The sequence below is a fragment of the Anaerococcus tetradius ATCC 35098 genome, from assembly GCF_000159095.1.
Lineage (GTDB): Bacteria > Bacillota > Clostridia > Tissierellales > Peptoniphilaceae > Anaerococcus > Anaerococcus tetradius.
The window spans coordinates 60,210-117,880 of sequence record NZ_GG666295.1 but is presented as its reverse complement, the minus strand read 5'-3'; the positions used below and the strand labels follow the sequence as shown (position 1 = coordinate 117,880).

At 33.4% G+C, this 57,671-nt stretch carries 49 protein-coding genes and 2 other annotated features (1 of these 51 only partly in view); of the genes, 9 read left to right on the top strand and 40 right to left on the bottom strand.

Annotated features, from left to right (window positions below; all coding sequences use genetic code 11):
- From HMPREF0077_RS00485 to HMPREF0077_RS00455, 7 genes are all read right to left on the bottom strand, one after another.
- Nucleotides 1-1,851, bottom strand: partial view of an ATP-dependent DNA helicase RecG gene (locus HMPREF0077_RS00485; protein ID WP_004835874.1) — the 5' portion only. Its footprint begins 141 nt before the window's first position; only the first 1,851 of its 1,992 coding nucleotides appear in the window; the start codon lies at nt 1,849-1,851; the stop codon falls past the left edge of the window.
- Nucleotides 1,851-3,419, bottom strand: coding sequence for a DAK2 domain-containing protein (locus tag HMPREF0077_RS00480; protein ID WP_004835873.1), 1,569 nt, complete (start codon nt 3,417-3,419; stop codon nt 1,851-1,853). The genes HMPREF0077_RS00485 and HMPREF0077_RS00480 overlap by 1 nt, the downstream gene beginning before the upstream one ends.
- 8 nt (nt 3,420-3,427) lie before the next feature.
- Nucleotides 3,428-3,781 carry an Asp23/Gls24 family envelope stress response protein gene (locus HMPREF0077_RS00475; protein ID WP_004835872.1) on the bottom strand — a complete coding sequence of 118 codons (354 nt, stop codon included), beginning with the start codon at nt 3,779-3,781 and terminating at the stop codon, nt 3,428-3,430.
- Nucleotides 3,782-3,924: 143 nt separating this feature from the next.
- On the bottom strand, nt 3,925-7,452 hold the full coding sequence (gene nifJ, locus HMPREF0077_RS00470) for a pyruvate:ferredoxin (flavodoxin) oxidoreductase (protein WP_004835871.1): 3,528 nt from the start codon (nt 7,450-7,452) through the stop codon (nt 3,925-3,927).
- Between the two features lie 279 nt (nt 7,453-7,731).
- The gene (hprK, locus tag HMPREF0077_RS00465) at nt 7,732-8,769 is read right to left on the bottom strand and encodes an HPr(Ser) kinase/phosphatase (protein WP_004835870.1); all 1,038 of its coding nucleotides are present in this window, start codon (nt 8,767-8,769) and stop codon (nt 7,732-7,734) included.
- 3 nt (nt 8,770-8,772) lie between these two features.
- Nucleotides 8,773-10,623, bottom strand: a complete 1,851-nt coding sequence (gene uvrC, locus HMPREF0077_RS00460) for an excinuclease ABC subunit UvrC (RefSeq protein ID WP_004835869.1) — start codon at nt 10,621-10,623, stop codon at nt 8,773-8,775.
- The gene (locus HMPREF0077_RS00455; RefSeq protein ID WP_004835868.1) at nt 10,620-12,389 is read right to left on the bottom strand and encodes an aminopeptidase P family protein; all 1,770 of its coding nucleotides are present in this window, start codon (nt 12,387-12,389) and stop codon (nt 10,620-10,622) included. Before HMPREF0077_RS00455 ends, uvrC begins: the two co-directional genes overlap by 4 nt.
- A gap of 205 nt (nt 12,390-12,594) precedes the next feature.
- Between HMPREF0077_RS00455 and ychF the strand changes: the two genes are divergently transcribed.
- On the top strand, nt 12,595-13,692 hold the full coding sequence (gene ychF, locus HMPREF0077_RS00450; RefSeq protein ID WP_004835867.1) for a redox-regulated ATPase YchF: 1,098 nt from the start codon (nt 12,595-12,597) through the stop codon (nt 13,690-13,692).
- Between the two features lie 7 nt (nt 13,693-13,699).
- Nucleotides 13,700-14,308, top strand: coding sequence for a thymidine kinase (locus HMPREF0077_RS00445; RefSeq protein ID WP_040349295.1), 609 nt, complete (start codon nt 13,700-13,702; stop codon nt 14,306-14,308).
- Between the two features lie 189 nt (nt 14,309-14,497).
- Here HMPREF0077_RS00445 and map read toward each other — a convergent pair whose 3' ends face one another.
- Both map and HMPREF0077_RS00435 read right to left on the bottom strand, forming a co-directional pair.
- Nucleotides 14,498-15,316, bottom strand: a complete 819-nt coding sequence (gene map, locus HMPREF0077_RS00440; RefSeq protein ID WP_004835865.1) for a type I methionyl aminopeptidase — start codon at nt 15,314-15,316, stop codon at nt 14,498-14,500.
- Nucleotides 15,317-15,361: 45 nt separating this feature from the next.
- Entirely contained in the window at nt 15,362-16,159 is a 798-nt protein-coding gene (locus HMPREF0077_RS00435) for a nitroreductase family protein (protein ID WP_040349183.1), read from the bottom strand.
- 75 nt (nt 16,160-16,234) lie between these two features.
- On the opposite strand from HMPREF0077_RS00435, the gene HMPREF0077_RS00430 reads away from it, so the two are divergent.
- Nucleotides 16,235-18,028 carry an ATP-dependent helicase gene (locus HMPREF0077_RS00430; protein ID WP_004835863.1) on the top strand — a complete coding sequence of 598 codons (1,794 nt, stop codon included), beginning with the start codon at nt 16,235-16,237 and terminating at the stop codon, nt 18,026-18,028.
- Nucleotides 18,029-18,058: 30 nt separating this feature from the next.
- Here the strand turns inward: HMPREF0077_RS00430 and HMPREF0077_RS00425 are convergent, their stop codons facing one another.
- On the bottom strand, nt 18,059-19,333 hold the full coding sequence (locus tag HMPREF0077_RS00425; RefSeq protein WP_040349182.1) for a bifunctional folylpolyglutamate synthase/dihydrofolate synthase: 1,275 nt from the start codon (nt 19,331-19,333) through the stop codon (nt 18,059-18,061).
- 101 nt (nt 19,334-19,434) lie between these two features.
- Between HMPREF0077_RS00425 and HMPREF0077_RS00420 the strand changes: the two genes are divergently transcribed.
- Nucleotides 19,435-20,145, top strand: a complete 711-nt coding sequence (locus HMPREF0077_RS00420; protein ID WP_004835861.1) for a heparan-alpha-glucosaminide N-acetyltransferase domain-containing protein — start codon at nt 19,435-19,437, stop codon at nt 20,143-20,145.
- Between the two features lie 67 nt (nt 20,146-20,212).
- Here HMPREF0077_RS00420 and HMPREF0077_RS00415 read toward each other — a convergent pair whose 3' ends face one another.
- The 30 genes from HMPREF0077_RS00415 to HMPREF0077_RS00270 form a co-directional block, all read right to left on the bottom strand.
- Nucleotides 20,213-20,812 carry a DUF4230 domain-containing protein gene (locus HMPREF0077_RS00415; RefSeq protein ID WP_004835860.1) on the bottom strand — a complete coding sequence of 200 codons (600 nt, stop codon included), beginning with the start codon at nt 20,810-20,812 and terminating at the stop codon, nt 20,213-20,215.
- Between the two features lie 9 nt (nt 20,813-20,821).
- On the bottom strand, nt 20,822-21,451 hold the full coding sequence (gene trmB / locus HMPREF0077_RS00410) for a tRNA (guanosine(46)-N7)-methyltransferase TrmB (protein ID WP_004835859.1): 630 nt from the start codon (nt 21,449-21,451) through the stop codon (nt 20,822-20,824).
- A 262-nt stretch (nt 21,452-21,713) separates the two neighbouring features.
- Nucleotides 21,714-22,205 (bottom strand): GAF domain-containing protein, encoded by a 492-nt coding sequence (locus HMPREF0077_RS00405; RefSeq protein ID WP_004835858.1) that lies wholly within the window; start codon nt 22,203-22,205, stop codon nt 21,714-21,716.
- Between the two features lies 1 nt (nt 22,206).
- Entirely contained in the window at nt 22,207-22,557 is a 351-nt protein-coding gene (locus HMPREF0077_RS00400; protein WP_004835857.1) for an arsenate reductase family protein, read from the bottom strand.
- A complete protein-coding gene (locus tag HMPREF0077_RS00395) occupies nt 22,554-23,729 on the bottom strand; it encodes a M20 metallopeptidase family protein (RefSeq protein ID WP_040349181.1) in 1,176 nt (391 codons plus the stop codon). The genes HMPREF0077_RS00400 and HMPREF0077_RS00395 overlap by 4 nt, the downstream gene beginning before the upstream one ends.
- Before the next feature lie 62 nt (nt 23,730-23,791).
- Nucleotides 23,792-24,946, bottom strand: a complete 1,155-nt coding sequence (locus HMPREF0077_RS00390; RefSeq protein ID WP_004835855.1) for an iron-containing alcohol dehydrogenase — start codon at nt 24,944-24,946, stop codon at nt 23,792-23,794.
- An 87-nt stretch (nt 24,947-25,033) separates the two neighbouring features.
- A complete protein-coding gene (locus tag HMPREF0077_RS00385; RefSeq protein ID WP_004835854.1) occupies nt 25,034-25,918 on the bottom strand; it encodes a DegV family protein in 885 nt (294 codons plus the stop codon).
- Nucleotides 25,919-26,093: 175 nt separating this feature from the next.
- Nucleotides 26,094-27,302 (bottom strand): threonine ammonia-lyase, encoded by a 1,209-nt coding sequence (gene ilvA, locus HMPREF0077_RS00380; protein ID WP_004835853.1) that lies wholly within the window; start codon nt 27,300-27,302, stop codon nt 26,094-26,096.
- An 11-nt stretch (nt 27,303-27,313) separates the two neighbouring features.
- Nucleotides 27,314-30,850, bottom strand: a complete 3,537-nt coding sequence (gene nifJ / locus HMPREF0077_RS00375; protein WP_004835852.1) for a pyruvate:ferredoxin (flavodoxin) oxidoreductase — start codon at nt 30,848-30,850, stop codon at nt 27,314-27,316.
- Nucleotides 30,851-30,951: 101 nt separating this feature from the next.
- Nucleotides 30,952-32,154 carry a dicarboxylate/amino acid:cation symporter gene (locus HMPREF0077_RS00370; RefSeq protein WP_004835851.1) on the bottom strand — a complete coding sequence of 401 codons (1,203 nt, stop codon included), beginning with the start codon at nt 32,152-32,154 and terminating at the stop codon, nt 30,952-30,954.
- Between the two features lie 307 nt (nt 32,155-32,461).
- Nucleotides 32,462-33,400, bottom strand: coding sequence for an L-lactate dehydrogenase (locus tag HMPREF0077_RS00365; protein WP_004835850.1), 939 nt, complete (start codon nt 33,398-33,400; stop codon nt 32,462-32,464).
- 75 nt (nt 33,401-33,475) lie between these two features.
- Nucleotides 33,476-35,251 carry a phosphatidylglycerol lysyltransferase domain-containing protein gene (locus HMPREF0077_RS00360; RefSeq protein ID WP_004835849.1) on the bottom strand — a complete coding sequence of 592 codons (1,776 nt, stop codon included), beginning with the start codon at nt 35,249-35,251 and terminating at the stop codon, nt 33,476-33,478.
- On the bottom strand, nt 35,248-35,955 hold the full coding sequence (locus HMPREF0077_RS00355) for an alpha/beta fold hydrolase (protein ID WP_004835847.1): 708 nt from the start codon (nt 35,953-35,955) through the stop codon (nt 35,248-35,250). Before HMPREF0077_RS00355 ends, HMPREF0077_RS00360 begins: the two co-directional genes overlap by 4 nt.
- An 80-nt stretch (nt 35,956-36,035) precedes the next feature.
- Nucleotides 36,036-36,749: an ABC transporter ATP-binding protein gene (locus HMPREF0077_RS00350; RefSeq protein WP_004835846.1), complete on the bottom strand. Its 714-nt coding sequence runs from the start codon at nt 36,747-36,749 to the stop codon at nt 36,036-36,038.
- Entirely contained in the window at nt 36,746-37,531 is a 786-nt protein-coding gene (locus HMPREF0077_RS00345) for an ABC transporter ATP-binding protein (protein WP_004835845.1), read from the bottom strand. Before HMPREF0077_RS00345 ends, HMPREF0077_RS00350 begins: the two co-directional genes overlap by 4 nt.
- Complete coding sequence (locus HMPREF0077_RS00340) at nt 37,521-38,498, bottom strand: branched-chain amino acid ABC transporter permease (protein ID WP_004835844.1); 978 nt, start codon at nt 38,496-38,498, stop codon at nt 37,521-37,523. The genes HMPREF0077_RS00345 and HMPREF0077_RS00340 overlap by 11 nt, the downstream gene beginning before the upstream one ends.
- A 1-nt stretch (nt 38,499) precedes the next feature.
- Nucleotides 38,500-39,387 (bottom strand): branched-chain amino acid ABC transporter permease, encoded by an 888-nt coding sequence (locus HMPREF0077_RS00335; RefSeq protein WP_004835842.1) that lies wholly within the window; start codon nt 39,385-39,387, stop codon nt 38,500-38,502.
- Nucleotides 39,388-39,400: 13 nt separating this feature from the next.
- Nucleotides 39,401-40,555: an ABC transporter substrate-binding protein gene (locus tag HMPREF0077_RS00330; RefSeq protein ID WP_004835840.1), complete on the bottom strand. Its 1,155-nt coding sequence runs from the start codon at nt 40,553-40,555 to the stop codon at nt 39,401-39,403.
- Between the two features lie 54 nt (nt 40,556-40,609).
- Nucleotides 40,610-40,854, bottom strand: a binding site (T-box leader).
- Between the two features lie 139 nt (nt 40,855-40,993).
- Nucleotides 40,994-42,163 (bottom strand): ABC transporter substrate-binding protein, encoded by a 1,170-nt coding sequence (locus HMPREF0077_RS00325; RefSeq protein WP_004835839.1) that lies wholly within the window; start codon nt 42,161-42,163, stop codon nt 40,994-40,996.
- Nucleotides 42,164-42,217: 54 nt separating this feature from the next.
- Nucleotides 42,218-42,439: a binding site (T-box leader), on the bottom strand.
- A gap of 170 nt (nt 42,440-42,609) precedes the next feature.
- Entirely contained in the window at nt 42,610-43,935 is a 1,326-nt protein-coding gene (gene mgtE / locus HMPREF0077_RS00320) for a magnesium transporter (protein ID WP_004835838.1), read from the bottom strand.
- 168 nt (nt 43,936-44,103) lie between these two features.
- The gene (pepT, locus tag HMPREF0077_RS00315; RefSeq protein ID WP_004835837.1) at nt 44,104-45,354 is read right to left on the bottom strand and encodes a peptidase T; all 1,251 of its coding nucleotides are present in this window, start codon (nt 45,352-45,354) and stop codon (nt 44,104-44,106) included.
- On the bottom strand, nt 45,351-46,037 hold the full coding sequence (locus HMPREF0077_RS00310) for a YjjG family noncanonical pyrimidine nucleotidase (protein WP_004835835.1): 687 nt from the start codon (nt 46,035-46,037) through the stop codon (nt 45,351-45,353). The genes pepT and HMPREF0077_RS00310 overlap by 4 nt, the downstream gene beginning before the upstream one ends.
- Entirely contained in the window at nt 46,034-46,672 is a 639-nt protein-coding gene (locus HMPREF0077_RS00305) for a Maf family protein (RefSeq protein WP_004835834.1), read from the bottom strand. Before HMPREF0077_RS00305 ends, HMPREF0077_RS00310 begins: the two co-directional genes overlap by 4 nt.
- A 2-nt stretch (nt 46,673-46,674) precedes the next feature.
- A complete protein-coding gene (locus tag HMPREF0077_RS00300) occupies nt 46,675-47,454 on the bottom strand; it encodes a gamma-glutamyl-gamma-aminobutyrate hydrolase family protein (RefSeq protein WP_004835833.1) in 780 nt (259 codons plus the stop codon).
- 171 nt (nt 47,455-47,625) lie between these two features.
- Complete coding sequence (locus HMPREF0077_RS00295) at nt 47,626-48,042, bottom strand: DUF2871 domain-containing protein (protein WP_040349179.1); 417 nt, start codon at nt 48,040-48,042, stop codon at nt 47,626-47,628.
- Entirely contained in the window at nt 48,023-48,703 is a 681-nt protein-coding gene (locus HMPREF0077_RS00290) for a hypothetical protein (protein WP_004835831.1), read from the bottom strand. The genes HMPREF0077_RS00295 and HMPREF0077_RS00290 overlap by 20 nt, the downstream gene beginning before the upstream one ends.
- Before the next feature lie 59 nt (nt 48,704-48,762).
- Nucleotides 48,763-49,317, bottom strand: a complete 555-nt coding sequence (locus HMPREF0077_RS00285; RefSeq protein ID WP_004835830.1) for a TetR/AcrR family transcriptional regulator — start codon at nt 49,315-49,317, stop codon at nt 48,763-48,765.
- Between the two features lie 70 nt (nt 49,318-49,387).
- Nucleotides 49,388-50,056 carry a YwaF family protein gene (locus HMPREF0077_RS00280; protein WP_040349178.1) on the bottom strand — a complete coding sequence of 223 codons (669 nt, stop codon included), beginning with the start codon at nt 50,054-50,056 and terminating at the stop codon, nt 49,388-49,390.
- A gap of 177 nt (nt 50,057-50,233) precedes the next feature.
- Complete coding sequence (locus tag HMPREF0077_RS00275) at nt 50,234-51,577, bottom strand: GTPase family protein (RefSeq protein ID WP_004835828.1); 1,344 nt, start codon at nt 51,575-51,577, stop codon at nt 50,234-50,236.
- A 275-nt stretch (nt 51,578-51,852) separates the two neighbouring features.
- On the bottom strand, nt 51,853-52,266 hold the full coding sequence (locus HMPREF0077_RS00270; RefSeq protein ID WP_004835827.1) for a hypothetical protein: 414 nt from the start codon (nt 52,264-52,266) through the stop codon (nt 51,853-51,855).
- A 102-nt stretch (nt 52,267-52,368) separates the two neighbouring features.
- Between HMPREF0077_RS00270 and HMPREF0077_RS00265 the strand changes: the two genes are divergently transcribed.
- The 5 genes from HMPREF0077_RS00265 to HMPREF0077_RS00245 all read left to right on the top strand — a co-directional run.
- Nucleotides 52,369-53,907: an NAD(P)/FAD-dependent oxidoreductase gene (locus tag HMPREF0077_RS00265; protein ID WP_004835826.1), complete on the top strand. Its 1,539-nt coding sequence runs from the start codon at nt 52,369-52,371 to the stop codon at nt 53,905-53,907.
- 100 nt (nt 53,908-54,007) lie between these two features.
- A complete protein-coding gene (dhaK, locus tag HMPREF0077_RS00260) occupies nt 54,008-54,985 on the top strand; it encodes a dihydroxyacetone kinase subunit DhaK (protein WP_004835825.1) in 978 nt (325 codons plus the stop codon).
- Nucleotides 54,985-55,584 carry a dihydroxyacetone kinase subunit DhaL gene (gene dhaL / locus HMPREF0077_RS00255; RefSeq protein WP_004835824.1) on the top strand — a complete coding sequence of 200 codons (600 nt, stop codon included), beginning with the start codon at nt 54,985-54,987 and terminating at the stop codon, nt 55,582-55,584. The genes dhaK and dhaL overlap by 1 nt, the downstream gene beginning before the upstream one ends.
- Nucleotides 55,577-55,963: a dihydroxyacetone kinase phosphoryl donor subunit DhaM gene (gene dhaM, locus HMPREF0077_RS00250; RefSeq protein ID WP_004835823.1), complete on the top strand. Its 387-nt coding sequence runs from the start codon at nt 55,577-55,579 to the stop codon at nt 55,961-55,963. The genes dhaL and dhaM overlap by 8 nt, the downstream gene beginning before the upstream one ends.
- 90 nt (nt 55,964-56,053) lie before the next feature.
- Nucleotides 56,054-57,671 (top strand): DEAD/DEAH box helicase (locus HMPREF0077_RS00245; RefSeq protein WP_081445706.1); only part of this gene is annotated, 1,618 nt, incomplete at its 3' end.

The window sequence follows — 57,671 nt, the reverse complement described above, 5'->3', positions numbered from 1 at the left end:
TATCTTAGAAAGATTCTTACCGTGCTGGATTAAAGATAAAATCTTTCCTCCACCCCTAAGTTCAAAATCTTTCTTGGCAATCTCAAAACCATCATTACTTTTTACTAAGATATTTAACTTACTAGTTGGACTAGGCTTATCACTTACTAAAAAACAATAAGACTTATATTCACCCCTTCCAACTCTTCCCCTAAGCTGATGGAGGGTTGATAAGCCGAAATTATCGGCATTATAAATTATCATTGTATTAGCATTGGCAACATCTATACCAACCTCGATTACAGTTGTCGCAAGTAAAATATCTATACTTCCCTCGCTAAATTCCTTTAAAATATCTTCCTTATCATTAGCCGTAAGCTTTCCATGCAGAATAGCTATCCTGTAGGAAGGAAATTTTTTCTTATAAAGTTTATAAAGGTTTTCTAGGGAGTTTTTATCATCTGCATCTATATTATTAGTAACAACATAGACTTGCCTAGAAGCTCTAATATTCTCCTCAATAAAATTATATAACAAACTTATTTTTTCACTTCCTATAATTTTTGTTGTAATTGGAATTCGTCCCTTAGGAAGCTCATTAATTATAGATAAGTCAATTATCTGGGAAATCTTTAGGGACATAGTTCTTGGTATAGGAGTCGCTGTCATTGTTAAATAATTTACTTCGTGTCCCTTGAGGGCCAGCATTTGTCTTTGGCTTACACCAAACCTATGTTGTTCATCATTTACAACGAATCTAAGATTTTTAAAAACAACATCCTCCTGGATAAGGGCGTGAGTTCCTATGAGTAAATCAATCTTGCCATCTCTTATATCTTCTTTAAGCTTTTGCTTATTCTTTGTACTAGAAGTTAGAAGAGCAGCCTTTATCTTAAACTTGTCAAATAAATATTTGTTCTTTTCAAATTGTTGAATAGCTAAAAGCTCAGTAGGTACCATCATTGCTGACTGATAAGAGTTAAGGGCAAAAACTATCATAGTGATTATCGCTACTATAGTTTTCCCACTACCAACATCCCCTACCAAGAGTCTGTTAGCTGAATTTGGAGAAGCTACATCTTCCAGAATTTCTATCAGTGATTTTTCTTGACTTCGTGTTAGGGTGAATGGAATCTCTTTTAAGATTTCACTCAGATTGTAATATAGATTTATACTTTGTTTATGCCTAGTTTTTTCTTTTAAATAATCTAAAAAATATAAATCCTTTAGTAAATCTATAATCTTAATCTGACTCTTAGCCTTTCTGAGATTTTCTATAGAACTTGGTCTATGAATTTCCCTTAAATTATCAATTCTTTTATTTAGCTTAAATTTATCAAGTAAGCTATAGTCAATGATATCTTCCTTACTATCATAATATTTCAATGCTTCTTCAACATAGGTGCTAATTTGCTTATGACTAAGGCCTTTAGTCAAAGAATACAAAGGAATTATAGATCCGATTTCATCTTCATCTAAGTCACAAAAAATAGGATTGACAGCTTCATAAATCCCCTTTTTTTCAGTTATTTGGCAGAAAAATTTATATTCTTTTCCCTCAAAAAGTTTCCTAGGACTAAATCTGTCATTAAACCATATCAGACGTATTTTATAGGAAGGGTTTGTAAGTTCCCTTGCATATAGGTATGAAATAGTCATCTTTGAAAGATTCTTAAAATAGAGCTTACTGACAATCTGCCAGCAAAAGTAGTGCTTATTAGAATCTTTTATATCAATTATACTCCTAAGCCTTGTCCTATCTTCATATTCTTTGGGATAATAGGAATATAAATCCGATACACCTAGAATACCGAGTCTTTTTAGGTCACTAGCTTTTTTAGGACCAATCCCCTTTAGACTTGTTAGATCCATTATTCTAATGTTACAGTGTAATAATAAACTGGTTGACCACCATATACTAATTCACAATCTACATCTTTGTATTTCTTAGAAAGCTTCTTGACAAATTCTTTGGCTTTTCTCTTATCTACATCCTCACCATAATATACAGTAACAAGAGAAACCTCGCCTTCTTCTATGATTTTATCAATAGTTAGCTCTAAAGTCTTATCCATTGAAGAGTCTGTTGCAACTATCTTACCATCAAGTATTCCTATATAGTCATCTTTTCTAATCTTTATATCATTAACACTAGTATCTCTTATTGAAATTGAAACTTCGGCTATATGAATATCTTCGATAATCTCATTCATATTTTCAACATTTTCTTCTGCTGATAAACTTTCATCAAATTCTAATAAAGCAGTGAATGTTTCTGGTATTGATCTAGTATCAACAACATAGGCATTTTTTTCTGTTACTTCTGCCGCTTGTTTAGCTGACATTATTATGTTTTTATTATTTGGGAAAATAATAATATTTTCTGCATTTATTTCTTCAATAGCCTTAAAGATATCCTCAGTAGATGGGTTCATAGTTTGTCCGCCTGCAATAATCTTATCTATATTTAGGCTTTCCATTATAGCATTGTAGCCTTCACCCCTAGATACAGCAATAAATCCATATTTTTTCTTTGGCTTTGTATCAACTTCCTCCTTAATCTCAATATTTGCTTTCAAATTTTCAAGATTAATCTTTAAGATTACACCTTCCAAAAGAATCATTTGAATAATATTTTGTGGACTATCTGTTTTTAATGAAGCTTTCAAACTTTCACTTGTTAATGTCGAATCATAATCTTTTGTAATTCTTCTAAGATTTTCATCTAGTTGGCTTAATTTTTCTTCATTTGAGGCTAGTTCGAAAACTAACTTATAAGTAAAGTCATCATCATCCTCTTCTGCTGACAGATTAATATCCCTATCTATATTTCCATTTAAGGCATTTAGGGCACCCCTTAATAGGAAAATTAATCCTTGACCACCTGAGTCAACTACTCCAGCCTCCTTTAAAACAGGCAATAGCTTTGGCGTACTATCCAAGGCTTTTTGACCTGCTGCAATTATTTCCATTAGATAGTCATCTAGTTCTATATCTTCTTTATAGGCTTCTGCCGCCTTCTCAGCCATCATTCTTGCAACTGTAAGTATTGTTCCCTCAGTAGGTTGCATAACAGCCTTGTAGGCGGTTTTTTTAGCATTTTCAAATATATCCCTGATGTCTTCTGCATTTATGACATCCTTGCCCTTTAAAGTTTTGGACATACCACGAACCAATTGAGAAAGAATAACACCTGAGTTGCCCCTTGCTCCCATAAGGGTACCTTGACTCAAGGCCTTGGAAACTTCTTCAACAGAAGATAAATTAGATTTATTTACCTTATCAAGTCCAGATTTAATTGTCATGTTCATGTTAGTTCCAGTATCACCATCAGGAACAGGAAAAACATTTAGTTCATTAACATGATCCTTGTTCTCATCTAAATATTCATAAGCTCCAATAATCATTTGTTGAAGTTTATTAGCATCTATAATTTTCATTTACACTCCTACTTAATTATCCCTTGTACAAAAATGTTGACTTCAGCAACTCTAACATTAAGAGATTTTTCTACATTATATTTCACATTTTCAATTATATTTTGACAAACAACCGGAATCCTTACACCATACTTTAGGAATAAAGAAATATTAATTTCTATGTTTCCATTATCAAGCCTTTTTATATGAACTCCCCTTTGCATGTTATTAACTCCTAGTAGTTTGTATATACCATCCTTGGCAGAAGCACTGGCAAGTCCTACTACTCCATAAGATTGCATAACACTGGCTACACTTATATTTGTAATAATCGAATCATCAATAGTTACTTTTCCTAAATGATTAACATACTTAATAGTCATAATACCTCCAGTATGAATTAGTAAATCTATTACCTTTTTATTATGATTATACCATAACTATCAATTAATTATAATGGAATTTGCAAAGATAAAAGTGCACATAAAAAAACCGCCAAATAAATGACGGTTTTTATGAATTAAATTTATTTACCTGCTAATCTCTTATATGTTGCATATCTATCTTTTGCAGCTTTTTCTGCTTCAGCATATAATTCATCAGCTGTTTCTGGGAAGGATCTCTTTAGTGAAGAGTATCTTACTTCGCCTTGGATAAATTCTTGGAATGATTCTTTTGGTTCTTTAGAATCTAATTGGAATGGATTTTTGCCCTCTTCAGCAAGTCTTGGGTCAAATCTCCATAAGTGCCAGTAACCAGCTTCTACAGCTTGTTTTTCTCTGTATTGTGATTTACCCATACCGATTCTAATACCGTGGTTGATACATGGAGCATAAGCTATTACTAATGATGGACCATTGTAGCTTTCTGCTTCTTTTAGAGCTCTAAGTGTTTGATTTTGGTTTGCACCCATAGCTACTTGTGCACAGTATACATAACCATAAGATGTCATCATTAGACCAAGGTCTTTCTTTCTAACCTTTTTACCTGATGCAGCAAATTGTGCTACTGCAGATAATGGTGTAGATTTAGATGATTGTCCACCTGTGTTAGAGTAAACTTCTGTATCGAATACAAGGATATTGATGTCTTCACCACTAGCTAGGACATGATCAACACCACCGAATCCGATATCGTAGCTCCAACCGTCACCACCAAAGATCCAGATTGATTTCTTAATCATGTAATCTTTTAGTTGGAAAATCTTATCAAGTAGGGCTTTTCCTTCTTCGCTCTCAACTGTTTCTTCTTTAAGATTCATAATCTTAGCTGTTGCTTCTTTTGAAGTATTAACAGTTTCTTTACCTTCTAACCATGCCATGAATGCTTCATTAAATGGTGTATCAAGACCTAGTTCTAAGAATTGGTTCATGTATGTTTCAAGTAATGATTTGTTAGCATCAGCAGCAAGTTTCATACCATAACCATATTCAGCAGCATCTTCAAATAGTGAGTTACCCCAAGCTGGTCCCTTGCCACAAGAATTCTTTGTGTAAGACATAGCTGGTGCACTAGCTCCCCAAATTGAAGAACAACCTGTAGCGTTAGCTATATACATTCTATCACCAAATAATTGAGTAACAAGTTTTGCATATGGAGTTTCACCACATCCAGCGCATGCGCCTGAGAACTCAAGTAATGGTTGTTTGAATTGGCTTCCCTTTAATGTCATTGGATCCATAACGTCTTCTTTGTATCCAATTTCATCATGAGCAAAGTACCAATTGTCTTTTTCTTTTTCTACTTCTTCTTCGAATGGTTTCATTAGAAGTGCTTTCTTTGGAGCTGGACATACATCTGCACAGTTTCCACATCCAGTACAATCTAGTGGAGATACTTGGATTCTAAATTCGTATCCATCCATGCCCTTACCAATTGCTTTTTTAGTTGTAAAGCCTTCAGGTGCGTTTGCCTTTTCTTCTTCTGTTACTAAGAAAGGTCTAATTACTGCGTGAGGACAAACGTATGAACATTGGTTACATTGAATACAATTATCTATTTGCCATTCAGGAACTGTAAGAGCAATTCCTCTCTTTTCATATTGTGTTGTGCCTGATTCGAAAGCTCCATCTTCTCTACCAACAAATGCTGATACAGGGATGTCGTCTTCTTTTTGTTCAAGCATTGGTTTAACAATTTCTCTGATGAATTCTGGAAGTTCTCTTTCTTCTTTCTTTTCATCAACTGCATCTTTCCAATCTTCTGGAACTTCAACTTTGTGGATTGCATCGATTCCGCTATCTACAGCCTTGTAGTTCATGTTAACAATATCATCACCCTTGTGGCCGTATGACTTAACTATAGATGCCTTTAAGTAACCAACAGCATCTTCCAAAGGAATTACGTTAGCAAGTTTAAAGAATGCAGATTGCATAATCATGTTTGTTCTTGAACCTAATCCAATTTGTTGAGCTAAGTGAGAAGCGTCAATTGTGTAGAATTCAACATTGTGATTAGCAATGTAACGTTTCATGTTTGCTGGTAGATGTTCATCTAATTCTTCATCAGTCCAAGCACAGTTTAGTAAGAATGATCCGCCGTCTTTTAATCCCTTAAGTAGGTCATATTGATGAACGTAAGCAACTTTTGAACAAGACATAAAGTCAGCTTCGTCAAGTAGGTATGTTGATCTGATTGGGTTTTTACCAAATCTTAAGTGGGATACTGTTAGACCACCAGATTTCTTTGAGTCATAGTCAAAGTAACCTTGAGCGTACATGTCTGTGTTATCACCGATAATCTTGATAGCTTGTTTGTTAGCTCCAACTGTACCGTCTGATCCGAATCCCCAGAATTTACATCTTGTTGTTCCTTCTTGCCTAATCTTTAGGTCAGTTCTTTCAAGTGATTTGTGAGTAACATCATCATTGATTGAAATTGTAAAGTCGTCTTTTGGTTCGTCTTTAGCAAGATTTACAAATACAGCTTCGATATCAGCTGGTACTGTATCTTTTGATGATAAACCATATCTACCGCCAATGATAAGTGGTTTGTCTTCTTTATCATAGAAAGCAGATTTAACATCAAGTAGTAAAGGTTCACCAACAGATCCTTTTTCTTTTGTTCTATCAAGAACAGCAATTTTCTTAACTGTTTTTGGAATAGCTTTTAGTAAGTGATCTACTGAGAATGGTCTGTAAAGATGAACTTCAATCATACCAACTTTTTTGCCTTGAGCAAGTAAAGCGTCGATTGTTTCTTCAGCAGCTTCACAAACAGATCCCATTGCAACGATAATTTCTTCTGCATCATCTGCACCATAGTAGTTGAATAATTCGTAGTGTGTACCAATTAATTCATTGATTTTGTGCATGTAATCTTCAGCTATACCAACGATGTCATCATATGCATTGTTTACAGATTCCATTCTTTGGAAGAAGATGTTCTTTTCAGCAGTACCAATTGTTTTTGGTCTTTCTGGGTTTAGTGAATTATTTTTAAATCTATTTACGGCATCCATATCTACTAGTGGAGCAAGATCTTTATAATCCCAAACTTGAATCTTTTGGATTTCGTGGCTTGTTCTAAATCCATCGAAGAAGTTAACAAATGGTATGCTTCCTTTGATTGCTGATAAGTGAGCAACTGGAGCTAAGTCCATAACTTCTTGAACTGAAGAGTTGCAAAGCATAGCAAAACCTGTTTGTCTTGCTGACATTACATCTGAATGATCTCCGTAGATAGAAAGTGCGTGAGTAGCAAGTGTTCTTGCTGCAACGTGGAATACACCTGGTAATCTTTCACCTGCAATCTTATACATGTTAGGAATCATTAATAATAATCCTTGACTTGCAGTATATGTAGTAGTTAGTGCTCCTGCTGCTAATGCTCCGTGTACTGCTCCTGCAGCTCCTGCTTCGGATTGCATTTCCTTTACTTGTACTGGTCTACCAAAAATATTCTTTCTTCCATTAGCAGCCCAAACATCTACTGCTTCTGGCATTGGTGATGAAGGTGTAATCGGATAGATTGTAGCAACATCTGTAAACGCATAAGATACGTGAGCAGCGGCTGTGTTACCATCCATAGTCTTCATAGCTCTTTTAACTGTCATTTAAGACCTCCTATAATATTAGTAACAAATATCGTTAACACTATTTTAAGTATAAGTTTTTTTAACCTATATGTCAAGTTAGAATTTCAACTTTTCTTGCCATTTTTAATAAAAATTTTATTCTTTTTTATACCATACGTTTAATTATTTATTTTTTTAAATTTTTATAACTTCTTTTAATTAATTCAAAACTAAAAAAGACTGTCAGCACATTGAAATACTAACAATCATTTTGTTTACTTGAAATTTAACAGCTTAACTTTATTAAGAGCTTATTATCTATATAATTCCTTGACCATCTTTTAATATATCCCTTATTGATGTGTAATTTTCTCCACTAGTTTCTTTGAAGATATTGTCAGTCATGACTTTTGCTGCATTGTATCCCAAATTCTTTTCTCTTTGATTCATTGCAGCTACTTCAACTATCAAGGCTAAGTTTCTTCCTGCCCTTACAGGGACTACAATATGGGGAACTTTTACATCCAAAATTTGAATAAAATGATCATCCAGACCTAGTCTATCGTATTCGTAATCCTCTTTCCATTGTTCAAGTTCTATTACCAAATCAATATTAGTTGCAGACTTTACAGCTCCTGATCCATATAATCTTCTAACATTGATTATTCCAAGACCTCTAATTTCCATATAATGCCTAATATTTGCAGGAGAAGCTCCTGTTAATTTATTATTAGCAGCAATTATATCTACCATATCATCAGCTATAAGTCTGTGACCCCTATTTACCAAATCTAGGGCTGTTTCACTCTTACCCACAGATGATTTTCCCATAATCAAAACTCCTACACCAAAAACTTCAAGTAGTTCGCCATGTACATTGCTGGTTGGCGCTAGTTGATATTCTAGCTCATCGGAAAGTTTTGATATCAATCTTGTAGACTTTAGTGGCGACCTCAAAAGAGTTATGTCATAGTAACTACATAAGTCCCTAATATCTTTGTTGATTTCTTTGTTATAGGTAAATATTACTGCTGGCAATTTATAAGATAAAATTCCTCTGAATCTCTCATATTGCATTTTGGAATCTAGGCTTGTTAAATATGTATATTCAACTGAGCCGATTAATTGCAATCTTTTGTGAGGAAATTTTTCTAGATAACCTGTTAGCTGTAGGCCAGGCCTATTAACTTCTACACTTTCCAATTCTATTTCATCAAAATCGCTTGATTTATAGATTATTTCTAGATTCATTATTTCAACTATTTTACTAAGACTTACTTTTTTTTGATCAATTCCTCTAGTTATTTCTTTGTCTATATGCTCACTAAAATCGCTTATATCATTGCTGTTAGCCATATCTTATCCTTTCAATTTAAAATACTTATAAATTTCAAGAGCCTGAACTTTTCCAACTAGGGGCACTTCCATAAGCTCTTCAACGCTCGCCTTTTTGATGTTAGCTATTGTTTTAAAGTGTTTGTACAAATTTTTTCTTGTTTTTTCTCCGACACCCTTTATTTCATCAAGCTCTGATTTTTTCATTGTGTTTTGCATAAGTTTTCTATGATAATTTATAGCAAAGTTATGGGCTTGTTCTTGGATTTCATAGATTAATTTATAAACAGGATCTCTCCTATTAATGGGAATCTCCTCGTTATCATAAATTATAGCCCTTGTTGTATGCTTATCATCTTTTACTAGACCTGCTATTTCTATGTCCAAAGCTAATTCACTAATTACTTCTTTAGCTATACTAACTTGACCTTTTCCACCATCCATCAATATTAAATCCGGCATAGATCCAAATCCTGTTTTGGTATATCCCTTAGCCTTCTCTTCTATCCCACGTTTTAGTCTTCTAGTCAAAATCTCCCTATGGGATGCGTAATCATCAGGCCCAACAACAGTCTTTATCTTAAATTTCCTATACTCCTTAGGAGTAGGGATACCATCTTCATACACTACCATTGAGCCAACTGACAATACTCCTGAAGTGTTCGATATATCGAAACATTCCATCCTAAAGATATCCTTTATGTTTAGAATTTCTTTAAGTTGATTAAAACCTGATGAGCGTTTTCTTTCTTTTCTTTCAATTCTTTTATCAAGCTTCATTCTCATATCGTAAGCATTTCTGCTAGCCAAATCTAGCAATTCTTTCTTTTTCCCAAGTTTTGGCTTCATTATGCTAACCTTGGCATTTTTCTTATCTGAAAGAAAGTCACTCAAGGATTGTAAATCGCTCGGTAAACTTTGAACTATGATTTCTTTTGGTATATAGGTCATGTCAAGATAGAACTGCTTCATAAAAGACGAAATTATATCCTCATCTTTTTCCATAAAGTCATTTTTAATTACAAAGTGCTCTCTATCAACAATTTTACCCATTCTCATAAAAAACACTTGGATGATAATGTTATTTATTCCCTTGCTTGTAGCAATGATATCCATATCATCAGCTCGTGTTTCTGTGACATTTTGCCTTTCAGAAATTACAGATAAGGCCCTATAATAGTCCCTATATATGGCCGCCATCTCAAAATTCAATTCTTTGCTGTAGGCTTGCATTTTTTCTAAAACCCATGCTGGGATTTTATCAGATTTCTTATCCAAAAATGAGCTAACTTGCTCCATATTTCTAAGATAAGTTGATTCATCTTCCTTATCTACGCAAGGGCCCTTACATTTTTTGATAAAATAATTTAGGCAGGGTCTATCAAGTCTTGCACCCTTATCAAAATTCAAATTGCAAGTTCTGAATGGATAATAAAGGTGGAATAAAGCTATAGCATCATTAACTGCGTAGGCATCAGGATAGGGACCAAAATATTTGGCCCCATCTTTTTTTACTTGTCTAACCTTTTTTATTCTAGGAAATTTTTCCTTCAATATTTTTATATAGGGATACTGTTTATCATCCCTTAATACAATATTGTATCTTGGTCTATTCTTTTTGATTAAATTACTTTCAAGAACTAGGGCCTCGACTTCATTTTGAACTATGATATACTCAAAATGATCTATGTTTTTAACCATGGCAAGGACTTTAGCGCCCTTATTTTTGCTATTATCAAAATATTGACGTACTCGTCTTTTTAGAGAAATGGCCTTACCTACATAGATTATTTCATCATCAGCATTTCTCATTATATATACGCCTGGTAATTCAGGAAGTTCTTTCAGTTTTTCTTTAATCTTTTTATTTGTCAAATTTCTCTACAACTCTCTTTCAAATATTCTAAGTCATGGCCTTCTAGGTATGGGCTTAGCTTTTCGAAGCATGCCTTGTTGTAATTATTTAACCATTCAAGCTCATCTCTATTGAGCATTTCGGTTTTTACTGGTCTTGTGTCAATAGGAACATAAGTAAGAGTTTCAAATTGATTGAACTTACCAAATTCATTTTCAAAAGCTTTCTTTACATATGCTTCATTTTCAATTCTAATACCATGTGAGTTTGCAATATATAGACCTGGTTCTATTGATGAGGTCATGTTTGCTACAAATTGGTGATTATCTCTATCAGCAATTCTTTGTGGTCCTTCATGGACTGTTAGAACAAAGCCTACCCCATGGCCTGTTCCATGGAAGAAGTCTTTACCTGCTTGCCAGAGTGGGAATTTTGCAAAAGCATCTAATCTTTGTCCATTTGTCTTATCTTTGAATTTAGCTAAGAAAAGACTTAAAAATGATTTTAATACGAGTGTATAATCTGTTTTTTCTTCATCTGTAAGTTTACCTAGGGCAACAGTTCTTGTTATATCAGTAGTTCCCTCATTATAATGGGCTCCAGAGTCAACTAGAATCATTCCTTCATCTCTTATTGTTTTAGAGCCTGTGGCTTGTGGTGCATAGTGAACTATAGCTGCATTTTCTTTATAGCCTGCAATTGTTTCAAAAGAATCTTCAATATAAGATTCATCTTCACTTCTTAGGTCATGTAGTTTTTTGCTAGCTAATAATTCATTAAGAGATCCAGTTTTTGCCCCTACTTCTAGCCAAGAAAAGAATTTAACCAAGGCGATACCATCTTTGATGTAGGCTTTCTTAACATTTTCAATCTCTGTATCAGTTTTTATCGTTTTCATTAAAATACTAATATTTGTACCAAGGCTTACTTTTACATTTGCATTTATGCTATCATAAATTGCCACATTAGTCCTTTCTGGATCAAGGTATATCCTATTTTTCCCAGAAATATTTTTTAATAACCTATAAATAGAGTCATAGCTATAAATCTTTACATCGTTTGATTCAAGATATTCTCTTACTTCTGCTGTTAATTTATCTTCATCTATACATAGACTAGCGCTGTCATTTGAAATTAACATATAAGATAGGAGGACAGGATTGTAGGCTACATCATTTCCCCTGATATTTAGCAAATAACAAATATCTTCAGGTGCTCCAATAAAGGTATAATCACAAGATTTCATCTTCATAGTAGTTCTTAGTCTAGCTAATTTTTCCTTTAGGCTTTCACCTACATATTCTTCTTTCATAATCCAAGCCTTATCTTTGCCAAGTTCTGGTCTATTATCCCAAATTTGAGATATATAGTCTACGTCAGAGACAAGAATTCTAGCTCCCATATTTTCGCTTAGGTTTTTGTATCCTTTTACTGAATATGTTTTGCCATCAAAGGCAATTTTACCAAACTCAGATACATTTTTGTCAAGGTAGTCTTCTAGGGTATCTACACCTTCAACACCAATTTTCATTAGACTAAACTCTGTATTCTTTAATTCTTTTTCAGCTTGTAAGAAATATCTACTATCAGTCCATAGTAAGGCATCGTTCATTGTTACTAGTGCTGTACCTGCTGAGCCAGTAAAACCAGTTATAAACTCTCTAGTTTTATAATAATCTGCTAGATATTCAGATTGATGAGGATCTGATGTTGGGATAATATATGCGTCAATATTTCTTTCATTCATCAATTCTCTTAATTTATCTATTCTTTGATTTATATTCATTTTTGACTCCTTAATATCATAAAGTAATTTTTCTACTTATATTATACTAATAATAATCACTTTCCATAATTGAAAATATAAATAATCAAAGTAAAAAATGTAAAAGCCCTAAAAGCTCTTATATGGATAAGTAAAAGATTGATATTTCTTATAAAACAATTATAATATTATCATTGCAAAAAATAAAAGTAGATGGAGTGATCAAATGAAATTAGGAATTGTAGGCTTGCCTAATGTTGGTAAATCAACATTATTCAATGCCATTACTAAAGCAGGTGCACTTATAGCGAATTATCCATTTGCTACAATTGATCCAAATGTCGGACTTGTTAATGTACCTGACAAAAGATTAAATAAATTATCTGAATTAAGTTCTAGCAAAAAAATTGTTCCAGCCGTTATTGAGTTTTATGATATAGCCGGTCTTGTAAAGGGAGCTTCAAAGGGTGAAGGTCTTGGAAATAAGTTTCTATCTAATATTAGAGAAACCGAAGCAATAGTAGAAGTCCTTAGGTGCTTTGATGATCCAAATGTTACCCATGTTGACGGTTCTGTTGATCCTTTAAGAGATATTGAAACAATTAATCTTGAGCTTATTTTTTCTGACCTAGAGTTAGTAGATAAGGTTCTTGAAAAAAGAAAAAAGATTGCAAGAAGCGATAAGAGCGTTAGGGCCGAAGTCGAATTACTTGAAAGAATCAAAAAAGTTTTAGAGGAAGGCAAATCAGCTAGAGTCTTAGACCTCAATGAGGAAGAAGTAAAAATGCTTAGAGCCTACCAGCTTCTATCAACAAAGCCTATTATTTATGTGGCAAATGTAAATGAAGAAGACGCAGCAAATGATGGGGAAAATAATCCTTATGTAAAAAAAGTCCGTGACTTTGCTAAAACTGAGGGGGCAGAAGTTTCTGTCGTATCTGCAAAAATAGAGCAAGAAATATCAGAAATCGAAGATGAAGAAGAAAGAAGCGAATTTTTGTCCATGCTAGGTCTTGAAGAATCAGGTACTGACAAAGTTATCAGAGATTCTTACAAAACCCTAAATCTAATATCATTTTTAACTACTGGCGAAATGGAAACTAGAGCTTGGACAATAACTAAGGGTACTAAGGCAGTTGATGCAGCAGGTAAAATTCACTCAGATATTTCTAGGGGATTCATAAAAGCTGAAATAGTTTCCTATGACGACCTTATCAACGAAGGCTCAATCCACAAGGCCCAAGAAAAGGGTCTACTTAGACAAGAAGGGAAAGATTACATCATGAAAGATGGTGATGTAGTCAACTTTAAGTTCAATGTTTAGAAATACTATGAAAAGACAAGGTCGATTAATCGTTCATACTGGATCCATGTTTTCTGGAAAGACTACATCTCTATGGAGAGAGCTTTATAGGATGAGAATAGCAAATTATAAGATAGTAGCCTTTAAGCCTTCAATTGATAACAGGGATGACGATAAAAAAATTGTAAGCCACGATAATCTAGAATTAGATGCAATCAAAGTTGAAAATATTAAAGAAATCTTGGCTTATGCGAAAAGTAATGATATAGATTGTATAGGAATTGATGAAGTTCAATTTTTCCCAAATGACCCTAGCGAAATAATAGAAATATTTAATGAATTAATGGCTATGAACATTACTATAGTAGTTTCTGGCCTAGATATGGATTATATGGCTAGACCTTTTGAAATTATAAAAGAGATCATGCCAATAGCCGATGAGCTAGTTAAGCATCATGCTATTTGTGCTTCATGTGGTGAAGATGCTTGGGCTTCTTACAAAAAATCATCAGATGATTCTAGAATACAAATAGGTTCCAAGGACCTTTATGAACCCCTTTGTAGGTCCTGCTATAATAAAAAAATGAAGGAAAGAGAAAAATACAAAAACCAAATTTCCCTAGAAGAAATAAAATAATAATTTTAAAAGGGGCTGTTGCAAAATTATGAATAATCATCGTCCCATCATTAGAAGGTTCTCTTAGGAAATTTTTAGTGGTGCCTGCCGACTGATGGAGGCATTTAGCCCGTCGGCAAGGTGAGACTTTCCGTGGAGGTTCTTCTAATGATATTGGGACGATTTATTCATTCTGCAACAGTCCCTTTTCTATAAATTATTTCTTTTCTTGTAAGCTTCAATAAATTCTAAATCACTAGTAGTAAGCTCATACTTACTTTGATCTGTGATTATTTCTGGACCGTCTTCATGGATGATTAGTTGGTGTTCAAATTGAGAACAGTTAGAGTGATCCCTAGTTCTTGCTGTCCAACCATTATCATCTACCTTCATTTTCCAGTCGCCTGCAGCTATCATTGGTTCAATAGTAAAGACCATGCCCTTTTGAATCCTAGCTCCCCTACCTGCTTTACCATAATGAGGAACTTGTGGGTCTTCGTGCATTTCCTTTCCTATACCATGACCTATAAAATCTCTTATAACCGAAAATCCATTTTCTTCTTCGACATATTCTTGGATAGCATGACCAATATCACCTATCCTATTTCCAACTTTCGCAGCTTCTATCCCCCTCATTAGGGCTTCAAGGTCGCAGTCAACAAGATTTTGATCTTCTTCTTTCATCTTTCCAATAGTATAAGTCCAGCATGAGTCTGCTAGGCCCCCATCAAGGTTAACTACATTGTCTATTGATACAATGTCTCCTTCTTTTATTACATAGTCGGATGGATAGCCATGGCAAATTTCATCATTAACTGAAATACAAAGGGTATAAGGAAAACCTCCATAACCTAGTTGGGCTGGAATCGCCTTTTTATGCTTTATAATAAATTCATTAGCAAATTTGTCTAAATCAATTGTCCTTATACCAGGTCTAATGATTTTTCTTATAGCCAAGTGGGTTTGGCAGAGAATTTCTGCTGCCTTTCTCATTTTTTCAAAATCTTTTTCTGTATATATTCTTATCAATTATATCTCCTCCATTAAAATAAGGACGCTAAAGCGTCCGTTATTCTATAAATTTTTGCTTGCTATAAAGGTGTATTCCTTAGCATCCAATACTGGATTGATATCCCATTTGCTGTTGGATGCTATTGTTTTTCCTAGTTCATCTATATAATACATTATTATACCTGCATCTATTAAATTTACAGTTCCAGCATAGTCTTTAATGTAGATAGATAACTTATCACCTTCGATTAAAAATCTCCAAGGTTGACTGTTGTAAGCAGATGGAGCGTATTTTGCATAGTCAAAGATACTGCTTAGTCCTCTTTGCTCTAAATCTTCATCACTTGCAGCTTGGTTAAAATTATCAAGGTAAACTAGGTCAGAATTAGCAAGTCTATCGTAATATTTATGCTCCTTTAAGCTTTCATCCATTGGGTATCCAATAGCAAGAAGTATTGAAACATCTCCATTTTCATATTTGAGAGCAGATTTTTTAATCTCCTCACTTACTTCGCTTAGAGTTATCCAACAATTACCAAGACTTAGCTCATTAAGTTTAGTGATTAATTCTTCCATTGCATAGGCAGCCTTAACGTAGGTTTCTGGCTTATTATTAAGTGTATTAAGGGCGATATAGGCTGGTGCTTTTATCATAATACCCTTATAACCAGCAAAGCCTTGAAGCTTTTGATAGACTTCCTCACAATTTGTAAGGAGGGCAAAGTTAATGTCTTCTTCACCATGTTTTAGGGCAGAATCACTCATTTCCTTATTTAATTTTTCTATCAAATCGTTTGATAGCTTTTCTTCTTTAAAGTCTCTAGTTGATGTTCTTGATTTCAAAAAATTTTGTGTAAGCATTATTTCCCCCATCTTTTTTTATTCTTCTTCTATTTTATCATATTTTTAAATAAATTAATATGATAAAATAAAGATATGAAGTTAACAGACAAACAAATTATAGCAAGTAGGCATATAGATGGACCTGTTTTAGTTCTAGCAGGCCCTGGGGCAGGTAAAACTACCATGCTTTTAGAAAGAATTAAATACCTGTCAGAAAGAATCGATCCCAGCCATATTTTGACAATCACCTTCTCCAAGAATCAAGCTACTGATATGGAAGAAAGATATGACTCAAAAAAGACTAACTTTATGACCATCCATGCTTTTTGCTATCTAATTATAAGAAACTATTTAAAGAAAAATAACAGAAGTCTCAGACTCTTAGAATCTGACACAAGTTACAACAAGTACAATATAATTAGCTATCTATTTTTTAAATTTAATAATAAAAAAATTAGCAACGAAGATCTAAACGAATTTTTTAGAGATATGTCCTACATGAAAAATGCCATGCTAGACGAGTCCTATCTAGAAAATTCAAAGATTAAAAATTGTATCAAGATATACAGGGCTTATGAGAATTTTAAGATAAAAAATTTTTATATAGACTTCGATGATATGCAAATTATAGCCTTAAAGTTAATTAGCAATGATGAAAGGCTCCTAAAATCTATAAGAAATAAGTATAAATATATTCAGCTTGACGAAGGTCAGGATACTTCTCTAATTCAATTTAAAATTATAGAAAAAATAGCAGCCCCCTCAAACAATTTAATGATTGTAGCTGATGATGATCAATCTATTTATTCCTTTAGGGCAAGTGATGTAGCCTACTTATTAAATTTCAAAAATACCTATCACGATGCTAAGATTATTGTCATGGACGAAAACCATAGGTCGGGTGCAAATATTGTAAACTTATCTAAGAATTTCATAGAGATTAATAAGTTTAGATACAAGAAAGATTTATTTACAAATAATAGCTTCACCTCAAATGTTAAGCTAAAAGTCGTAAAAAATGTAAAAGAAGAATATAAATTTATAAAAGAAAGTCTAGATTGGAATAAGAAAAATGCTATTTTATTTAGAAATAACATCCAAGCCATAAATTTAATTTCTTTCTTAATGGAAGATGGTATTGACTTTTCTGTGCAATTTTCTGATCTAAATTTCTTTAAATCTAAAATCATAGAAGATATATTTAATATTATAGAATTTTCAGAAGACTTCTATAGGACGGATTTGTTTGGCGAAATTTATTATAAAATATCTAGCTTTCTAACTAAGGAGGATGTCGAAAAGTTAGCTTTTAAATCCCTAGGTCAGGACGTTTTTCAACATCTATATGGGATGGACTTAGAAGATTACAAGCTTGAAGCTTTGATAACAAAGGAAAAGCAACTCAAACATATTAGAAAACTTAGCCTAGATAAGAAGATATCATTCATCTACAAGTACATGGATTATAAAACTTACATCAATAATTTTTCTAAAAGATATAGGGAGGAAATCGTAAATAAAGACCTCTATATAGAATCAATTGTAAATTTCACCAATGGTTTATCTAACAAGGAAGAATTTGACCAAAAAATCGCCTATCTTGATAAATATTGCAAATCTCAATCATCAAATCTTATCCTTTCTACAATCCATAGGTCCAAGGGGCTTGAGTATGACAATGTTTATATCATAAATCTTGTCAAAAATGAATTTCCGATGATTGTAGATAATGAGGACTATGCCAACAAATTAGAAGAGGAAAGACGCCTAATGTATGTAGCTATGACTAGGGCAAAATCGAATCTAAATATTTTAACCATCAAAAAAAGAGACTCAAACACGCTTGAAGCCTCAATTTTCTTCAAAGAAATATCAGATTTGCTCTAGTTTAATTCTTGAGCAAATTTGATTAATAGTTTAACTTTCTTTTTCATATTTAAGTAAGTTACCTACCAAATACAAGGAACCACACCATATTACTAGATCCTTATCAGAAGCAATCTTTTTAGAAAAGTTATAGGCTTCGATTGGGTCTTTTATTTTTTCTACATCATCAAATTTTTCCTTAACAATTTCATATAAATCATCTAGGTCAAAGGCCCTTGGATTATCTTCTATTTGTGTAAGGATAATCTTACCAGCAACTTTCGATAATTTTTCAATAATATAAGGGTAATCCTTATCTTTTAGTATGGAAAAACCGACAATCAATCTGTCATAAGTATAATTTTCTAGGGACTTGATTAAAGCGTCAATGGCCTCCTTATTGTGCGATCCATCTAGAAGAATCCTTGGTTTTTTTGATATCATTTGAAGCCTACCAGGATTGTCTGCCCTAAAAATCCCCTTATAAATATCATCTTTTGTAAGATTATACTCATCTTTTATGTGATCGAGGCATAATAAGGCTGTTGCAGCATTATAAACTTGGTGGATACCAGTTAAAGATGTTTTTATGTTTTTATAGTCCCTAAAGTTAAATTCGTTGTAAGTAGATCCTAGCTTTAAGATTTCAATCTCGTTTTTATCATAAGTATAAAGCTTGCTATGGCTTTGTTCACACTTATCTGTAAAAACTTTTTTAACAGTTCCCTCTTTTGGATATAAGAAAACTCGGCTATCTTCTTTAATTATTCCCGCCTTATTTCCCGCAATCTCTTCTAGGCTATCGCCAAGAATTTGAACATGATCTTTGGATATGGTAGTGATAACACAAGCCTTAGGCTTTTTAATAATATTTGTCGAATCAAGACTACCTCCAAGACCAACTTCAACAACTGCAAGGTCTACTTTCTTTTCGTAAAAATATATATACATTATAGCTGTGAGAACTTCAAAATAAGAGTTATGATAACCTTCTTCATCAAGTCTCTTTAATGGTTCCTTTAGCCTATCAATAATTTCCATAAAGTCTTCGTCGCTAATATCTTCACCTGAAATAGAAATTGACTCATTAATTTTAGTCATATATGGTGAAGTAAATAGGCCTACTTTATTTTTTAATGCCAAAGTTTCTTCAAGCATGTGAGCTGTCGATCCCTTGCCATTAGTTCCTGCTACATGGATTACATCTATTTTATCCTGAGGATTATCAAATAAAGCCAAAAGTCTTCTGATTTTCTCTAAGCTATGGCCACCATTAGTGTTGCCCCTATTTATAATATATTCGTAATAATCATTAAAATTTTTCATCTCCACCTCCATCTCTTAATTATAGTTAAGAAATGTCCTTTGAGCAAGGAGAAAATTATATTGCTTTTAGCTTTGAGGTATAGTTAAGAGAAGGAGAAAATATGAAAAGAAATTATTATCTTGACACTTATAGGGGTCTTACGATTATTTCCATGATAATCTTCCACCTATGCTATAATATTAACTATTACAAAAGTATAAGTCGGTATGACGGAAGTATTCTAAATAAAATTTGGCAACTTTCTATTGCTATTTCATTTTTTCTTATATCGGGAATTACTTCATCTCTAATTTCACCAAAGAAAAACATTAATAGAGGTCTTAAAACTTCTGCTCTCGGCTTTCTTATAAGCCTTATTACTTATTTGTTTGCAAGAGAGCAGCTAATTGTATGGGGAGTCTTGAATGCCTTGGGTCTTTCAATGATTATTACAGGTCTTTTACAAGAAAGGATAAAGATTTCTTCCTATTTTTGCATAATATTTGTAATTTTTTTTGCTTTAACTTATTCTGTCCCTAGCAGGTCTCTAGCTGAAATTAGTTTTTTTAACAATTTATACATGAAAAATATATTTCTCTTGGGTTTTCCCTCTAATGAATTCTCATCAAGCGATTATTTCCCTATGATTCCTTGGCTATTTATGTATTTAGCTGGATTTACAGCTGGTAATTTCCTTAAAGAGAAAAACTTTTATAAGGCATATGGTAAAGATAATTTCCTAGCTAGAATCGGAAGATTAGCTATGCCCATTTATCTAAGCCATCAAATCATTCTCTATCCCCTAGTATCTTTGTTTTTTGAATACTTCTAAACACATAAAAACCCAATCTTTAATTACATTAATGATTGGGTCTTTATCTATTATAAAATATTTTTTATCAGTTAAGCTTTATAGTATAGTCAGCTTTAATAATCGGATTTATGTTAAGAATTTCAACTATAGCATCTTTGCTTTTTTTGTTGGCTTCCTCCAAAAATCCCTTTTTAGTAAGATTTTCTTCTACTTTTTTCATTTCATTTTTCCTAAAATCAGAGAAATCCTTAAGCTTTAATTGATTAAAAATCGAATTTTTTTCATCGAATATGGTTAGGGAATCCTCATCAATCTCGTGAGATATGATTTTAGCCTTAGCTAATCTTATGTTGATGATTTTATTTTTATCATCAATATCTACCTTAGTCTCATCTAAATCTACTCCAGCACTGACTACCCCATCATAAGAAATTATGAACTTCTTTGTAGTAAAAGGTATCTTCATCCCATAAAACTCGCTCTGATTTTCAAAAGAACCAACATTCGTGTATCTATACTTTAGAGTTGTCAATTCCTTAACACTTAACAATTGCTCCTTAACTATATCACTCGATATCTTATCTTTATTATTCAGTCCCCCAGCTTTCATACCAAAAAAGCAGGAAGCAAATGAAAGGATTACTACAACAAAAAGAGCAATAAGTATTTTTTTTACTTTTCTCATCTTTTCTCCTCAATTATTAAACTTTGCCCTAACAAAATATATAGGCATATCTTTCATTCTAAATTTATTTTCATATTCTGTGACTACGGATTTTTCGAGGTCGAGATTTCTGTCTACTTCAATAATGTCTATGCCAAATTCATCAAAATATTCTAAACTAGAATCAAAGAAGTCTGTATTATCTGTTTTTAGTTCAATTTCAGCCCCTTCACTTACAATGTTTAGGTATCTATCGAGAAATCTCTTATGGGATAGCCTTCTCTTGTGATGACGTTTCTTTGGCCATGGGGTTGAGAAATTTAGGTAAATCTTATCAATTTCTCCTTTGTCAAACATATCTTCTAGGTTCTCTGCATTTCCTATAATGCCTCTAACATTTTCTATGCCTTCATCAATTATTTTTCTACTAGCAACAACAAAAGCATTGGTGTTCATCTCGAGGGCTAGGTAATTAATATCCTTATTGGCTAGGGCTTTTTTGATAATAAAATCTCCCATGCCCGCTCCGATTTCTAAATGTATGGGATTGTTATTTCCAAAAATTTCCTTCCATCTTCCCTTATTTGAAGTCGGATTAAAATATATATACTTATTTTCCTGCATTTCTGGAATTGCATTAGGTTTATGTCTAAGTCTCATCTAAACTCCTTTGATTTAAACTATAGTCTTAAATTTGCAATTATTTGCTATACTACTTTTAGTATTATAACAATAAATGTAATATTTTCAAAATAAATTCTAGTAATTTACAAAAATATAAAATACATTTAAGATTAATTAAATAAAGATAGAGAGTTTATATGCTAGATTTCCTTTTATAAAAAGAATCCTTGATTATCCCCAACTAAGAACTCAATTATGCTTAGTTAAGAATTTAATTTATCAAGAATTCCTTATTAGCCTATAAATATATTCTATTTTCCAAAATTTTACCTATTTCTTTGAATCCTTCCACTTCTACTTGGCTAAATCTAGCAAGTTTTGGCGAATCTAAGTCCAATAAACATTTTAAATCGCCTTCATTAAAAATCGGAACAACCAATTCGGAATTAGAATTATTATCACAAACTACATGATCTATAAACTTGCTTACATCATCAACCTTAATAATTTTTCCTTCCCTATAAGCCTTAGCACATACCCCCTTATCAAAAGAAAGTCTTGTGCAAGCAGGAAGACCTTGAAATGGACCTAGGATAAGATTTCCATCTCCAACAATATAAAAGCCTGCCCAATTTAAGTCCTTGATTATAGCCATAATAAAGGCAGAAACATTAGCCATAAGGGCTATGGGATTTTCTTCATCATCGACTTGAATCTTTACATAATTGATTAGCTCATCCATTCTTTCTTTATCATTAAGCTTGTCAATACCCCTTAGTTCAAAAGACATCTTAGAGACTCTCAAGGTATTTCTTTACATCTGGACCGACTAGAATCTTGTCATCATCAGTAAATAGGATTGGTCTTTTAACAATCATTCCGTCTGTAGCCAACAAGTCATATTTTTCTTCAAGGCTCATATCCTTTAGCTTATCTTTAAGATTTTCTTCCCTGTAGATTTTTCCTGAAGTATTGAAGAACCTCTTGATATCGTATCCTGACTTTTCATGCCAAGCCTTGAGCTCTTCTCTAGTTGGATTTTCATCTTTGATATCCCTTAGTTCATAAGAAATATTTTTCTCATCTAGAATTTTCTCAACACCCTTGCAGGTGGAACATCTTTTATAACAAATTAATTTCATTTCTTTTCTCCTTTCAAATAATCATAGGCGATACTTGCCATTGCACTTGGCCCATAAACAATTGCATCCTCGTTAAAAATAGCCTTACCATTATGGAGTGGGTAAGCCTCACCCTTATCAGGCATACATCCTACCATAAGCATTAAGGAAGGGACTTTCTTTGCTATATTTGCAAAATCATCACTGGCAGTAACAGCTTCGCACTTATCAAACAAAGAAAAATCTTTATTATCTATTTCCATTCTTCTTAAAACTTTTATAGCTTCATCATAGAAATCCTTGTCATTAATGATAGCAGGGACATCAGATAAAATCTCAAAATCAGCATCTGCCCTGTAGGCTTTTGCTATATATTTAGCTATTTCTGGAATTCTTTCTTGGATATGCTTTTTGCTTTCCTCATAGTAAGTCCTTGTAGTTCCCTCAATGATGGCCTTATCAGGAATTATATTAGGAGCATTACCTCCTTGTATATGACCAGTTGTAAGAACTGCTCCCTTAGTAAAAGAAAGCTCCCTTGATACAAGAACTTGTAAGGCATTGACGATTTGGCAAGCAATAAAACTTGCATCAATTCCTTTTTCAGGCATAGCCCCATGGCAAGAATAACCCTTAACCTCTATTCTAAAATTATTATTAGAAGTAGCCATGGCTCCTTCCTTAATATAGATACCCACTTTTCTTGTTGTATCCATATGAACCATCATTGCCTTATCTACTTTTGGATTTTCTAAGATTCCAGCATCAATCATCTTTTCTGACCCTTTTAGAATTTCCTCGGCAGGCTGGAAGATAAATTTAACAACCCCACCCAGATCTTCTTCCATATCTTTTAATATCTTAATAGTGCCTAAAAGCATGGCAGTGTGAAAATCATGACCACACATATGACCGCAAGTGTTTTTAGATTTAAAAGCTAAATTATTTTCCTCCACTATTGCAAGAGCATCCATATCTGCCCTAAGCAATATTGTCTTATCACCCTTACCAAGGCTTGCGAGGACAGAATTTTCAATTGGTGAAGTGAAGGATACACCAAGCTTATCCAATTCTTCTTTAACAATACTTGTAGTATTTTCTAAATCAAATCCTAGCTCTGGATACTCGTGGATTCTCCTTCTAATATCAATCATGTAATCCTTTATCTCTTTAGACTTCTCAAAAAAATTCATGAAATCCTCCTTATACAATATTTTTAAATAAAAAACCCCGGCCTCGCCAGGGTCATGCAATTCTAGAAATCTACTTTTTCTCCGTAGTAGCTTGCCTTATAAAGTTTTTTAATGTCATCAGCTGAAGTTTTTCTAGGATTGGTTAAGGTACAAGCATCCTTAAAGGCATTCTCGCTCATTAAGTCTATGTGGGCTAGGAAGGCTTCCTCACTAATTATTGTATTCTTACCATCCTTAATATTAGCTGAAATTCCAACTTCTTTGTTGAGTTTTCTAATCTCTTCTGCAAGGTCATCAATTCCTAAAATTTCCTCAATTTTGTCGTACTTATCAGTTTCTTTTCTATTATAATCGATAATGTAAGGAAGCATTATTGCATTTGCTTCTCCATGAGTAAGATGGAAGATACCGCCAATTTTGTGGGCCATTGAGTGAACTATACCAAGTGAAGCATTGGTAAAGGCCATACCAGCTATAGTTGAGGCTGTGTGCATTTTTTCACGTGCTAGCATATCGTCAGCCTTATCATAGGCTCTTTTTAGATAAGCAAATACTAGTTCAATTGCTCTTATAGCATATGGATCTGTGAAATCATCAGCACTAGTAGATACAAAAGCTTCAACAGCGTGGGTCATTACATCCATACCTGTTGCTGCTGTAATACGACATGGCATCTTTGCTGGTATTCTTGTATCCAAAATAGCTACATCTGGAACAAAATCAGGATGGACTAGTGGGTACTTAATTTCGTTTTCAGTATCTGTAATAACAGAAAATGCAGTTATCTCAGATGCTGTACCAGATGTTGATGGAATACAGATTAATCTTGCCTTATTCTTTAATGGTGGGTTGTCGAATTGAGCAAGCTTTGTAAAATCATAGCCTGGATATTCATAAAATACCCACATAGCCTTAGCTGCATCCATAGCAGAGCCACCACCTATAGCTATTATCCAGTCAGGATTAAACTCTTCCATTCTCTTTCCACCTGCTAGGCAAGTTTTAACAGAAGGATCTGGTTCAACTCCATCAATTATTTCCACTTGGATACCAGCTTTTTCTAGTTGAGCTTTGGCTTCATCCAAAAATCCAAATTTTTTCATTGATGATCCTCCAGTAACTAGAACCGCTCTTTTTCCCTTGATAGTTGAAAGATACTCTAGGGCATCCTCGCCATGAATAATTGTGTTAGGAACTGAAAATCTTGTGTAAGTCATAATTTACTCCTTGTTAATTTATTATTTATCAATGTATAATGATTATACAAGAACTTTTATATATGACAAGCTTTGCCTAGCTTAAATTTATTCCTTCCTGGACTTACCCCAAAAGAAAATACTTATAGCTCCTGGTCCAATATGGCTACCTATAGTTGGACCTATATTAAAAATTTTGACCTCTTTTAGATTTTTAAAATTATCCAAAAGCATATCTTTAACTTCTATTGCTAAATCCTCATTTTTAGCGTGGTTTACGAATACATCATCAGCATAGTCAAGGCCATCATAGGCATTTTCTTGCATCTTTTTTATCATGGTATTTATCAATTTTTTCTTAGTCCTAATTTTCTGGCCAACGAACATATGACCTGTGTCATCAAACTGAATTAAAGGACATATATGAAGATGTTTTCCTATGCCAGCAGCTGTTTTTGATAGCCTACCACCCCTAGCTAAGTATTCAAGATTCTCATTGCTTGTGTAACAAATTACATGCAGACAATTGTCCTTAGCCCATTGATAAAGCTCTTCTATACTTAGACCCTCGTTTTTGTAGGCAACAAGTTTTTTAATTAACAAACCAACACCGCTAGATGCCATTTTTGAATCTATAGGATATATTTTTCTTTCAGGATAATCTTCTTTTAGAATGTCTATTGCTTGTAATAAACATGAATACTGAATAGATAAACCCGAAGAAAGGCAAACGTGTAAGATGTCTTTTCCTTCTTCTAGCATTTGCTTAAAATAGTTAATATATTCTTGAGTATTGATAGCTGAAGTGCTTGGACTTGAGCCATTTTCCATATCCTTATAAAAGCTATCCATATCTAAGCTTTTACCAAAATCATCCAAAAATATTTTACCATTAAGTTCATAATTTGATTTAATAAAGCTAACTCCAAGTTCTTTTACATACTCGTTTGTTAAATCCATTATAGATTCAGAACTTATAATAAAATCCGACATAAATCCTCCTTCTGAAATCTAATAATTAATTATATTCTACCATATAAATCAAAAGACTTAAAATATATGTTCGTGACTATAGATAAAAGAAGACAAAAATATATCAGGGTTCGATAAGATAACCCTGATATATAACTCTTTTATTTTTTTATATTTTTAGCATTAAACTTTAGCTTTATTTATTTCTGCTAACATGGCTTTCTTCATAGCCTGCGTCAGCAAGTGCTTGATATAATTCACGTCTGTGGTCTTTGTTATAAGTTTCAGCTATAATTCTTACAACTGCATGGTCAAAGCCAACTGTTTCTGCAGACTTAAATTGGTCGATGTTTTTGATATTAGCTCCCTTGTCTTTGATTATTGTTAGTAATCTAATTAACTCGCCTGGTTTATCAGAAATAGTTGTTGTAATTTCTGCAAGTCTTCCTGTCTTAAATAGACCTTGGTTAATGATTTGAGAGATTGTGTTGACATTGATGTTACCACCGCTAAGAACAGCACATACTTTGCCATCTGAGAAATCAAATTTTTTAGATAAGACTGCAGCTACAGAAGAAGCTCCCGCACCTTCAGCACTTACTTTACTTTCTTCAAGTAGTCTTAGGATGGCATTTGTTATTTCATCTTCTGATACAGTTACTATTTCATCAACATATTTTTCGCATAAATCAAAGGTCAAAACGCCTGGTTTTTTAACAGCTATACCATCAGCCATTGTATTCGCTGAGTCAAGGGTAACTATTTTACCTGCTTTTCTAGAAGCAAGCATTGATGCTGCATTTTCTGGCTCTACGCCTATAATTTTTACATCTGGTTTTAGGGATTTTACAGCTAAGGCTATACCTGAAATGAGTCCACCGCCACCGATTGGAACTACTATATATTTAACATCTGGTAGTTGTTCAAGAATTTCAAGACCGATTGTTCCTTGACCACATAGGACATATTCATCATCAAAAGGAGCTACATAAGTTAAATCCATTTCTTTTTGTAACTCATATGCCTTGGCTTGTGCATCATCAAATGTTCCATCGACTATTATAACTTCTCCACCGTAGCCTCTTGTAGCTTCTATTTTTGACAATGGAGCTATGGATGGGATACAGATATAAGATTTGATACCTTGTCTTGTTGCAGATAGGGCTACACCTTGAGCATGGTTACCTGCTGAGCAAGATATTACACCCTTTTTCTTTTGTTCATCAGTTAGATGTGCTATTTTATTGAAGGCCCCTCTAAGTTTAAAAGAACCTGTCTTTTGTAGATTTTCCATCTTTATATATAGGTTTTCACCCATTCTAGATGCTGTATAAATTGGAGTTTTTTCAATATTACCTTCAAGAATTTTTCTTGCTTCTTTTACCATTTCTAAATTTGCTGTCATAACTACCTCTTTTACTTAATTTTTGCCATTCTTTTATAAGAATCTAATCTTTCTTTTGCTGCTTGTTCTGCTTCCGCATAAAGTTGATCCGCACTTTCTGGGAAAGCCTTCTTTAATGATGCGTAACGTACCTCTCCTTGGAGGAATTCTTGGAATGATTCTTCAGGATCTTTTGAATCCAGAACAAATGGATTCTTGCCATCTCTTGCTAGAAGTGGATTGAATCTCCATAGATGCCAATAACCAGATGCTACCGCTTCTTTTTCTCTTCTTTGAGTCTTACCCATTCCTGCCTTTATGCCGTGGTTAATACATGGAGCATAAGCTATTATAATTGATGGGCCTGGATAAGCTTCAGCTTCTTTTATTGCCTTTAGGGTTTGTGCTTGATTAGCTCCCATTGCAACTTGGGCAACATATACATAACCATATGTTGTCATCATTAGACCTAAATCCTTCTTACGAACCTTCTTACCAGATGCTGCAAATTTTGCTACTGCTGCAAGTGGTGTAGCCTTTGAACTTTGACCGCCAGTATTAGAATAAACTTCTGTATCAAATACTATGACATTGATATCTTCTCCGCTAGCTAATACATGATCTACTCCTGAGAAGCCGATATCATAGGCCCAACCGTCACCACCAAATATCCATTGACTTTTCTTTACTAGATAATCTTTGAGAGCCTTAATTCTTTCTAAAATTTTCTTAGCTTCTTCATTGTCAATTTCATTTGCCAATAAAGCTTCTATTTTTATAGCAGCTTTTTTGCTAGCTTCAAATTCATGGTTATTTTCCAACCATTCATTAAAGGCATCATTTAATGGACTTGTTAGATGAAGACCTAAGAATTTTTTCATTAGATTTTCTAGACTAACTCTATTAGCCTTATTAGCTAAAAGCATGCCATATCCATACTCAGCTGCATCTTCAAATAGAGATGATGCCCATGCAGGGCCTTCTCCCTTCTTGTTGGTACAATATGGCATAGATGGAACTGATGACCCCCAAATAGATGAACAACCTGTTGCATTAGAAATCATTTGATGATCTCCAAATAATTGAGTTATTAGTTTTGCATAAGGTGTTTCACCACAACCTGCACATGCACCTGAAAATTCTAATAGTGGTTGCAAGAATTGTGAATTCTTAACATTATTTGCAGCAATTTCATCATCTTTGTAGCCTACTTTTTCATGAGCATAGAGCCAATTATCAGCTTGTTTTTCTATTTGCTCGTCAATCGCTTTCATCTCAAGGGCTTTTTTAGGAGCAGGACATACATCAACGCAGTTGCCACATCCCATACAATCATAAGGAGATACTTGGATTCTAAATTCATATCCCTCCAGACCCCTGCCTATAGCTTTTTTCGTTTCAAAGCCAGTAGGTGCATTAGCCTTAGCTTTTTCATCTAAGAGGAATGGTCTTATTGTAGCATGTGGACAAACGAATGAACATTGATTACATTGAATACAATTGTCAATTTTCCATTCTGGAACGAATAAAGCTATGCCTCTCTTTTCGTATTGGCTAGTTGCCGCCATATATTGACCATCATCATAGGCTAGGTAACTAGATACTGGAAGGTCATCTTCGTGAAGATTGATTATTGGCCTAACCATATTTCTTATGAATGCAGGTTCATCTGAATTATCTTCTAGCACTTCATCTTCTAGATTCTTCCAGCTAGCAGGTATTTCTACCTTAGCCAACTCTTCTCTAGTTCTATCAACTGCCTTGTTGTTCATATCTACTATATCTTGACCCTTCATACCATAAGAGGCTTGAATAGAATCTTTTAGATATTTAATAGCATCATCAATTGGTAATACCTTAGAAAGTATGAAAAATGCAGTTTGGATAACCATGTTAGTTCTATGACCCAGACCAACTTCTATGGCAATTTTTGAAGCATTTACTGTATAGAATTGAATATTTCTACTAGCTATATCTCTTTTCATTTTGTTTGGCATATGCTCTTCTAATTCGTCCATATTCCAAATAGTATTCAATAAGAAAATTCCACCGTCTTTAAGATTTTTTGTCAAGTCGTATTGCTTAACATATGCTTGTGGTGAACATGACACAAAATCTGCCTCATCTATTAGGTATGCCGCATGTATTGGGTTTGGTGAGAAACGCAAGTGAGATAGGGTTAGACCATTACTTTTTTTGGCGTCATAGTCGAAATATCCTTGAGCAAACAAATCAGTATTATCACCTATAATCTTAATAGCATTCTTGTTTGCTCCAACAGTACCATCTCCACCATTACCCCAGAAGATGCATCTGTTAGTTTTGCCATCGTTGATTACAAAAGATTTGTCAACTTCTAGGGAAGTATGAGTTACATCGTCATCAATTCCAACTGTAAAATGGTTTTTAGGATTTTTGCTTGCTAGATTGTCAAATACAGCCTTGAAGTGAGCAGGGTTTGTATCCTTTTGTCCTAGACCATAACGTCCACCTATGATTTTTGGATTTCTATTTGAATTAGCAAAAACTTCTACAACATCAAGATATAAAGGTTCTCCGACTGCTCCTTTTTCCTTTGTTCTATCGAGAACTGCTATTCTTTCTACACTTTCTGGAATTGTCTTTAGTAGGTGTTCAGCAGAGAATGGTCTATAAAGATGAACCTTAACGAGTCCTAGCTTTCTTCCCTCTTGGTTTAATTTATCCACAGTTTGATTAATAGTATCTGTGCCTGATCCCATGGCAATGATTATATCTGTTGCCTCTGGGTCTCCAACATAGTTAAATAGAGAATAATTTGTGCCAAGTTTCTCATTAATTTTATTCATGTATTCTTCAACGATTCCTGGTAAACTATTATAGGCTTTATTTTGAGCTTCTGTTCTTTGGAAATATCCTCCCTTTTCAAAAACTCCCCTCATTGTAGGTCTATGTGGTGATAAAGAATCGTTTTTGAAGGCATCTATAGCTTCATAATCTACTAAATCTTCGAATTGATCATAATCCCAAACCTCGATTTTTTGAATTTCATGGCTAGTTCTAAAACCATCAAAGAAGTTAACGAAAGGAATTCTAGCTTTGATTGCTGCAAGATGAGCTACTGGAGAAATATCCATGATTTCTTGAACTGAACCAGAAGCAAGCATTGCAAAACCTGTTTGTCTTCCAGCCATTACGTCTTGGTGATCTCCATACATATTGATAGAACAAGTAGAAATAGAACGAGCAGCAACGTGAAATACCGCTGGTAAACGTTCTCCAGCTATTTTGAACATATCAGGAATCATCAACAAGAAGCCTTGGCTAGCTGTATATGTGGATGTAAGTGCGCCTGCTGCTAGAGAACCATGGACTGCACCAGCTGCTCCAGCTTCATGTTGCATTTCAGTTACTGAAACTTCATTGCCAAACAAGTTTTTCCTGCCTTGAGCAGCCCATTTGTCAATAAATTCTGGCATAGGTGAAGAAGGTGTAATAGGATAAATAGCTGCAACATCAGAAAATGCATAAGATACATGAGCAGCTGCTGTATTACCATCCATTGTCTTCTTTTTTCTTTTAATAGTCATAAACTCTCCTTATATATGTAATAATTATTTTAAATATGTGTGAAAAAATATAATATGAGCGGAAAAATAGAACTCAAAAAGAGTTCTATTTTAACTTGTTATTATGCTAAATCTTTTATATATTCTTCGTTGGCAGCTGGATCTAATTTAAATCCATTAATCTTGTTTACTATACAAGCTATTGCAGCATCACCAGAGATATTGCAAGCTGTTCCGAAAGAATCTTGAGCAACGTATAGGGCAATAATCAAAGCTGTCATAGGCTCAGTAAAGCCAAGCATTGATTGCAAGATACCTAAAGCTGCCATAACTGCACCACCTGGAACACCAGGAGCTGCTACCATTGTTACACCAAGCATTAAGATGAATGGGAACATATGATGTAGGGTAACATCTGCTCCTTGAAGCATTAGTATAGCCATAGAGCAAGAAGTTAGTGTAATAGTTGATCCAGAAAGGTGGATTGTAGCACAAAGTGGAATAACGAAGTCTGCTATACCCTTGTTTACACCCATCTTGTAGGTTTGTCTTAGAGTTACAGGGATTGTAGCTGCAGATGATTGAGTACCTATAGCTGTCATATAAGCTGGGAAGATTGTTTTAATTTTCTTAAATGGACTTCCGCCACCAGCAGAGCTTGCAATAGAATATTGAATTAATATTGTCAACCAATGAAGTATTATAACCATTAAGAATACTTTTGAGAATACTTTTAATACTTCAGCAACTGTTCCTTGATAAGCCATATTAGCAAAAATACCAGCTATGTGAATTGGCAACAAAGGAATTACTATGTTTGAAATAAGCTTGGTAATAATGTCTGAGAACTCATGAACTGCTTTTTTAAGGACATCTCCCTTAACTGCAGCTATACCTACACCTAGGATGAATGACATAATAAGTGCTGTTGTTACACTAAATATAGGATCCATTGGAGATGTAAAGAATGGTTCTAGAACTTTACCTGTGTTTTGTTCAGGGTTGAAGTTGATTGCACCTTGTTTAATAAAGTTTGGTAGTACAAAACTTCCTGTGAAATATGTAGCAGTACCAAAGGTTATTGTTGACAAATAAGCAATACCTGCTGTAATAGCTAGTGTCTTTCCTGCTTCACTTCCCAAATCAGCTATTCCTGGGATTACAAAGCCCATGATTATTAATGGAATAACGAAGTTTAGGAAGTTACCAAATAAACCGTTAAAGGTTATAAGAATTCTAACAATAACAGCTGGTCCAAAAAGACCAAGAATAATGCCTAAAACGATGGCTATAATTAGCCTTGGCAATAAACCTATTTTTTTCATTTTATCCTCCTAAATAAATTTGATTCTATGATCAATTTAATAATATCAAATATACGTTTTCATGTCAACTAAATTTTTTATATATTAATGTATGGACTTCTATTGCAACTGTTTTGATACTCGTTATCATAGCTAATCTAAGCTTGTTAGCCTTATTCGTGATAACGTTTTACCTTTAATGAGCTAATCAAAAAAAGGACTACTGCCCTAAAGCATATTTTATCAATAAAACTAGCTAATCTATTTAGTGAAAATTAGCTTTCTATAAATAAAATATGCTTATTGTGCAATAGTCCCAGTTAATATTTTATTTGAAGGATCTATCTATGATTTCTTTTAGAGTCTTGTAAGAGGAATCCATTCTTTCCTTTTCTGTATCAGTTAGTGGAATTTCAATTACCCACTTAACACCATCCTTACCTATGACAGTTGGTACACCAATAAAGATATCCTTTAAGCCATATTCGCCATCAAGGTAAGAAGATGTTGAAAACACTCTATTTTCATCATTTATAATTGATTCTACTATTCTTGCAAGGGCCATACCTATTCCATAGAAGGTAGCTCCCTTTCTTTTAATTATTTCATAGGCTGCATTTTTTGTCTTCTCAAATGTTTCTAGTAAGGCTAGTTCATCAACCTTGCTATGAGACTTAACCCATTCATAGATAGGAAGTCCACCAATATTTGTGTGAGACCAAACAGCAAACTCGCTATCACCATGTTCGCCTAAAATGTAGGCATCAACACTTCTAGGATCAATTCCTATAAGGGAAGCTATTTCCTTTTTAAATCTTGAAGAGTCAAGGGTTGTTCCAGTACCTATGACCTTGTTAGCAGGAAATGATGAATATTTCCATGTAGCATAGGTTAAGATGTCAACAGGATTGCTTGCTACTAGGAAAATTCCATCGAAGCCTGAATCGACAATTTTTTTAATCATGTCTTTGAAAATCTTTAGATTTTTATCTACCAAGTCGAGTCTACTTTCCCCGTCTTTTTGTGGTATGCCTGCTGTAATAACCACTACTTCAGCATCACGGCAATCACTATAATCAGCCTTATAAATAGTTTTTGGCTTAGTAAAACTTAATACATCTGATAAGTCCATGGCATCTCCATAAGCCTTATCTTCATTTATATCAATTATTCCGATCTCTCTACCTATGCCAAGTATTGTGCTTGCATAAGCAAAGGAGGAACCTACAGCTCCATCTCCAACTAAAATAATTTTGCTATCTTTCATAAAAACTCCTTTATATCCGATTGTTTTAATAGGATATATTTACTATACCTATTCTATACCTTGTTTGAAAGAGGATTATCTATTTTTCGAATTTTTTCTATCAATTAAACTTAGGGCAATTAGAGAATATAGGAGCCAATTCCCCTTAGCGTAGGCCATGTATTTAGGAATCCAATCAGAAGCATATTTTTGCTTGTAATTCCTTAAACCCTTAAATGAATAAAATTTATTGCCATGTTTATATACTAAATAAGCCATTCTTTCAGTTAGGTATGCAGATTTTATTATACCAACATTTGATAGAGGAGCCATACCAAGATTAAAATATTTGTAGGCATTTTCTTGACCATGAATAAATAAATTCAAGAATAAGAAATCCATCATAGAATTAACATTTTTATCCATATCATAACGCATCAAATCAATGCTTAATACCTCGCTATTTTTGTCAGGCATAATATTGGTAAAGGCAGTAATCTCTCCCTTGCTATCGACAACTATTGCGATTTCAGATTTTCTTAGATAATCCCTATCAAAAAATCCCAAAGAAAACCCCTTCTCTTCCCTTCCATCTAGCCAAGAGTTAGAAATTTCTTCTAATTTATCCAAAAAATCATCTAGGTAGGGAGGTCTTACTATTTTAAATTCATAGCCGTCTTTTTTAAACCTATTTAGTATGTTCCTTTCTGTGGATTTTTTGCGTCCAGCTAAAGAAAACTTCTCTAAGTCAACTAAAGCATTTTCTCCGAATTTCATAAAGTCATAGCCATAGTCATGGAGATTTAGTGTAAATTTCTCCCCTACTTCATAGAATATTGGCCTAAGACCTGATTTTAAGCAATCATTATTAAAACTATATAGGGCATCTGCGATGTCCTCTTCCTTCCCAAAAGGCTCACCCATTACTATAGCCTTGTTATTAATTAGTCCATATTGGAAAGCCACTGTTTTTTCCCCATCTTTATTCTTATAATAGTAAATGTACTTATCTCTAAGATAAGCCAGGGCTGCTGCATTAGACTGTTTAGATCCATATTTTACTAATAAATCATCTAAGTCAGAAAGATTAGAAAAACTCTCTAAACCCTCAGCATTTTTCATATATGAAAATATCAATTTTGATGCTAATATCAATAAAACTACTGCAAATATTAGAAAAATTAGTCTAAGTCCAATAGTATAAGCTGGAAAGCTTCTTCTCTTATTTATATTGATAGCATAGAAGAAATAAACTAGTGATGATACAAATATATCTAAGCTTTTTTCTTCCCAACTATATATAAATCTCTTCTTAAATAGGAGGTCTTTAGTATAGTAACTAACACAAATAAACAAAAGTATAGGAAGAACCGACATCAAATTTTCTCCAACAGCAACTAGGTATATAAAAGAAAATATGGTTATTACAAGCTGTAATTTTAAGGATTTTTCTTGTTTATCTAAAGATAGTTTTGATAAAATTATAAAGCTATATCCAATTAGCAAATAACAAGCTAACAAAAGCATGGTTCCTGCAAGCACCGTCTTTTTGTAAGTAACATAGTCTTCAAAATAATCGAAGGCAAAAACAGATGCTATTATATATAAACCATATATGAGCATGAGCAAGCTATTAATCTTTTGAATAAATTCTTTGCTTGTTTTTAGTGCATACTCACCATACTTATCTTTTATATCTAACAAAAAGTCCCTAGATAGGTAAAAAATTCCAGCTGATAATAAAAGTCCCATGATCAACACAAAAATATTTGCATGCCTATCTCTTGTCGCTTCTCCTATAATAAAAAGAAGAAGTCCTAAAAATATCAAGGATAGGAGAATTCTAAGTTTTTTTCTATTTAGCAATTTCATTTCTTATCTTCCTCCATAAAATCTATTATAAGCTTATTAAACAAGGCTGGATTTTCTCTACAGAGTTTGTGTCCAGATTTTTTTACTACTATAAGTTTAGAATGATCTATATTTTTTGCAATATTTTTTACATGATCAACTCTAATCAAATCCCTTGAGCCTACAATTATTAGTAGCTTCTTATCTATTGTATGTAGGTCATTTTTCGTAACTTTAAGATCTTTTAACAGTAGAGCTGCTACTCTCTTATTTCTCTTAAAAAAAGGTAAAATATTCCAGAAAACATTCTCGCTTATACTTATAATTTTACTTATTAGCGTAGTTCCATCAAATCTAGTATTTGGAGCATTTAAAATAAGTTTGTCAACGAGTTGTGGATAATTTAGACAAAAGACTAAGGCAAGATTTGCCCCATCTGAAAATCCTAATATACTAGCCTTTTTTATATTTAACTCAGCAAATATTTCTCTAAGGTCTCTTGCCATAAGTTCAAAACTTAGCTTATCCTTAGCATTATCACTCCTACCATGATCCCTAAAGTCAATTAAATAGAGGTGGAAATGTTCGGACAATTCTCCTACATTATATTCAAAAAAAGAACTATCTCCTCCGTTTCCGTGAAGAAGGAAGAGATTTTCACCCTGACCCATTTGCTCATAAAATATATTAGTTTTATCTTCGAGTTCTATTATTCCTTTTTCCATAATAACCTCTTTATATGATTATACCTTAATAAAATTATTTAATTTAAAAAGTGCCACAAGGGCACTTATTAGTAAGGATATCATATTCCAAGGTAGGCAGCTTTTACATCCGGGTCATTTTTTAGCTCTTTTGCATTTCCCTCTTTTACTATCTTGCCAGTCTCAATTACATATCCTCTATCAGCTATGTCTAGGGCAAGTTTTGCATTTTGTTCTACAAGAAGGATGGTCCTACCTTCTTCTTTTAATATTTTTATTGTTTCAAATATTTTTTCTACAAACAAGGGTGAAAGACCCATAGAAGGTTCATCCAAAAGCAATACTTTTGGTCTTGTCATCAAGGCCCTGCCCATGGCAAGCATTTGTTGTTCGCCTCCAGAGAGGGTTCCGGCTTTTTGTTTCCTTCTTTCTTTTAATACAGGGAATAAATCATAGATTATATCAAGCTCTTTCTTATCATCTTCAGTTGTTGCATTAACTGATACTCCACCAAGCATTAGATTATCTTCTACACTTATTCCTGCAAAAACCCTTCTACCTTCAGGAACTTGTGCTATTCCCATCCTAGTCCTCTTGTAGGCCTTTAATTTTAAGATGGAATTATTCTTAAAAGAAATATCTCCATCCTTAACAGGCAATAAGCCTGAAATTGCTTGAAGGGTTGTAGTCTTACCAGCTCCATTTGCTCCTATCAATGATACTAACTCACCTTGACCAACTTCTAGGGATATACCTTTGAGGGCGTGGATATTTCCGTAATATACATTCAAATTATCTACTTTCAAAAAACTCATTGAGTACTCCTTCCACTTCCTAAGTAGGCTTCGATTACTTCTTCGTTGTTTATAACCTCTGTTGGTTTACCCTTTGCTAGAATTTCACCATGATTTAGAACTACGAGTTTTTCGCATATACCCAAGACCAAATTCATATCATGCTCTATTAGCAAAACTCCGATATTTGTTTTATCTCTTATCATTTTTATTGATTCCATCAAATCTTGCGTTTCAGTATCATTCATACCAGCAGCAGGCTCATCTAGGAGTAATAATTTTGGCTTTGTAGCCATAGCTCTTGCTATCTCTAGTTTTCTTTGAGCTCCATATGGAAGCGATCCTGCAAAAGCTCTGAAGTATTTATCCAAATCAAAGATTTTTAAAATCTCCCTAGCTTCTTTACTCGCTTCTTTTTCTTCTCGCCAGTAATTTGGAAACCTAAACATACCAGTTAATACAGAATAGGTCATATATTGATTCATAGCAAGCTTAACATTATCTAGTACTGTAAGATTATCAAAAAGTCTAATATTTTGGAAAGTTCTTGCTATACCTTCCTTTGATAGCTTATCAGGTCTAAGACCATTTATTTTTTTATCTTCAAGTAAGATTTCTCCTTCTGATGGAGTATAAACCCCAGAAAGCATATTAAAAAGGGTAGTCTTTCCAGCTCCATTGGGACCTATAAGTCCTAGCAATTCCCCATGCTTCATAGTGAAATTAACATTATTTACTGCCTTAAGTCCCCCAAAGGAAATGCCTAAGTTATTAATAGTAAGTAAATCATTATTATTTGTCATCTTCTACATCTCCTTTCTTATATTTATCCATCTTTAGGAATTTCCTAATAGAAAATTCTTTTCTTCCTAGTAAACCTTGTGGTCTAAAAATCATAACTAGAATCAAAATTACTGCATAGATTACCATTCTCCACTCAGCTAGTGGACGTAATATTTCTGGTAGGATGGTCAAGCCAACTGATGAAATTATCGCACCAGTAATTGAACCAATTCCCCCAAGAACTACCATAACAAGATAGTCAAAGCTCTTGTTGTAATTAAAAATATTTGCTGCAATTACTCCAAAACTTTGAGCGTATAAGGCTCCAGCAATTCCAGCAAAAACAGCTGATAAGGTAAAGGCAAAGGTCTTATATTTTGTAATATTTATACCACAAGCTTCTGCTGCAAGCTCATTATCTCTGATGGACAATACAGCTCTTCCATGTCTTGAATCAGCGTAGGTAAATATCAAGGCGATAATCAATACTGCCACAAAGAAGAATATAGCGAAGCTTTTTATAGTAGGAATACCTGCCATACCTTGAGCCCCGCCTGTTATATTCATATTTTCTATAATTACCCTAATAATCTCTCCAAAAGCTAAGGTTACTATAGCTAAATAATCCCCCCTTAGTCTTAAAATAGGAAGACCTATAAGGATTCCGAAGAAACCTGAAACAAGGGCTGCAAGCACAAGGCTAATTACAAATCCTAAAGGCCCACTTGCAAGACCAGTTTTAAGAAATATTCCTGCAGTATAAGCACCAATTGCCATAAAACCTGCATGACCTAGGTTAACTTGCCCTAAAACTCCTACTGTTAGATTTAAGCTTGTAGCCATAATAATATTTATACAAATAAGTATTAGGATGCTTTCCCAATACCTAGAGATTAAGCCCGAATTCATCAATACTTCTAGGATAATAAACAAAGCTAGAACTAAGAGGGTTGTTATAATATATGAAAGTTTTTTTTCCTTTGACATATCACACTTTCTCCTTTTCTAATTTACCAAACAAACCTGTTGGATGAACTAATAATACCAAAATTAAAACCATAAACACTATTGCATCGGCGTAAGCACTTGATAGGTAGGCTCTTGTCAAAACCTCAATCATACCTAAAATCATTCCGCCTATAACAGCTCCTGGTATAGATCCTATACCTCCTAGGACTGCTGCTGTAAAAGCCTTAATACCTAAAATAGAACCCATAAATGGTTGAATCTGTGGATAGCTAGATACATATAGGACAGAAGCAATACCTGCTAGGGCTGAGCCTATTGCAAAAGTCATTGTCATTACTTGATTAACATTAATTCCTACTAATTCACTTGCACCATAATCTTCGCTAACTGCAAGCATTGATTTACCATTTTTAGTCTTATTAATAAACAAGTGCAAAATATAAGTTAATATTATAGTAGAAACTATGGTAACTATTGTAGCAAGTGATAAGTGAATACCAGCAAATTGGATTGAAAATTGTGGAAAAATTGCTGGTATTGGTTTAGCTGATGATGTAAATAATTTTACAAATAAGTTCTGTAAAAATAAACTTACTCCAATAGTTGTTATTAATAGTGAAACTGGTGAAGAGTTTCTTAGTGGTCTATAAGCAACTCGCTCTACAGTTATTCCTAATACCGTACAAACTACTACTGCTGGTATAAAAGTTAACCATAGAGGTAGACCTGCATTAAAGGCTGCCGTTTGAATAGCAAGGGCTATAGTATAAGCGCCAACCATTATTACATCACCATGGGCAAAATTTACTAGCTTGGCTATACCATAAACCATGGTATAGCCTAAAGCTACTAGAGCGTAGATACTTCCTAGTTGGAGACCATTAAATATCTGTGTTATAAAATTCATATTAACTCCTAATCTATCTTGGATTAATTATAGAATCGAATCTATATTCTCCTTTTTCTATTTTCATGATAGAAGCAGCTTTTTGAGGATTGTTGTTTTCATCAAACTTAAACTTTCCTGTGATTCCATCAAAATCAAGTTCTTTTATAGCCTTAATCCTATCCTCATTGCTATCAGATTTAGCTTTTTCAAAAGCTTCTTTTATCATATAAACTGTATCAAAACCAAGTGCTGAGAAAGCAGTTGGATCTTCTTTGTATTTTTCTTTGTATTTCTTTACAAAGTCACTAACCTTAGGACTAGTATCTTCTATAGAAAAGTGATTGGTAAAGTAAGAATTTTCGATTACTCCCATACTTGACTTATCCATGGTTTTTATAATTCCATCCCAACCATCGCCACCAATAAAGCTTGCCTTAATTCCAGCATCTCTTGCCTGTGGTGTAATCAAAGCTAATTTTTCATAATATTCTGGAAGCAATAATACATCTGGCTGTTTTTTTGAAATACTTGTAAGTTGTGCTTTAAAGTCAGTATCGTTTTCTCCATATGACTCCTTAGCGACTATCTCTATACCAAGTTCCTTGGCCTTTTTTTCGAAGGCATCTGCAATTCCTGTAGAATAATCAGAAGATGAGTTAGTCATAATGGCAGCAGTCTTAGCTTTTAGCTTATCCTTAGCAAAAATCGCCAATAGATTTCCTTGGTAAGGATTGGTAAAGCATGTTCTAAAGACATTATCTTTAGAAGCAGTAATACTTTCTTCTGTACCAGTTGGTGTAATAACAGGAATACCGTCCTTTTGACTAGCTTCTGCAATTGCATTAGATGGGGCTGAAGTATTAGTTCCAATAACAGCACTTACACCGGATTCAACCAACTTATTATAGCTTGTTACCGAATCAGTAAGCTCTCCCTTATCATCCATAGAATCTAGAACTATCTTCTTTCCTTTTATTCCACCATTTTCATTAATCTCATCTATAGCCATCTTTATACCATTAACAGTTGAGATACCATAGTTAGAATATTGACCAGTAAGTGGGAAAGTTGAACCAAGCTTAATTTCTGAATCCTTTTGGCCACCCTCATTAGCCTTAGCTCCACAAGCTGTAAATACAGCTACCATCATTGCAACAATTCCTACATTTTTGATTTTGTTTTTCATTTTTTTCCTCCAAATTTCGGTAGAAAAAAACCCCCGTCTCTTTCTACCATAGGTAGAAGAGACGAAGGGTATTATTATATGTATTTAAAACCATCTCCGCGGTACCACTCTTCTTCATCGTTCGATGCACTCTGCTCAAATTAATGAATAACTCTATAACGGGAGTTCCCGGATATGCCTACTATTATTTCAGCATTCGGCTTGGTGGCTAGTTTCTAATAAATTATTTAGTATCTTCCAGCTAACGATACCTCTCTGTAAAATAAGCTTATTATACTGCTCCACTTCATTGCTTTTTATGATTATAGTCCCCTAATTTCGATTTGTCAATAGGATTTTCATATAATAATACCAAAATTTGTATAATTTTTATTTTTCTTTTTAAATTACTTCGTAATCTTCATTTTCCAATATTTATAGAACTACTTATTCACTCTCTTATTTTTCTTTAGCTTCCACTTCTGAATCAAATTTATACTTTCCACCATCTATTTTGATGATTTTAGCAGTTTTTCTTGGGTTATTATTTTCATCAAATTTGAAAGAACCTGTTATACCATCAAATTTGATATTCTTTAATGCCTTTACGACTTCATCCCACTTAGTAGTCTTTGCTTCTTCTACAGCTTGTTTATATAAATAAACTGTGTCATAACCTTCAGCTGCGAAGGTAGTTGGATCTTCTTTATATTTTTCCTTGTAGTCTTTTATGAATTTTTGACATTTTTCTGATGGATCATCAAGACTGAATTGGTTTGAGAAATAAGAACCTTCTACATCCTTAAATGATGATTGATCCATTACTGATAAAACACCATCCCAACCGTCAGCTCCCAATAGGGTTGCCTTGATACCTGAATCTCTTACTTGAGAAGATATTAGGGCTACTTTTTCATAGTAGTCAGGGATTAATAATACATCTACATTTTCAGATTTTATCTTTGTAAGTTGAGCCTTGAAGTCTGTGTCATTGTCGCCATAAGATTCATCCGCAACAACTTCCATGCCTGCCTTTTTAGCTGTTTCTTTGAAGACATCAGCTACACCCATAGAATAATCTGATGATTGATTTCTTAGAATAGCTAGCTTTTTAGCCTTTAATTTATCAGCTGCAAAATTAGCAAGCACTTCACCTTGGAAAGGATCTGTAAAACAAACTCTAAAGACATTATCTTTTCCTTCAGTAATATTAGCCTGAGTTCCAGTTGGTGTTATGTAAACAATCTCATCTTTGGCTGCAGATTCTGCCATAGCAAGAGTTGGTTTAGATGGAATTCCGCCTAAAATAGCATTTACTTTATCTTCCATTAGTTTGTTATAATTTGTAACAGCTTCTGTAATCTCGCCCTTATCATCAAGACCTGTCCATTCAACTTGTTTGCCGTCTATTCCTCCATTTTTATTTATTTCATCTATAGCAAGTTGGATACCATTTTGGCAAGTCTTACCATAGACTGATAAAGGTCCAGTAAGAGGTCCAGAATTTCCTAATTTAATAACCTTACTATCTTCACTTGCTTTACCATCAGAAGCCTTATCTTTATTTCCGCAAGATGAAAATGCAAACAAGGCTATAAGTGCCATTAATCCAAATTTTTTCTTTAACATATTAATTCCTCCTATTTTATTAAGAAAAAACCTTCGCCTGCTCTAGCAAATAGCCAAAGAGACGAAGGAAAACAACTTCGCGGTACCACTCTTCTTCATCGTTCGATGCTCTCATATCAAATAAATGAATAGCCCTATAACGGGAGCTACCGGATCAATCTACATATCGAATGTCAGCTTAATGGTGATTTTCATTACGACTTTCTAGTATCTTACAGCAAGCGATACCTCTCTTAAAAAAAAGTCTAAATTACTCTTCCACTTCATTGCTTTTTCTTGTTAGTTGTATTATAGCACCTAATTTTTTGATGTCAAATTATTTTTCATTTATTTTTATAATTATTTATCTACTTTTATTTAAGCATTGATTTTATGCGCTTTTATAATTTATAAAAGTTTTTATGTTTATAATTATAAGAAAAGACCACGAAATTCGTGGTCTATTATTACAAGCCTAACATCAATGAAGCTACTTCAAAATAGATTAACAATACAAGAGTATCTACAATTGTTGTTATAAGTGGTCCAGCCATTACGGTTGGGTCTATTTTACATTTTTCAGCTATAATTGGTAGGATTCCTCCCATAACTTTAGAAAATATTATTGTCAATAGAAGGGTAAGAGATACGGTAAGATTTACAGCTATGGCTGCCCTATCCATTATCATCAGCCTTAGGAAATTTACAATAACTAAGATTAATCCAGTTATGATTCCTATGCTTGCCTCCTTGATTATAACTTTAAAGAAATCTTTGATGCCAATCTCTCCACTGTAAAGTGAAGTGATTACTGTTGTAGAAGCTTGACTTCCTGCATTACCACCTGAATCCATCAGCATAGGTATGTATGCTGTTAGGACAACGGCACTTGCCAAAAGATTTTCATATCTATGAATTATGAAACCTGTCATAGTTGCTGTTAGTAGACATATTATCAACCAAGTTGTCCTAGCCTTAGCAATTTTGAAGCTAGATTCGTTTAAGTATGATTCTGATTGATCTGAAATACCTGTTATGTTAGAAATATCTTCTTGGAACTCATCATGAGCTACATCAATTACATCTTCTGCTGGTACTATTCCTATTAGCCTATTTTCTGAATCAACGACTGGGACTTCTCCTAGGTCATATTTGTAAGATAGTTTTGCAACGACCTCTTGGTCCTCATAGGGACTTACTGTTGCACTTATACTTGTCAATAGCTCATTTAGACTTTTGTCTTGGTATCTTATTATATCGGCTATATAAACAAAGCCCAAAAGGACTAAGGATTGGTTGGTTATCCATATTTGTTCAAGCTTTTCTGCATCGAGCTGTGATGCCATGATTTTATCAAGGGCTTGTTTAGGGGTTAAATTTTCTTTCACTGATAGGAAGTTTACAGTCATTATCGAACCGACAGATTCTTTAGGGTAGCCCAAAAGTTCATTTACAACTTTCCTTCTGTCCTTATCAATGTGAAAGTCCATTAATTTTTTTGTGATATTAGCAGGTAGCTCTTGTAAGGTATCTACTAATTCGTCTTCGTCTAAGTCTCTTACCAAATCCTTAATGCTAGATTCAGAAAGAATATTTACTATTCTAGCCTTATTTTCAGGCCTTAATTCTGTAAAAGTATCTGCTAATAAGTCTTTATTTAGTAGCTTTATCCAAATCGCCACATCTTTTTCTGGAAGAATTTCAAGTTTATCTGCAATATCAACAGGATCCATCTTGTTGATTGTCTCTTTAATCTTCGCGAGTCTTTCTACGTTATAATTTTTTTCGCTCATTTATACCTCCATTAGCTTTTGCTAATCGAGGCTACAGACAAAGTATCCCCAATTAGCTATTTTGATTTTAAGCCTCAGTTTGGGCCCACTTTTATCCATATTTCCTCCTAAAAACATTTTGAGTTACTTTCTTAATATACCCTTTTTGCAAATAAATTTCTATGTTTTTCATATTCTCATTAAATTAAGGGTTACAAGAAATGACTTATAAAAAGAATTCATCGGCAAAAATTCTTTGTTTGAATGAAAATTATGAGCTCCAGTAAAGTAATTAGGGGTTAGTATATTTCTAGTTGAAAGATATGACCCATCTGTTCCTCCCCTCATAGGAATAATTTCTGCCTTAATTTTTAATTTTTCGAAAGTTTCTTTAAGCTTATCTATAGCTACATGGTTCTTATCATTTACTGAATCTATTATATTTCTATAGACATCTTCAATTTCTAATTCAATTTTAGCTTTTTTATAGCGTGTTTTAAGGATTTCACATATATGTCTTAAATAATCCTTGCTTGCTTCGAATTTTTCCTTATCGTGATTTCTTATATTCAACTTTATTTCACAATTAACAACATCAGAGTTTATATCTGTAATCCAAATATAGCCTTCTCTTTTTTCTGTATGTTCTGGCGTCTTAGCCCTATCAAGCATTGAAATAAAATCATGGGCAATCATGATTGGATTTACTAACTTTCCCTTACTAGCCATAGGATGGGCACTTACGCCTTTAATTTTGAGCCTTCCGCTTGCTGCATTAAAAGTTTCATAGACAAGCTCTCCTAATTTACAGCAGTCGATAGTATAAGCAAAGTCAACATCGAATTTATCAAAGTCAATTTTTCTAACTCCCCTAAGTCCTATCTCTTCATCAGGAACAAAGGCAATAAAAATTTCTCCATGACTGATACTAGGATTTTCTTTAAGATACCATAGGGCTGTCATGACATTAGCAATTGCAGCCTTGTTATCAGCACCTAGGACAGAATTTCCGTCAGTTACGATAATATCATCATTGATATAATTAACTAAATCTTTTTCATCTTCTGCTTTTATTCTAATATCTTCCTTGCTATTTAAAATAATATCTCCACCCTCATAATTTCTTATAAGGCGTGGATTTACTTTATCACTTAAACCGACATCGACAGTATCAAGATGACATACCCAAGCTATTTTTTTTGCCTTATCCCCATCAATACCCCTAGGCTCAAGCCTTGCTTGTAGAACAGAAAACTCATTAATGTTTATATCTTTAAGACCCAAATCCCCAAGCTCCTTAGCAAGTTTCTTAGCCAAAAGGACTTGCCCTTGACTTGAAGGAATTTCAAGCTTATCTTCATTAGATTGACTACTTATGCTAAGATAATTTAGGAAGTTTTCTAATAATTTTTCCTTTATAAATTTTTCATCAATATTCATGGCAATATTTCTAAGACCTCCTTAAGGTTTTTTATCTCATAATCAAAGTGGATGTCTTTGTTAGCTTCTAGGCAGTCGGGATTAAACCAGATGGTTTTTATTCCAGAAAGATTACCACCTAGGATATCAGATGTCAAAGAATCTCCTATAATCACATACTCGCTCTTATTATTAGACCCTATCTTTTCAAAGACATAATCAAAAAACTCTGTACTTGGTTTCTCGAATCCTATTTGCTCAGATATAAATACACCATTGAAAATCTTATCCAGTCCCGCTCCTTCAAGTTTTCCCCTTTGAGCTATAAGAGAACCATTACTAGCAGCATATTGGTCATATTTACAATTAAGGCTAATAACTGTTTCATAGGCATTATCATTAAAAACATAAGTTTTACCTAGATTTTTTTGGTAGGAGATATTAAAGTCTTTAGCAAGTTTTGTGTCAATATTATACTTATTAAAAAAATCTTTAAATCTTCCTTCCAGAACGTCTATCCTACTTACTTCTCCCCTTTCGAGTGCCTTCCAATATTTGTTGTTAATTGCCCTATAGTCTTTTAGCATCTCGGAAGTAATATTACCAAGTCCATATTCTAAAAAACAGGCCTTAATTGCATTTTCTTCTGCTATATGGAAATTTAGAAGGGTTCCATCTATATCCCACAAAACATACTTTATCACTTATATCCTCCAGAAATTCTTCTACTTAACTCACTTACAGGTAGACCAATTATAGTATTGATATCGCCATTGATATAAGAAATAAATCTTGGATCTAAGTCCTGTATCCCATAGCTACCTGCCTTATCGCCTACATTTTCCTCAATTAGATAATCTTCGATTAAAGGGTCAAGTTCCTTATAATAATCACAAAATCTCACTTCAGCTAGACTGAAAAATACATCGAGATAAGATTTTTCCCTTAGGCATACCGCACTTATTACATAATGACTTTTGCCAAAATAAGACATAAACATTAATCTAGCTTCTTTAAGGTTAGCTGGTTTTCCATAAATCTTATCTCCCATAAGAACCATAGTGTCTGATGAAATATATAAGTTTTTCTCTTTTAGAAATACATGAGATTTAGCCTTGGCTATTTCACAGCAGGTCTTTCCTGCCATAAGCAAAAAAGAATCATCAGCGTATAAGTCCATAAATTTCTTTTGTATTTCTCTTTCATTAATTTCTATAGAGCAAACATCTGGCTTTAGAAAATTAAGCAAGTCCCTTCTTCTCGGAGACTTGCTCATTAGAATAACTTTATCAAATTTTTCTATCTTCCCTACTTTTTCATAATCATAGTTATATTTCATCGTTAATTTTTTCCTGCATTTGAATTTTTAATAAAGTCCTTTAACAATCTTTTCGACAAATCATTTTCTTCGTAATTAATCTCTGGATGCCATTGAACCCCTATCATATAGGGATAATAAGGATTTTCAATAGCTTCTATCAAACCATCGTCACTTCTAGCACTAACTGTTAAGCCATCTCCTAAATCTTTTATACCCTCATGATGGTAGGAATTAACTTCCAACCTATCGGATTTTGCAATTTTCATTAATCTAGTATCGGGACTTATGCTTATATCATGGTAGGCTAAGGTATTGTCCTTATTTCTATGACATATCTTATCAGAAAATTGTTTAGCAATGTCATCATAAAGGCTACCGCCATAGTAAATATTAATTAACTGCATTCCCCTACATATTCCAAGAATAGGTTTTTGTAGACCTATACAATAATCCAGAATAGAAAGACTCTTATCATCATCTTCCCTACTATATGTTTCAACAAGTGACCTATCTCCTCCATATAAATCAGGATCAAAATCATTACCACCAGCAAAAATAACCCCATCGCAAGAATCGATTTTTCTTTTACACATATCAAGGTCCATCCTACTTGTATCAATATCATTTACGATTGCCCTATTATCTCCTGTGGCTATCTTGATGTCATTAATATTTTGATTATTGTGGACAATTCCTATAATTTTATGTGGAAAGAAATTATCTCTAATCATAATAAAAGCGAGGACTACTAATATTAAAAATAGAGATATTTTAATAAATTTAAAAAATTTGCTAATCATCCTCTCCTCCTTAATCCTTTTTTTATTTTAACATATCATGAAGAAAAATAAAATAGGCTTTTCTTTCAACTTTATTAAATTTGTTCTTTAATTTATTCAAGTTTGATTTTAACATTTAAATCAAATAAGCAAAAATCCCAGCCAATTTAAGAGCTGAGATTTTTGAAATTATTAATCAATTTTTTTCATTTTCCTTAATTCAAACAAGCTTAATATTATAGAAAGAGCTAGAATCGTATGACCCAAGCCAGCAAGGCCAGAAATCGTTGCATTTTGAAAATTTGTTAAGTTTACATATAAAATTTGAATTATTCCCCTTGTCATCATCATTATTATGCTTAATATTAAGCCAAAATTATAATAAATTAGGTCCTTATCTATTTTAGGATTTTTCTCAAAATCAAGATTAAATGACAAGAGGTATATAATTAGATAGAATAACATTCCTAACACAAATACATGGGGGTGGACTTTTGATAAATAAGTCCTTCCTTCAAACTTCATTACTTTTGTAAATTCCCTATAGAATACTCCACTTGCCATAGCAAAAAGAGCGTAATATATCGATTTATCTAAGTACTTTTGCATCTTCATTCTCCTTATTCATAGAAAAATATCCAATCAAAATCGTCCATACATAGGCCAAGGTTTTTGGAACCATCAAAAATCCAATGAGAGGATAAATATCTTCAAGCAAAACCACTGGTATATAAAAGGCAAAACTTAGTATTATAGTTACATACATAAATCTAAAATTATGATCCCCTCTTTGCCTTGCCATCTTATAAAATAAATATATTATTATAAGACCTAGGATAAGGAAGGGAATATTTCTGTAAATTCTCCATGACAAAGGACCACTTCCATTGAACCAATCATTTTGGGGAAATATACACAAACCAATCCTTAGAAGTGCTAAAAGATAAACTAACAAAGTTAAATTCTTACTTTTGAACTCGTACCTTTTAGCCCATACTTCATACAAGAGCACATAAAAAGCTGTCATTGTTATAGATGTAAGTAACTTTCCAAAACCTAAAGCAAATTTATAGTTACCAAGCCCTGTCGTATTTAGAGCAATCATCCTAGGAATCAAATGAAAGCTATCTCCACCTGCAAGAGTAATAGCCATTATCCCAAAAAGGAAATACTGACTATTCCTATTTTCTTTATAAAGCATCCTAAGACCAACAAATGTTGCTAAGGACAAATAACATATATCAAATATAGTTTCAAATATCTTTTGCATAAAATCTCCTTTCGAACAATGTTCGGTTAGCCTTAATTAAAAACCGACTATCCAGTCGGTTAATATAATATCTTCTCTATAGTTTTTATTAGAAACTCAACAGGCCTATGAGTTAGCAAAATTGTGATTATATTTGCTAGTATAAATTCGGCAAACTCCTCTTTTGTGAAGTTATCATCAAATACCGAAGCCTTAATATTCTTGTCGTTGATAAGAATTTTTACTAGGTCTTTTTTGAGATTATCAAGGAACTTTCTCATAACAAGCCTTGCCTTCTCATCCTTCTTAGATGAAAAACTAATAGAATGTATGCTTAGAAAGTTAGGATATTTTTCCATTCCTTGCTTGATATTTAAATGTATTGAGCGAATATAATCGCTCATATTTGTAGCTTGTAAATCAATCTGATCAATCTTAAATATATCTTCCCATACGCTTTCTATGCTTGCAATCAAAAGATCATCTTTTGATGGAAAATAATAATACAAGGATCCGATAGCAAGATTGCTGAGGCTTGCTACCTTTCTCATATTGATAGCTCCTATGCCTTCACTCGCTATTAGTTGTCTACAAACTTCCAAAATCATAGATTTAGATTCATATTTTTTGGGCATTATAAATCCTTCCCTATCGAACTTTGTTCGGTATCATTATATGTGCTATTTTCGCCTTGTCAATATAAATTTACTTATTAGGGCTAAGTTTTCTAAATAAATTTTGTAAGGAATTTATAGTTATAATCATCAGTGCACTAATGCTAATAAGAAGCACTGGGCTTATTATGTGTAAGCCTAGATTATCAGGTAGCCTTGATAAATAACCGTAATTTGAGCCGATAATTGTATTTAAAATGCTTACTATCACATTCATAATCATAGTTATTTTGATTATTGTATTTACACTAAGCTCTTCTCTCTCGCTTAAAAGAAACATTAGACTTGATCCTATTAACATTGAATGGGCACATACATATGTCAGATTTGTTATGTGTGGCCACATATACTTAGATGGGTCTGGTATAGAGTAGGCGACTAATGGGCCTATTACGCCAAGATAAGCAAAATAGCTTGCTAGTTTATATTTCTTAGTAAAATAAGATATTGGTAGCATAAAGGCTGCTATTCTACAATGATAAAGTGGTAGGCCTTCAAGCAAAAATAAAGACTTATCCATAGAATACCAAAATATTAATGCAAGCTCAACTAAAACTACTAAAAATAACTGAGTCTTGAGTAGTTTTTTCTTTGATCTAAACCAATAAATAACAAATAAATATACCAGCAGAAGAATCCAAACTCCAAACATATTTATATTTGAATGTGGGTCTGGATTGTGTCTAAAAAAATATTCCATAACTTATTCTTACCTCAAATTTGCTTAAACAAGCTTATAATTGCAGATATTTATCCTAGCTAGATATAAATTCTATGCTAAGATCAATTATCAATAAAAACAATTATACTTGTCTTTCTTATAATTTCCTAGAAAATGTTCTTTTTCTATATAACTTCAACTCTAAAAAATTTATCCTCAATTCTTCTTAGTCTTTTCCTTCTTAATTTTATTCCTTAGTTCTTTTTTAACTTTCTTTATATCTATGCCTTCTATATAATAGTTTTTGGCAGCTTCCCCTATGGCTTTAGTTCCAAAAGCTGCAACAGATGCACTTACCGCACTACCGGCTGTTATTGAAAAAATATTAAGAAATTTAGATAATTGTTGGGCTGAAAATCTAAAGATATTAGCAGCAATTCCTACTCCCCCAATAGACATTATAAATTCTTTGGAACTTTTAAGCGAAATATCTCTAGCAGAAAGTCCAGCTATTAAAGTAACCAGGACAACTTGCAAGGCAAAAAGAGGATAGAGGTCAGCAACTGGTATAGGAGTTAGAGCAATAGTTGCAGAAAAAGCTGAGAAAATCTGGGTAAGCTTATCTGCTAAATCTCCCATTATCTTATCCATTCTACAAGCAATCCTAAGTCCCATTACCGCCTTATAATCTACTATAGCATCCTCAAGGGCATCAATTAATTCGTCGATTTTATATCTACCGTCAAAGGCAAGCTCTAATCTTTCTAAATCCTCAATAGCTAAGTCATTTATCCTATCCGCATCTATAAATTCATCATCCAACTTCCAATCCATTAGAGAAGATACTGCTATGATACTTTCAAGCTTTAAATCTTCTTTTTTGATAATATCGCCATAATAGCTAACTACTTCATTTATATTTTTTGTTTTGCTAAGGGGATATTGACTCGGATCTTTAAATCTTGAAGGAGCTAATTCGTCAACCTTATTGATTATACAAATTACAGGTAGTTCCACTCCACTATTTTTTTTATAATCTTCACAGAGATTTTTGATAAATCTCACATCCCTTCCTATATCATCTCTATGACTAGCATTTAGCATAAATAAGCATAGGTCAGGCAAGAAAGCTCGAAGCTCTTTTTTTATCATCTCCTCTGCTGATATATTATCATCAAGAGCAAGAGATTCAGATAAACCTCTAGTATCTAGTATCTGCAATAGGATTTGATCTTCTTGTTTATAATCATAGATATCTACCCCCCTAGTTTGAGCATAGACATCATTTACTGGGGCTAAATATCTACCATTGATAGCATTAACCAAAGAGCTTTTCCCAACTCCTGTCCTACCTATAAGAAAAAACTTTGGTGGCCTATAGCCTTCTAAGTCCTCAATAATTTTCTTTAGCTCATCATCCCCTAAAATCAAATCTTTAATTTGATCTTTCATAGCACTTGGAAAGGCCTTAGGTAAAGAATCAAGAATTTTTTCTAGATTTCTGTAAATTTTTTCTATTCTATTGATCGTGTTTCTTCTGTCATAATCCCTATTAGTCATTATAACTCCTAAAAATATTATAAGCCTTATTAAGCACTATACGCTTTTACTTTAAAAAAAGCCTATAAGTGCTTACTGTCTTACTTGTAAGACTTGCTATATTATTCTAAATTACAAAAAGTAGAAGCAATAAACAAAACAATGAATACAAATCTCCCTATAAAGAAAAGTCCTTTTCTTTAATAAGTAAAGTTGTATCTTCTATTAGAATTTTAACAAAAATTAATGTTAACTTTGAAAAAACGAATGGAATTTATAATATTAAGGAATGAATTTTAGTTTCTCAAAATATTATCTATAAAGAATTTGATAAATACAAGCCCTGCCACAAACAAAGCACAGCCAAGACCTGTATAAAAAAATGCTACAAAGCTCTCAGTTACAAGATTAAGAACTCTAATTCCTATTCCAAAAGCCATCATAGTAATCATTATTATGTAAGATTTTTTATCGAAAAAATTCCAAAAAGGTCGATTTTCTTTAAAACTTAGAATCCTCATCTCATGTTTCTTATTTAGTTTGTAGAAAATATTCATAAATATAATAAAAATTACAAGACTTAATAAAATAGAAACAAGCTTTAAGCCAACTAACTTATAAGAAATAAAACCTAGACGTGCCACATTAAAACCTGCAAGCATCCATACGATGCCCCCTATCAAAAACAGACTTTCTCTTTTGACTTTCATAAAAAACTACCTCTCCTAAAAGTTTCTTAGCTATATTCTACTTGTTTAATTATTTTCCTCTATTAATTTTTTTCTGGTACAATATTTGAGAATGGAGGGCTTATGCTACTATTAAGAAATATAAAAATTCCTTATGATGCTTGTAAGGATCAATTAAAAAAAGATATAGAAAAGACTATCAACAAAAAAATTGATGGCTATCAAATATATAAAAAATCTATAGATGCGAGAAAGGGCATAAATTATGTCTATCAGGTACTTATTGATACCGACCTTTCTGCCAAAACTATCAAAAGGCTAAAAAATAATATTAGTGACTACAAGGAAGAAGACCTTATCCTTGAAAATAAAAATAAAATCAAATCTGCCCTTGTCGTTGGAGCTGGCCCAGCAGGACTTTTTTCTGCCTATGCCCTAGCTAAGGCTGGCGTTAAAGTTACTATAATAGAGCAAGGAGAGAAGGTTGAAAAGAGAATAAAGACTATCGAAGACTTTATAAAGGGAGGAAGGCTTAATGAAAGATCCAACATCCAGTTTGGTGAAGGCGGTGCAGGTACTTTTTCTGATGGGAAATTAACATCTAGATCAAAGGATAAGAGATCTAGAGAAATCTTTAGGATTCTAGTAGAAAATGGTGCCCCTGAAGATATCTTGTATGAACACTTGCCTCACATAGGTACAGACCTTCTAAGAAAAGTCGTAATAAATATTAGGAAAAGTATCGAAGCTATGGGTGGACTCTTTCATTTTGAAGAAAAGTTTATTGATTTAGAAATAAAGAATGGGAAAGTCGATAAGCTTATTACAGATAAGGACTCTTATAAGGCAGATGAATATATTCTAGCCCTAGGTAATTCGGCAAGAGATACTTTTATAATGCTTGATAAATATGTAGATATAAGCCAAAAAGCTTTTGCAGTCGGCTTTAGGATAGAACATCTCCAAGACCATATCAATTTTAGCCAATATAAAATTAGAGATAAAAGGCTTCCTCAGGCAAGCTATCAACTAAATTATAGCAACAAAGAAAAAGGCTTTTCTGTCTATAGTTTCTGTATGTGCCCAGGTGGCTTCGTTGTTAATGCCTCAAGTGAGGAAAAAGAACTTTGTGTTAATGGAATGAGCTATCATGATAGGTCAAATATCAATGCAAACTCAGCTATTGTTTGTACTGTATCGAGTGATATTTGTGGTCCTTCTAATCTTTCTGGCATATATTTTCAAAGAGAAATTGAAAAAAAGGCCTTTATACTAGGTGGATCAGATAATAAGGCACCTGTCCAAAGGCTAAGTGATTTTTTTGACAATAAGATAAGCAACAATTTTGGTAAAGTGAAAGCAAGTATTCAAAGTGGCTATAAGTTCGCTAATCTTAATGAAATATATCCAGAAAAAATTAATTCCGCAATCAAGGAAGCCCTCTTAGTTTTTGACAAAAAACTAACTGGCTTCTCTGACCCTAATACCCTACTTACTGGTGTTGAAACTAGAACTTCAAGTCCAATTAGGATTGAAAGAGAAAATTACTCAACTAAGTACAAAAATCTTAGACCTATAGGTGAAGGTGCTGGATTTTCGGGAGGAATAATCTCTTCTGCCCTTGACGGACTCAAATGTGCTATCGAAATTTTGGAGCATTAATTTTTTAATTTTTATTTTATAATTTCATCCATATATGGGTATATATTTTAGGAAAGAACCTACTATTCATTTAGGTTTAATACAGATATAGGAGAAAAATATGAAAAAAATTATCAATGACGTAGATAAGATTATTGATGAAATGATCGATGGCTTAGTTAAGGCAAATGACGATATCCTAGAAAGACTAGAAGATAGTACAGTAGTAGCTAGAAAAGGTGAAGCTAAAAAAGCAAAAGTAGGACTAATTTCTGGTGGTGGTAGCGGTCATGAACCAGCTCATGCTGGCTATGTTGGAGAAGGTATGCTTGACTGTGCAATTTGCGGTAGCATATTTACATCTCCTACTCCTGATCAAATCCTAAAGGCTATAGAAAAAGCCGACAGTGGCAAGGGCGTATTTATGGTAATTAAAAACTACCAAGGTGATGTTATGAATTTTGAAATCGCCCAAGAGATGGCTGAGATGCAAGGAATAAAGGTTGACTCTATCATAGTTAGAGATGATATAGCTATAGAAAATTATGAAGATAGACGTGGAGTTGCCGGAACCATTTTTGTTCACAAGGTTCTCGGCGCAATGGCAGAAGATGGAAAGAGCCTAGAAGAAATTAAGGCAAAGGCAGAAGAAATTGTTAAAAATATCAAAACAATTGGTCTTGCAACCAAACCTTGTGTTAACCCTAACGATGGTAAGGAAAGCTTTAGCCTAGGCGAGGATGAAATCGAAATGGGTATTGGTATCCATGGCGAAGAAGGTATCAAGAAAGAAAAACTTCAAAGTGCAAATGCTATGGCTAAGGAAATGGTCGACAGACTCCTAGCAGAAATTACCGATACAAGTACAGATTTTGCTCTCATGGTTAATGGCATGGGCCAAACAACAGAAATGGAATTATACCTTATTAATAACTTCGTTTCAGATTATCTAAAAGAAAAGGGAATAAATGTTAAAAAATACTTTGTGGGTAACTACATGACAAGTATGGATATGGCAGGTTTCTCTTTAACCTTATTTAATATTGACGATGAAATTTTAAGTTACCTTGATAGAAAAGTTTGTGTAGGTAGAAGATAATGAATGTTGATCAAATTAAAGATTTATTTAAAGAAATAGCTGATGAAATTATAGCCAACGAAGAATATCTAACAGACCTAGATAGAAGTATTGGAGATGCTGACCATGGCTACAATATGGCTAAGGGTTTTAAGGCTATAAAAGAAGATATGGACAAAGATTATAAGGACTTGAAAGAGCTCTTCAATAAAATCGCCATGGATCTCTTATCCAAGGTCGGAGGAGCAAGTGGTCCCCTCTATGGTTCCTTCTTTATGAGCTTTGCAATGAGCCTTGCTGGCAAGGTTGACTTGGACAGAGAAAGCCTAAATCTCGCTTTTGAAAAGGGACTTGAATCTGTAAAGAAAAGAGGCAAGGCAGAAGTAAATGATAAGACCATGGTCGATGTTTTAGAACCAGTTAGTGCTAGCCTAAATGATGGGGCTAAATTAGAAGATGTAATTAAACTTGCAGAAGAAAGAATGCTCTATACAAAAGATATCAAAGCCCTAAAGGGTAGAGCTTCTTATGTCGGTGAGAGATCAATCGGCCACATAGATCCAGGTTCATGTAGTTCATATTTAATGATAAAGAAAGCTTTTGGTGGAATTAATGATTAATGTATTAATAACAAGTCATAGTAAGGACCTAGCCAAGGGTCTTACTGATATTATTAAGCAAATGAGATCTGACATATGTATAGAATATAGTGCTGGAACAGAAGATGGTGAACTTGGCTCAAACTTTGAAGAGATTTTTGAGAAGATGAATAGACTCGCAAAAGATGGTCTTGTAATCTTCTTTGATATGGGCTCATCTATGATGAATGTAGAAACAGCTTATTCTATGCTTGATGAAGACTTACAGAAAAATATCATAATAGCTGGTAGTCCCCTAGTTGAGTCTAGCTTGGAAATATCCATAGCTATTGATGAAAATACTAGCCTAAAAGATATTGAGGATATGATTTCTTCTTATAAGTTTAACAAATTAGATTGATTATTTTAGTTAAAGAAGTATATTAACAAAGTATTTGGCAGTTGTCCTGTGACGGCTGCCTTTTTTAATGTTATAAGAAAAGGAAAAATAATGAAATTTAATGAATTTAATATAGGAGAAGACATCCTACAAGCAATAGATGATATGGGTTATACAAATCCCTCTCCCATCCAAGAAGAAACCATTCAATACCTCCTCGACGGAAGAGATGTAATAGGTCAAGCCCAAACAGGAACTGGAAAAACTGCTGCTTTCGCAATTCCCCTAGTCGAAAATGTAGAAGCAAACGACATTACTCAATCCCTAATCCTCTGCCCTACTAGGGAGCTTTGTATGCAAGTTGCAAGAGAAGTTGAGAAACTTACTAAATATAAAAAAGATATCAAGGTCTTAGCCCTCTATGGTGGCACTCAAATTGTAAAGCAAATAAAGGCCTTAGAAAAAGGTGCAGAAATTGTTGTAGGTACACCAGGTAGGGTGATTGATCTTATGAAAAGAAGAGTTCTAAAGTTAGATATGCTAAAGAATGTCGTTCTTGATGAGGCTGATGAGATGTTTGATATGGGCTTTAGGGATGATATGAAAGTTATCCTAGATGCTACAAACCCACAAAGGCAAACCTGCTTTTTTTCTGCAACTATGGGCAAGGAATTTGCTGAGTTTTCTAAGCTTTATCAAAATAATCCACAAAAAATTGTAATTAAGGCTGATGAAGTTACTGTTGAAAAAATCGATCAATATTATATTAAGCTTAAAGAAGCAATGAAGGAAGAAACCCTTACTCGCCTACTTGAAATAAACAATCCTAAACTTGCCATAGTTTTTTGCAACACCAAAAGAAAAGTCGATAAATTAGTCGAAGAACTAACTAAAAAATCCTATCTTGTAGATGGTCTTCATGGTGACCTAAAGCAAAGTGCGAGAGACCAAGTAATGAAGAAGTTTAGGAATAAAACCATCCAAATCCTAATAGCAACGGATGTAGCTGCTCGTGGACTAGATATAGATGATGTAGATCTTGTTATTAACTATGACCTTCCCCAATTGGATGAATACTATGTCCATAGGATAGGAAGGACTGCCAGGGCTGGAAAAAGTGGCGTAAGCTATTCCCTAATAGCAGGTCGTGATAGGGATAGACTGAGGGCCATAGAAAAATATACTAAGGCAGATATCAAGGAAATTCCTATCCCAAGCCTCATTCAAATGGATAGGAAAAGTGAAAACAATCTGATAGAAAATTTAAGCGAGAAATTAGAAGCAAGTCCTAAACTTGACAGGGAGAAGGCTATCCTAATTAGACTTATGGAAAAAGGCTACGACCCTTTCTTGATAGCCCAAGTGCTTTTGAGTGAAAAGTTTTCTGATTCAAATTCAAATCATCATGAAAAAATTGCTGGAGTTGATACAAAAAAGGAAAAAGCAAAAGCTGATAATAAGAATAATAAAAAAGCAAAGAACAAATCAGATGAAAAAATGGCAACCCTATTTCTAAATAGAGGAAAGATTGATAACTTTGACAAAAATAAGATAATTAAGGCCCTAAACAGACTTGCCAAAGTCCCTAACAATAAAATCGGCCAAATCAGAATCCAAAAATCCTATAGCTTTATAGATGTAGACAAAAGCGTAGTTTATGAATGTATAAGGGCCTTAAATAATAAGAAAATTTCTGGTAAAAAAGTAAAAGTAGAAGAATCAAAAAATT

Bases quoted from the DNA above. Each gene is read 5' to 3' on its own strand.
- mgtE (WP_004835838.1), bottom strand. From the start codon at position 43,935: ATGAGCGAAAAAAATTATAACGTAGAAAGACTCGCGAAGATTAAAGAG.
- HMPREF0077_RS00265 (WP_004835826.1), top strand. From the start codon at position 52,369: ATGCTACTATTAAGAAATATAAAAATTCCTTATGATGCTTGTAAGGAT.
- hprK (WP_004835870.1), bottom strand. From the start codon at position 8,769: ATGGCTAACAGCAATGATATAAGCGATTTTAGTGAGCATATAGACAAA.
- HMPREF0077_RS00350 (WP_004835846.1), bottom strand. From the start codon at position 36,749: ATGAGTTTTTTGAAAGTAGATAATTTGAATGTATATTACGGAAATATC.
- HMPREF0077_RS00385 (WP_004835854.1), bottom strand. From the start codon at position 25,918: ATGTCGGATTTTATTATAAGTTCTGAATCTATAATGGATTTAACAAAC.
- ychF (WP_004835867.1), top strand. From the start codon at position 12,595: ATGAAATTAGGAATTGTAGGCTTGCCTAATGTTGGTAAATCAACATTA.
- trmB (WP_004835859.1), bottom strand. From the start codon at position 21,451: ATGAGACTTAGACATAAACCTAATGCAATTCCAGAAATGCAGGAAAAT.
- HMPREF0077_RS00355 (WP_004835847.1), bottom strand. From the start codon at position 35,955: ATGGAAAAAGGAATAATAGAACTCGAAGATAAAACTAATATATTTTAT.
- dhaM (WP_004835823.1), top strand. From the start codon at position 55,577: ATGATTAATGTATTAATAACAAGTCATAGTAAGGACCTAGCCAAGGGT.
- HMPREF0077_RS00400 (WP_004835857.1), bottom strand. From the start codon at position 22,557: ATGAAATTAATTTGTTATAAAAGATGTTCCACCTGCAAGGGTGTTGAG.
- HMPREF0077_RS00275 (WP_004835828.1), bottom strand. From the start codon at position 51,577: ATGACTAATAGGGATTATGACAGAAGAAACACGATCAATAGAATAGAA.
- HMPREF0077_RS00425 (WP_040349182.1), bottom strand. From the start codon at position 19,333: ATGAAAAATTTTAATGATTATTACGAATATATTATAAATAGGGGCAAC.
- HMPREF0077_RS00270 (WP_004835827.1), bottom strand. From the start codon at position 52,266: ATGAAAGTCAAAAGAGAAAGTCTGTTTTTGATAGGGGGCATCGTATGG.
- HMPREF0077_RS00285 (WP_004835830.1), bottom strand. From the start codon at position 49,317: ATGCCCAAAAAATATGAATCTAAATCTATGATTTTGGAAGTTTGTAGA.
- HMPREF0077_RS00405 (WP_004835858.1), bottom strand. From the start codon at position 22,205: ATGTCTTTTGAACTAAGGGGTATTGACAAGCTTAATGATAAAGAAAGA.
- HMPREF0077_RS00475 (WP_004835872.1), bottom strand. From the start codon at position 3,781: ATGACTATTAAGTATGTTAATCATTTAGGAAAAGTAACTATTGATGAT.
- HMPREF0077_RS00340 (WP_004835844.1), bottom strand. From the start codon at position 38,498: ATGTCAAAGGAAAAAAAACTTTCATATATTATAACAACCCTCTTAGTT.
- HMPREF0077_RS00325 (WP_004835839.1), bottom strand. From the start codon at position 42,163: ATGTTAAAGAAAAAATTTGGATTAATGGCACTTATAGCCTTGTTTGCA.
- HMPREF0077_RS00290 (WP_004835831.1), bottom strand. From the start codon at position 48,703: ATGCAAAAGATATTTGAAACTATATTTGATATATGTTATTTGTCCTTA.
- nifJ (WP_004835871.1), bottom strand. From the start codon at position 7,452: ATGACAGTTAAAAGAGCTATGAAGACTATGGATGGTAACACAGCCGCT.
- HMPREF0077_RS00360 (WP_004835849.1), bottom strand. From the start codon at position 35,251: ATGAAATTGCTAAATAGAAAAAAACTTAGAATTCTCCTATCCTTGATA.
- dhaL (WP_004835824.1), top strand. From the start codon at position 54,985: ATGAATGTTGATCAAATTAAAGATTTATTTAAAGAAATAGCTGATGAA.
- HMPREF0077_RS00415 (WP_004835860.1), bottom strand. From the start codon at position 20,812: ATGAGAAAAGTAAAAAAAATACTTATTGCTCTTTTTGTTGTAGTAATC.
- HMPREF0077_RS00365 (WP_004835850.1), bottom strand. From the start codon at position 33,400: ATGAAAGATAGCAAAATTATTTTAGTTGGAGATGGAGCTGTAGGTTCC.
- HMPREF0077_RS00295 (WP_040349179.1), bottom strand. From the start codon at position 48,042: ATGCAAAAGTACTTAGATAAATCGATATATTACGCTCTTTTTGCTATG.
- HMPREF0077_RS00480 (WP_004835873.1), bottom strand. From the start codon at position 3,419: ATGAAAATTATAGATGCTAATAAACTTCAACAAATGATTATTGGAGCT.
- HMPREF0077_RS00445 (WP_040349295.1), top strand. From the start codon at position 13,700: ATGAAAAGACAAGGTCGATTAATCGTTCATACTGGATCCATGTTTTCT.
- HMPREF0077_RS00330 (WP_004835840.1), bottom strand. From the start codon at position 40,555: ATGAAAAACAAAATCAAAAATGTAGGAATTGTTGCAATGATGGTAGCT.
- HMPREF0077_RS00305 (WP_004835834.1), bottom strand. From the start codon at position 46,672: ATGAAATATAACTATGATTATGAAAAAGTAGGGAAGATAGAAAAATTT.
- HMPREF0077_RS00435 (WP_040349183.1), bottom strand. From the start codon at position 16,159: ATGCTTACACAAAATTTTTTGAAATCAAGAACATCAACTAGAGACTTT.
- HMPREF0077_RS00345 (WP_004835845.1), bottom strand. From the start codon at position 37,531: ATGACAAATAATAATGATTTACTTACTATTAATAACTTAGGCATTTCC.
- HMPREF0077_RS00430 (WP_004835863.1), top strand. From the start codon at position 16,235: ATGAAGTTAACAGACAAACAAATTATAGCAAGTAGGCATATAGATGGA.
- HMPREF0077_RS00335 (WP_004835842.1), bottom strand. From the start codon at position 39,387: ATGAATTTTATAACACAGATATTTAATGGTCTCCAACTAGGAAGTATC.
- HMPREF0077_RS00280 (WP_040349178.1), bottom strand. From the start codon at position 50,056: ATGGAATATTTTTTTAGACACAATCCAGACCCACATTCAAATATAAAT.
- pepT (WP_004835837.1), bottom strand. From the start codon at position 45,354: ATGAATATTGATGAAAAATTTATAAAGGAAAAATTATTAGAAAACTTC.
- nifJ (WP_004835852.1), bottom strand. From the start codon at position 30,850: ATGACTATTAAAAGAAAAAAGAAGACAATGGATGGTAATACAGCAGCT.
- dhaK (WP_004835825.1), top strand. From the start codon at position 54,008: ATGAAAAAAATTATCAATGACGTAGATAAGATTATTGATGAAATGATC.
- HMPREF0077_RS00455 (WP_004835868.1), bottom strand. From the start codon at position 12,389: ATGAATATAAATCAAAGAATAGATAAATTAAGAGAATTGATGAATGAA.
- HMPREF0077_RS00420 (WP_004835861.1), top strand. From the start codon at position 19,435: ATGAAAAGAAATTATTATCTTGACACTTATAGGGGTCTTACGATTATT.
- HMPREF0077_RS00300 (WP_004835833.1), bottom strand. From the start codon at position 47,454: ATGATTAGCAAATTTTTTAAATTTATTAAAATATCTCTATTTTTAATA.
- HMPREF0077_RS00390 (WP_004835855.1), bottom strand. From the start codon at position 24,946: ATGACTTACACAAGATTTTCAGTTCCTAACACAATTATTCATGGCGAG.
- HMPREF0077_RS00395 (WP_040349181.1), bottom strand. From the start codon at position 23,729: ATGAATTTTTTTGAGAAGTCTAAAGAGATAAAGGATTACATGATTGAT.
- ilvA (WP_004835853.1), bottom strand. From the start codon at position 27,302: ATGACAGCAAATTTAGAAATGGTAAAAGAAGCAAGAAAAATTCTTGAA.
- HMPREF0077_RS00370 (WP_004835851.1), bottom strand. From the start codon at position 32,154: ATGAAAAAAATAGGTTTATTGCCAAGGCTAATTATAGCCATCGTTTTA.